The following is a 40,657-nucleotide window of genomic DNA, read 5'->3' on the forward strand; positions in this document are numbered from 1 at the left end:
GGTTTTTTTGTCGTCAAACGCGGGCCGTCATGAAAGGACGATCATGAGCAAGAAAAAATACGACTTTAGCCCCAACGAGTTTGTCGTTTACCCCGCCCACGGGGTCGGCAAAATTGTGTCGATCGAGACGCAAGAAATTGCTGGCTTCGAGCTTGAGATGTTCGTCATCTCATTCGAGAAAGATAAAATGACACTGCGGGTGCCGACTGACAAGGCCACCGATGTGGGGATGCGCGCCTTGGCGACACCGGACGTCGTGAGCCATGCGATGAAGACACTGCGCGGCAAGGCAAAGGTCAAAAAGGCGATGTGGTCGCGTCGTGCACAAGAGTACGAGCAAAAGATCAACTCGGGTGATCTGATCGCAATTGCAGAGGTTGTGCGCGACCTGCACCGCCAGGACGACCAGCGTGAGCAGAGCTATTCCGAGCGTCAGCTTTATGAAGCCGCACTTGAGCGCCTGACCCGCGAAATCGCGGCTGTGGCAGGCAATGATGAAAATGCAGCTGCGGCAGAGATTGATTCTGTTCTGGTCGGCCGCGCCGCGTAACTGCGTCGCCACTCAATACCAAAAAGGCCGCGCTTGTTTTCAAGCGCGGCTTTTTCTTTGTCTGTGTCAGAGTGCCCGCCAGCCAATGTCTGAGCGATAAAACCCGTCTGGCCAGTCGATCGTTTGCGCCATGGCATAGGCCTTTTCATGTGCTTCGGCCAAAGTCGCGCCCCGCGCGGTGATATTTAAAACGCGTCCGCCTGCGGCTGTGATTTGTCCGTCTTTCAGCGCGGTACCTGCGTGAAATACCATGTGGAAACTGTCTTCGGGCTGGCTGTCCAGCCCTTCAATCACGGTGCCCTTGGCATAGTTTCCGGGATAGCCATTTGCGGCCATGACGATGTTCAACGCGTGATCATCCGCCCAGTTGACCTGCATCTCGTCCAGCCGCTCTTCTGCGCAAGCGAGCAGCAGATCAAGGATCTGTCCACCCAGGCGCATCATCAGGCACTGGCATTCAGGATCGCCAAAGCGAACGTTGTATTCCACCAGACGCGGTTGGCCGTTCTGGATCATCAGGCCGACAAAAAGCACGCCCTGGAAGGGGGTGCCGCGCTTGCGCATCTCTTCCATGGTGGGGGTGATGATTTCGTCCAGCGCCTTTTGTGTAATCGCATCGGTCATCACAGGGGCAGGGGAATAGGCGCCCATGCCGCCTGTGTTCGGGCCGGTGTCGCCGTCAAAGGCGCGTTTATGGTCTTGGGCGGTGCCCACGGGCAGGATGGTTTCGCCGTCACAGAGCACAAAGAACGACGCTTCCTCACCGTCCATGAACTCTTCGATCACCACCTCGGCACCTGCCGCGCCAAAGCTGCCGTCGAACATATCGTCGATTGCGGCAAGTGCTTCGCCTTCCGTCATGGCAACGATCACGCCCTTGCCCGCCGCAAGCCCGTCAGCCTTGACCACAATTGGTGCACCTTGAGCGCGGATATAGGCACGGGCGGCATCGGCGTCAGTGAAATGCGCGTAGGCGGCAGTGGGCGCGCCTGCCGCGTCGCAGATGGCTTTTGTAAAGGACTTCGAGGCCTCGAGCTGGGCTGCCGCCTGACTCGGGCCAAAGACGAGCAGACCTGCGTTGCGCAAGCGGTCGGCGACACCGGCCGCAAGGGGGGCTTCGGGGCCGATAATGACGAAATCAATCGCATTCTCTTCAGCGAATGTCGCCACGGCATCACCGTCCAGAATGTTGATATCGGCACATTCCGCATGGGCCGCGATCCCCGCATTTCCGGGGGCGACAATCAGCCGGTCACATTTGGGGTTCTGTTTGACGGCCCAGGCCAGGCTATGTTCACGCCCGCCGCTGCCCAGAATGAGAATGTTCATATTTGTCCCCGCAAAAATTGAATTGCCCCGGTTCTAAGGCGGTGATGTCATGACCACAAGTGTCAGCCAAACCCAAGGTTTCTGGCCTCTGGTGCTTGGCGCGCGCCCCACATCGGACTACTGTCGCAGTCGAGGCAACGAAAACGAGCACAGACACAAAAATGAACCCGACCAAAAAGGACCGGCAGCTTTGGCACCGCCTTGAAGGCTACAGCTTTCATGAGCGTCCACTCACGCGTTCACTGGTCGACCGTCTGCACGAGGAAACCGGCCATTCGATTGATGTGTGCTACATTCTCGTCGAAGAATATCGTCGCTTTATGTATCTGGTGGGCAGTACCGGCGAAACGCTTGTGCCGTCGCCCATTGTTGATGTTGTCTGGAAGATGCATGCGCAGGACGAGAAAGCGTATTTCGACGATTTTTGTCCCCGTGTCCTTGGCCGCATCATTCGTCGTCCCGACGTATCTTTGCCGTTTATGGATAATCCTGCCTATGGGCGCACTCTGGATCATTACGCAGACGAGTTCGGTCGCGCGCAGGTACAATTCTGGCCTGATCCCGATTTTGCGAGGGTGCGGATTTCGCGGATGCTTTTGTGCACCAGCGGTGCATTGGCGCTGGTGTTGGCTTTGGTTTTCAAAACGGTTCTTTTTGCCCTGCTGGCGGGGGTGTTATGCGTGACAGCCTTTTTTCTGAAATGGAAATTTTCGTCCTTGCCCTTGCAGGTCGAGGGAAAAGGTGAAGCCATATGATGGATCTCTTTGACGATGGCGCCACTGACAATACGCCCGAATTTTCGGTGTCCGAGATTTCGGGCGCGGTCAAAAAGGCGATCGAGAGCGGATTTTCCCATGTGCGCGTGCGTGGCGAAGTTGGGCGGGTGTCGCGGCCAGCGTCGGGCCATATCTATATGGACCTCAAGGATGATCGCTCGGTTCTGGCCGGAGTGATCTGGAAAGGCCGTGCGCAGGCGCTGGCACATCGTCCCGAAGAGGGGATGGAAGTGATTGCCACGGGCAAGCTCACGACATTCCCCGGTCAGTCGAAATACCAGATGGTGATTGAGGATATCGCCCCTGCCGGTGCCGGTGCCCTGATGGCGATGCTGGAAAAGCGCAAGGCAGCACTTGCGGCCGAGGGGTTGTTCGCGCCCGAGCGCAAGAAACCCTTGCCCTATCTGCCCGAGATCATCGGGGTGGTCACATCGCCTTCAGGTGCGGTGATCCGCGATATTCTGCACCGCCTGCGCGATCGTTTCCCGCGCAAGGTACTGGTGTGGCCCGTGGCGGTGCAAGGCGCCAAATGTGCGCCCGAAGTGGCGGCAGCAATCGCAGGGTTCAATGCGCTGACACCCGGGGGTGCCTTGCCGCGTCCGGATTTGTTGATTGTCGCGCGGGGTGGCGGATCGCTTGAGGACCTGTGGGGGTTCAACGAGGAGATCGTGGCGCGGGCGGCTGCGGCATCGGAGATTCCGCTGATTTCTGCAGTGGGGCATGAAACCGATACCACGTTGATTGATTTTGTTTCGGACATGCGTGCGCCGACACCGACAGCGGCGGCGGAACTTGCCGTACCGGTGCGGATGGAACTGCTCGCATGGGCCGACCAGCAGGGCGCGCGCCTGAGCCGTGCTTTGACAACGGGCCTTGGGCAGCGCCAGCAACGCGTGCGCGATCTGGGGCGGGCCTTGCCGCAGGTGGATGCGTTGGTCGAAGGGCCGCGCCAGCGGTTGGATTACCTCGGTGAGCGACTGCCATCCGCACTGAAGGGGGCGGCTGCCAAGAAGCGCCTGCAGATGAGTGAGGCGGCGTTGCGTCCGGGTATTCTGTCACGCCGACTAGCAGAGGATCAACGGCGTTTGGCGGGGTTGTCCGAACGGCTGGCACCTGCGTTGAAACGCAGGACACGCGACGGGCGCATAGCGTTTGACCAGACAGCGCGTGGCTTGCGCGGCACTGTTCTGCAAGACCGTGTCGCGCGCCACACCGAACGGCTTGAAGTGCTGCTGCGCCGCCTGTCAGACCGCGCCTCACGCCAGCAGGCCGAACGTCTGGCGCGGCTGGATGCGTTGGAGCGCTTGCGCGAGACGCTGGGCTATGTCGAAACGCTCAAACGCGGATATGCCGTGGTACGGGGTGACGGGGCTGTAGTGACAACCAAGGATGCGGCAGCCGGAGCAACCGCGCTCGAGATCGAATTTGCGGACGGCAAATTGCAGGTTGGCTCAGGACGATAGATCGTTGCAGATCAGCGGTGCGTCGCTTTCGGGGACCTCGTAGATGACCGTCGTGTTGGGCCGCGTGGTATAGACCCCGCGCAGGCCTTCGGGTTCTGCATAGATTTCCCAGCATTTGTGTTCCGGATCACCGTCATAACGGAAACAGATGTCACCCTTGCTCTCGAACCAGACGCCGTATTGGCAGGTGCCATCGAACGCCGACCACATCACGCGCCGCCCTTCCAGATATCGCTCGATCCCAAAAAGCGGGTTGGTTGCGGTGCGGAATGTGATGGTCCGGCCGGTGACATAGGCGTCGAATTCGGGGCCGGTCATGGTGTCTTGCGCCACCGCAGGGGTCGCAAGCAAGAGGAACAGCGACAGACTACGCATTGCGCCACCTTTCAACGCGCGGGTCCATGATCCGCCGCCAAAGCGGGGGGATCAGCGCGATACTGGCCATCAGCGGGAGCGGGCGGGGTAGCATAGGGGCGTCATCAGGGATGTTCAGTTCAGGATAAGGCCGCGCAGGGTGCGCGTGGTGATCAGAGTGCCGCGTGGCGTTCAGCAGCATCATGGAAGAGAACCAATGCGGGCTGTTCCAGCTGTGTCTGGCAGTGACAGGCTCGGGTTTGCCGTTGTCGCGGAGAGCACGGACAAGCCCGTAGTGCTGCACATAGTCAGACATCAAGAGTTGCGACTGCGCGTATAACGAAAGTGCGCCATAGGCGACAAGTGCCTGCCATCCGCCCAGCAGGAGTGCCGTTGTCAGACAAAGAAGACTACCACCGACATAGACCGCGTAGGGGTTGCGCCATGCGGGGCGTCCGACGCGGTCCAGACGCGCCTTTTCGGCGCGGTAGCCTGCACGGAATGAGCCTGTCCACGCGCGGATGATATAGCGATAGAGGCTTTCGCCCTTGCGCGATGTGTTTGGGTCTGCGGGGGTGGCCACATGCGGGTGATGCACCAGCACATGGGCCGAGGTATGGTGCCCGAACATCAGCGTGATGTAGCACCACATGCCAAGCCGGTGCAGGGCGCGGGTGGGGCGGTGGATCAACTCATGCGCATTGGCGTTGCTGATCTGGCCGAACCACAGCCCTGCGGCAAAGAAGATTCCGATCTTTGCCAGTGGCGTGAGGTCAGCGTTGGCGAGCGACCACACAACGACGGGCAGCAGGCAAAAATGGGTCAGAGCAATTGCAACCGATAACGCGGCATCCTGCGACGCTGCACCAACAGCAGTTTCTTTCCTGATCAACCGGTCCAGCAGGCTTGTCATTGCTGTCAGATAAACAACCGCAGCAACCACCCAGCCGCCCCCCAGAAAGGCGCCAGCGCCGATCAGGGCAGCGGGTGTCAAAGTGGCAAGGCCGAAATGCAAAAGACGTGGTTCCATGTTTCGGATAGTTAGCACGGGTTTCCGCATGGTGTAGCGGAAATTGCATTGCTGCGCGGTTTGGCCGTCTTGGGTGTCGCTTTTGCGTGGTTTGGCTGCGCGCGGAGACGTATGTTGGCCCTAACGAGATGAGGATAGGCGCGATGGCTTTGGACAACCGCAAAGGTGTTTGGAAATCCGGCAAGGGCAAAGGGCGGCACCGTCCCAAGGGCCGTGCGCTTGATGACGCCGCATGGGACGAGGTCCGCATGCTCTTGGGTGATCGCCCGCGTCGGCGTGATTTGCTGATTGAGTTTTTGCACATGATTCAGGATCATTACGGCCACCTCTCTGCCGCACATCTGCGCGCCTTGGCCGAGGAAATGCGCCTGAGCCAGGCCGAGGTTTACGAGGTCGCGACCTTCTATGCCCATTTCGATGTGGTGAAAGAAGGCGAAGCGGCGCCGCCTGCGCTGACCATTCGGGTCTGCGATAGCCTGTCATGCGAATTGGCGGGCGCCCAGCAGTTGAAAGCGGCCCTCGAAGAGGGTTTGGACCCTGCCGAAGTCCGCGTCTTGCGTGCGCCCTGCATGGGGCGTTGCGATACCGCGCCGGTGTTGGAGTTGGGCCATAACCATATCGACCATGCGACGCTCGAGAAGGTGCAGGCGGCCATCGCGGCAGGCGAAACGCACGCCCATCTGCCCGATTATCAAGGCTATGCAGATTACGTGGCGACAGGTGGTTATGCAGAGCTTCAGGCCTTGCGCGACAGTGGCAATTGGGAGGATGTCCAAGACAAAGTGCTGGCCTCTGGCCTGCGCGGTTTGGGCGGTGCCGGTTTTCCATCGGGCAAGAAATGGGGCTTTGTGCGCGGCAACGCCGGCCCCCGCTATCTGGCCGTGAACGGGGACGAAGGCGAACCGGGGACGTTCAAGGACCGTTACTATCTGGAACGCACCCCGCATGTGTTCCTTGAAGGTATGCTGATCGCCGCCTGGGCGGTCGCGGCCGAGACCTGCTTTATCTATATGCGCGACGAATATCCTGCGGTGCTGGACATTCTGGCGCGCGAGATCAAGGCGCTTGAGGAGGCAGGCCTTGTCGCGGAAGGCTATATCGACCTGCGGCGCGGTGCGGGCGCTTATATCTGCGGCGAAGAATCCGCAATGATCGAAAGCATCGAAGGCAAACGCGGCATTCCGCGCCACCGGCCCCCCTTTGTGGCACAAGTCGGCATCTTTAACCGCCCCACATTGGTGCACAACGTTGAAACGCTCTATTGGGTCGCGCGGATTTGCCGTGAAGGGCCTGAAATCCTGAGCAGGGTGGAAAAGAACGGGCGCACCGGCCTGCGGTCCTATTCCGTTTCCGGCCGTGTCGCTGCGCCCGGTGTCTATCTTTTGCCAGCGGGATCAACCATCACAGATATCATCGCCGCCGCCGGTGGTATGGCCGCGGGCCATGTGTTCAAAGCCTATCAGCCGGGTGGTCCGTCTTCGGGGCTTTTGCCTGCGTCAATCAATGATGTGCCGCTTGATTTCGATACTTTGCAGCCCTTGGGTACCTTTATCGGCTCCGCCGCTGTCGTCGTGCTCTCTGATCAGGACCGCGCCCGCGATGCGGCGCTGAACATGCTGCGGTTTTTCGAGGATGAAAGCTGCGGGCAGTGCACGCCTTGCCGTGTCGGGTGCGAGAAGGCCGTGAAACTGATGCAGGCGGACATATGGGATCAGCCGCTTCTGACCGATCTTTGTACGGCGATGGCCGATGCCTCGATCTGTGGTCTGGGGCAGGCGGCCCCCAATCCGATCAAGCTGGTGATGCAGCATTTCAAGGATGAGGTATCGGGTTAAACCGCGTTGAGGCTTTCCAAACCTGTCCTGCATCATTAGGTGATAGGAAAGGCTGCTGCGGTTGATCGAGATGTCATTTTTCAAAAAACTCAAATCCCGGATGTTCAAATCCTCGTCCAAGATTGACGAGGGGCTGGACGCCATCGTGCAGGATGGCGGCGAGGAAGAGGAAATTGTTGAAGAACCGGTTGCGCCGGTTCCCCCCGTAGCCGACCCAATTCCCGAGCCCGAGCCCGAGCCCGAGCCCGAGCCCGAGCCCGAGCCCGAGCCCGAGCCCGAGCCCGAGCCCGAGCCCGAGCCCGAAGTCTACGATCCGGTTGAAGATGAGACACCCGCTGCGCCTGTCGCGCCTGTGGCCGCACCGGCACCCGTTCAGTTTGATGTCGACCTGACGGCACCTCTCACCGAGCAGGCTGTGCCTGAAGCGGAAAAGAAGGGCCTGCTCGGGCGCTTCTTCGGTGGCGGCGCTGCGGCCAAGACCGTTGTAAAACGCACGCTTGATGACGACATGCTGGAACAGCTTGAAGAGCTGCTCATTTCAGCGGATATGGGCGTTGATACGGCCCTGCGCGTGACGGCGAACATGGCCGAGGGGCGTCTGGGCCGGCGGCTCTCTGTGCAAGAGATCAAAGAACTGATGGCCCAAGAGATCGCGCGGATCATGGAACCTGTCGCGCGGCCGATGCCGCTATACGCCAAGACGCCGCAGGTGGTGCTGGTGGTCGGTGTTAACGGATCTGGCAAAACCACCACGATTGGTAAACTGGCCAGCCAGTTCAAGGCGGCTGGGAAATCAGTTGTGATCGCCGCGGGTGATACGTTCCGTGCGGCCGCTGTCGAACAATTGCAGGTCTGGGGTGATCGCGCGGGCGTCCCTGTACTGACGGCCCCCGAAGGATCAGACCCTGCAAGCCTGGCCTTTGACGCGATGACCAAGGCACAGGCGGATGGGGCTGACCTCTTGATGATCGACACGGCGGGCCGTTTGCAAAACCGTGCCGATCTGATGGAAGAACTGGCCAAGATCGTGCGGGTCATTCGCAAGAAAGACCCCGATGCGCCGCATAATACGCTACTGGTGCTGGATGCCACCACCGGGCAGAACGCCGTGCAGCAGGTCAAGGTGTTCCAGGAACTTGCGGATGTATCCGGCCTTGTGATGACGAAACTTGACGGCACGGCAAAGGGTGGCGTGCTGGTGGCCCTTGCTGACAAATTCGGCCTGCCCATCCATGCAATTGGCGTCGGTGAGCAGATTGATGATCTGGCCCCCTTTGATCCCGATGATTTCGCAGCAGCGCTGGTGGGTCTGGACCGGTGAAACGGCTTATTGCGGCATCGCTTTTTGCGTTTTTGCCGCTACCGGCGCTGGGCGACACGGATTGTGCGAAGGCCTGGACAGAAATCCGCGCCTTCGCTGCATCCTTTGGGGTGACGGATCTGACTGGGTCGGTCACATCCGGCGCAGAAGGCTGGTGCCGTTTTGCAACCTCGGATGAGACATTATTCCAGCGCGCAAATGCCGAGGGCAAGTTCCGGTTTGCCGTGTCGGAAGATGCACGATCGGGTGAAGTGGTGTTCAGTCGTCAGGAGACGCCTCTGGGGCCAATCGACGGACGGCTTGCGGTAACCCAAGACATTCGGACGGGTTCGGTGCAGCTAGATGAATTGCATGTGCAGGGCGAAGACGGGCGCGCGCTGCGGATGAGGGGGCAGTTGCACGCCGCCACGTTTGAGAATGTGACGCAGGCCCAAGAGGCGCTTGCGGAAATGACCTTTACCACAGTGTCTTTGGATTTCACCGTCACACCGGATGCGTTGGCTGATTTGCGGATCGACTTATCCGATGTGACCCGTTCCTCGGTCGATACTGCCTTGCGCGGTGTTGGTGAGGCGCAAGTGAGCGGCCGGACCAAGCGGGAATTCCTGCGGTTTGTTGGTGCCGTCCCGAATGCGCGTGGGACGCTACGGGTGACGATGGACGCGCATGAAGCGCGGCCGGTTGCGGCACTTATCGCGCCATTTTTCGCGCTGGGCCATGCGCCCGGCGAGGCCGCACTGACCAAAGCATTCGCGGCGGGACTGGATGACACGACGCTGACAGTCATCTGGAATCCGGGGCGCATGTGAACGAGCTTGGTGCATGGCTGGTTGCGATTTCTGGCACGCCAGAGGGTGCGCGGCTTGCAACCGTTCTTGCACTTGTGTCGGCCTTGGCCCATGCGATTTTCGGGGCGTTGCAGAAGGGGCGCTATGATCCCTGGCTGACGCGGGGGGCGATTGATGGCTGGCTGTTCGTGCTTTCTGCACCTATCGCGCTTTTCGTCGTACCTTGGCCCAATCTGACCACGGCCCTGATCCTCGTTGGCGCGATCGTGATCCATTTTGCCTATAAGGTGACAATGGCAATGGCCTATGAAAGGGCGGCCTACACGGTGGTTTATCCGGTTGTGCGCGGCACGGGGCCTTTGGTAACCGTGCTGGCGGCGTCGCTGTTTTTCGGAGAGTTTTTCACGCCCGTGCAGTGGGTCGGGGTGGCCTGTCTGAGCGGGGGGATTTTGCTGCTGGCGGTGCGGAATATTACCGAAGAGGTGCTGGACCCGCGGACACTGAAGCTGGGGCTGCTGTGGGCCTTGGCAGGGGGGATCTTGGTCGCAATCTATACGACCTATGATGCCTATGGCATCCGCCAAAGCCCTGATCCCTTTACCTTTCTGGCGTGGTTCTTCTTTGTTACGGCCATTGATTTTCCGCTCTTGGCGGCGTGGCGGTATCGGCGCATGACGCTGCAACCTGTGCTAGGCCCCCTGATGTGGCGGGGGTTCATCGGTGCGTTGATTGCTTGGGTCAGCTTTGGCGGGGTACTTTTGGCCACGCGGTTGGACAAAGTCGGCGAAGCGGCGGTGCTGCGCGAAACTTCGGTTGTTTTTGCCGCATTGATTGGCTGGTTCATTATGGGTGAAAAAGTAGGGCCGCGCCGTCTCTTTTTGATGACGCTGGTTGCACTCGGCGCTGTCATCGTGGAAATGGGTGGCTGAAGGAGATATTTATGGCTGAGAAAACCATCAATCCAATTCTGAAACAGGTTTTGGAACTTGGGCCGACGCTTGCGTTTTTCCTGATCTATCTGCGGATCAGGGATGAGACGTTTACCTTTGGTGGCGCTGAATATACCGGCTTTATCGTCTCTGCCCTGATCTTTATTCCGATCCTGTTGGCTGCGATGGCTGTGCTATGGATCCTGACAGGCAAGTTGAGCCGGATGCAGGTTTTTACCGCCTTCATGGTCATCTTCTTTGGCGGTCTGACGGCCTATTTCAACGACGAGCGTTTTTTCAAAATGAAAACCACCATCGTTTACGGCGTCATGGCGGGCCTTTTGGGGATTGGCCTGTTGCGGGGGAAAAGCTACTTGCAGTACGTCATGGAAGAGTTCCTGCCGATGGAAAAAGAGGGCTGGATGATTTTCACCCGTCGCCTTTGTTATATGTTTGCGGCTCTCGGAATTGCGAATGAAATTATCTGGCGCACACAAACCACCGACCTTTGGGTCAAGCTGGAGACTTTTGCGTTTCCGGCGGTCCTGATGGTGTTCCTATGGGTGCAGATTTACAAATTGCAACGCTATTTCATTGAGGTCCCAGAGGCGGCGAAAGACTAACGCAGTTCGGGGTAGCGCATGCCGCCGGCGCGGTGCTGGTTATAATTGCCTTTATCGCGGCGATACCGCAGCGTATCGACGAGCAAGTCCGTCAAATACGGGCGAAATGTCACCCCTGCACGTGTTCCTGAAACCCAGCGTACAATTGCGTCTACCTTGTGGTTGAGAACCTGGAACGTCACCTTTTCACCGCGCGTCAGCTGTCCTGAGCATGTAAGGCGTGCGCCGGTATTGTTGACGTCGATAACCGAACATTCAACCTGTCCCGAAGGTGTGGAGAGTTTGATCGGAAACTGCGTTGGATAGCGATGTGGACGGTACTGCATGAAAGGCCCCAAAGTCTTGGATGGCCCTTTGATAAACGCGCATCGCTAACAAACCGTTACGTCTATTTGCGAAAAAGGATATTCTGCGCACCTGTGTCTTTGCGAAAATCGCCGCGCTTTTCTGCCGCCACAGCGCGCCCGCGTTGCACACCAGGCCTTGCGCCCATCGCACCAAGCCAGCGTGCCATATGGGGTTTGTCATCCAAGGTTTGCTGCTGACCTTCCCAAAGCGACGCCCAGCCCCAAATCGCCATATCCGCAATCGAATAGAAATCACCAGCCACAAATTCATGTCTGGCCAGCTGTCTGTCCAGCACACCGTATAGCCGCGCCGTTTCATTGCGGTAGCGGTCTTTGGCGTAGGATAGGTCGTTGGGTGGGTCCATTGCGGGCGCATATTTCAGAAAGTGATGCGCCTGTCCTGCCATCGGGCCCAGCCCGCCCATTTGCCACATCAGCCATTGGTCCACGCTGATGCGGTCGCGTTCGGTTGTGCCGTAGAACTTTCCCGTCTTGCGGGCGAGGTATTGCAGGATCGCGCCGGATTCGAAGATCGAAATCGGAGCGCCGTCCGGCCCGTCGGGATCAACAATCGCAGGCATGCGGTTGTTTGGCGAAATCGCAAGGAACGCAGGTTTGAACTGATCGCCCGCACCGATATCCACCAGATGGAGCCTATAGGGCAGCCCCATCTCCTCGAGTGCAATCGTGGCCTTCCATCCGTTGGGTGTGGGCCAGAAATAGAGGTCAATCGGTTGGGGCATCGTTTCACACGCGGGTTAAGATGTCCGTATCATCGCATCTGTCCACGAAAGGACAAGCTCCTATTCACGGTCGCATGAGGTGCCATCTGGGGAACTGTGTCGCAAACGGACTGTAAATACGCCAGGGGGGTTAGCGCGGGACTGTGCAGCAAGCGCCGATAGAAAGCGCAGACATCTTTGCGCAGATAGCCCGACCAATGGCAAATGCCGGTCTGCGACTGCGAAAGCGAAAAACCTGCAGATGTCAGTGCAGATTGCATTGTCTGGCAGTCAATATTGACATCGAGCAACCTTTGATGGCGCAGGCGGCCGCGACCGACAGTCGGGCCCCAATGCGGCAAAGCAGCCCGCAACAGCAAATCAAACAGCGTGTTGGCCCTGCTGCGGATATTGATGATCTCGGTGCTGCCACCGACACGGCTACCCAAGGCACTCTTAAGTTCATGTTCGAAGACTGCAGCTGCAATCAGAATGACGCGTGAAACAGTGCCGCAAGGGAGCGCAGACAATGCGCTTACTGCAACCCGTGCACCCAAGGAATGTGCAACGATGTGAATGGGCCGGTGTGGCGTTTGCGCCCTGATACGGCAAATCAGGGCCGCAAGTGCCTTCGCGGCGCAGGCGGCTTGGGCATGGGCTTGCCAGATGGTGCCGCTTGCATGCCAGCCAAACCCGATCGCCAGACCTTTTCTGCCCTGCAGTCCGAGGCGACGCGGCCATGATGCAACGCGCTTGACGCGCCGGTCGGGGTTGTAGGCGTAAATCTGGCGTTGGGGATCACGTGCGGGGTCCGCCGGATCGTATTTGAAGCCGTGTAGCATAATGACGATCGGAGCGTCTGGATCGAGGCCCCGCAGTGCCGATTCGAGCTTGTAGTCAGAGGGGGGCGTGCTTTGTGTCACCGCGAGGTGGGCCATGTGATAATCCCGCATTGCTTGACGGGTGCGTGCCACGACTATTCGACGTCTATGTGACGTTTGTTCAAAGGTTGTGTGACAGTGTGTTGGCATATCTTGTGGTGCAGGTTGTGTGACCGGCGATATCTGCCATGGTTTGTTGGAGGTGTTCATGCCTTCTTGATTTTTGTCTGGCAGCGGCGTATCGCGTGTTTTGTGGCGATTTGTTACCGGATTGCGGGCCACGTTAAACATGCCGCTAAAGAGGACTCTAGGTTGATCAACCTCGATGCCCCTTATCCGGTATCGGGGTTTTTTATTGCGTGCGGCATGCGCGAGGAAGAAAAGATGGATACGTGGAAAAAACGCACCAAGGCGGTGCATTCAGGGATCAGGCGCAGCCAGTATAATGAGGTCAGCGAAGCGATATTTTTGACCCAGGGGTTTGTGTATGACACAGCCGAAGACGCCGAGGCGCGGTTCATCAAGGCGGGCGCCGACGAATTCATCTATGCGCGTTACGGAAACCCCACCGTGGCGATGTTCGAAGACCGGATTGCAGCCCTTGAAGGGGCCGAGGACGGGTTTGCCACGGCCTCTGGCATGGCGGCTGTCAACGGGGCGCTGACGTCTATGCTCAAAGCCGGCGATCATGTTGTATCTGCCCGCGCGCTCTTCGGATCGTGTCTTTATATTCTTGAAGAAATCCTGCCGCGCTATGGCGTTGAGGTGACCTTTGTCGACGGCACGGATCTTGCGGCCTGGGAGGCCGCGATCCGGCCCGACACCAAAGTCGTCTTTTTCGAAAGCATTTCGAACCCAACGCTGGAAGTGATTGATATTGCGGCCGTGTCGAGGTTTGCCCATGCGGTAGATGCGATCGTGATGGTGGATAATGTCTTTGCAACGCCGGTGTTTTCAAATGCGCTGGAACAGGGTGCCGATGTCGTTGTCTATTCGGCGACCAAACATATTGACGGGCAGGGCCGTGCGCTGGGCGGGGTGATCCTCGGGACGCGTGAGTTTATCCGCGGCACGTTAGAGCCCTATATGAAGCATACCGGTGGTTCGATGTCGCCGTTTACCGCTTGGATGATGCTCAAGGGGCTTGAGACGATCGACCTGCGGGTGCGTGCGCAGGCGGCAACGGCGCAGTATCTGGCCGAACAGCTTGAGGCGGACGGCAAGCTTGCCAACGTCATATATCCCGGTCTTGCCAGCCATCCGCAATACGCGCTGAACATGGCGCAGATGCAGGCAGGCGGCACCGTGCTTGCGATTGATGCAGGGTCGCAAAAGGCGGCCTTTGCGCTGTTGAACGCGCTGGAGATCTGGACGATCTCCAACAACCTTGGTGATGCCAAATCAATCGCGACACACCCAGCGACGACGACGCACCAAAGGCTAACGCCGGAAACCAAGGCGATTTTGGGCATTACACCGGGTCTCATCCGGATGAGCGTCGGTCTGGAAGACCCTGATGATCTGTTGGCTGATCTGCGTGCTGCGATCGCGCATTTGTGATGAGGTGACGCGGGGCCCGTTTCCTGCTTTAATCGGGCAGGTGACGGGGGCAAAAAGGCTAGGCTCATGACTGATCCACGCGCGGAATTGCAACGTATCTACAAAGATATCATTGGAAAATCCGATGCGCTGCCCCATGTTGGGGTGTCGATAGCACCGACGGGGAGCACAGACATGAATATCCACTCTCGTGACATGGATCGCGAACCTACACGCGCGGAAGCCGAGGCGGCGTTGGCGCTTTTGCGGCGCTGGGCGGTCGATGTGACGGCCGAGGAAGTAGCGACACTCGATCCGCTGGTGTCACGTTTGATCCCCGGGCAAGAAGTGTCGAACTATCCTGCTTTGGCGCGGGCCTACCCCGAAGATTTCGAGGTGGACGACGCCTATAAGGCCACGATGCCAGATTTGCAGAACGGGCCGTCCAGTCTGATCCGTGGGGCGCAGCAGCAAATCCAGCATGTAGGCATTTCCAATTTCCGCCTGCCGATCCGGTTCCACACCCGTGACAACGGTGATTTGACGCTCGAAACATCCGTCACCGGAACCGTATCGCTTGAGGCGGAGAAGAAGGGCATCAATATGTCCCGCATCATGCGAACCTTCTACAAGCACGCGGGCGAGACCTTTAGCTTTGAAGTGATCGAGAAAGCGCTGGATGCCTATAAGACTGATCTTGAGAGTTTTGACGCGCGCATCCAGATGCGGTTCAGCTTTCCGATGAAAGTGGAAAGCCTGCGGTCAGGTCTTTCGGGCTATCAGTATTACGATATTGCGCTGGAACTGGTCGAAAGGGCAGGCGTGCGCAAAAAGATCGTACACCTTGATTATGTCTATTCGTCGACGTGCCCGTGTTCGCTGGAATTGTCCGAACATGCCCGCCAATTCCGCGGACAACTGGCGACACCACATTCGCAGCGTTCGGTTGCGCGCATTTCGGTGCTTTTGGAAAATGGTGCCGATGTGCTGTGGTTCGAGGACCTGATTGATCGCGCGCGCGCGGCTGTGCCGACCGAAACACAAGTGATGGTCAAGCGCGAGGACGAGCAGGCTTTTGCCGAACTCAATGCCGCCAATCCGATCTTTGTCGAGGACGCGGCACGGCTCTTTACCGAGCAATTACAACTGGATACGCGGATTTCCGATTTCCGCGTGATTGCAAGCCATCAAGAAAGCCTGCACAGCCATGATGCGGTGTCCGTGCTGACAGAAGGCGACACATTCGCAGCAGAAAGTCTTGATCCAAGGCTCTTTGCGTCACTGTTCCACGTTGGCTGAATGTAAGGTGGGTCAAGACCCACCTTACGCCTTGGCACCGTTAACTATACTTACGTCGCCTCAGCCCTTGAAGCCCCTGACGCCCAACACTAGAGTCAGCGATGATAATGGAACGCGGACACATCGTCCGAATATGAGGCAGTAGTTATGCAAGACCCCGTCGAGACCTATATGAACCTTGTCCCAATGGTGGTCGAACAGACCGCACGGGGTGAGCGCGCTTACGACATCTTCTCGCGCCTGTTGAAAGAGCGCATCATCTTCGTAAACGGCCCCGTCCATGACGGCATGAGCCAGCTCATTGTCGCGCAGCTTTTGCACCTTGAATCGGAAAACCCGAAAAAAGAAATCAGCATGTACATCAACAGCCCCGGCGGCGTGGTGACATCCGGTTTGTCAATCTATGACACGATGCAGTACATCCGCCCGAAGGTCAGCACGCTGGTCATTGGCCAAGCGGCCTCCATGGGCTCGCTCTTGCTGACCGCAGGGCATGAAGGCATGCGTTTTTCGCTGCCCAACAGCCGTGTTATGGTGCACCAGCCATCGGGTGGTTATCAGGGGCAGGCCACGGACATCATGATCCATGCCGCAGAAACCCAGAAGCTGAAAACTCGCCTGAACGAGATCTACGTCAAGCACACCGGCAACACCCTGAAAAAGGTTGAGGCCGCCTTGGAGCGTGACAACTTCATGTCGCCTGAAGAGGCAAAGGAGTGGGGTTTGATCGACGAGATCGTCGAAAACCGCACCAAAGCCGAGGATTAAGGCTTTTTTGCAACGCTGCGACAAACAAACGCGGTTTCGGCCGCGTTTGTCTTTTTTCTGACGAATTAAGATTCCATCCCTGATTTGCCAAGGCATTAGCGTGTTGTTAACGACGATGTGCGCATGGTCATTTTGACATTGTGGACCTTGGCGGGCTGTCCTAGTGTTGTGGCCGAAGCAGTCCGAATGATGTTTGAATGACCTGACCGGTCAAGAGGTTTGAAATGGCGAATACGAGCGGCACCGAAAGCAAGAACACGCTGTACTGCAGCTTTTGTGGCAAAAGCCAGCATGAGGTGCGTAAGCTGATTGCCGGTCCGACCGTTTTTATCTGTGACGAATGTGTCGAACTTTGCATGGATATCATCCGCGAAGAGACCAAAACCGCAGGCCTGAAAGCGGGCGACGGTGTGCCCACACCTTCCGAGATTTGTGGCGTATTGGATGACTATGTCATTGGCCAGATGCATGCCAAACGAGTGCTGTCTGTGGCGGTGCACAACCACTACAAACGCCTGAACCACGCCGATAAGACCGATATCGAACTGGCGAAATCGAACATCATGCTGATCGGGCCAACGGGTTGTGGTAAAACACTGCTGGCGCAAACGCTTGCGCGCATTCTGGATGTGCCCTTCACGATGGCCGACGCCACGACCCTGACAGAAGCGGGCTATGTGGGTGAGGATGTGGAAAACATCATCCTCAAACTGTTGCAGGCCTCTGAATACAATGTCGAACGCGCACAGCGCGGCATCGTCTATATCGACGAGGTCGACAAGATTACGCGCAAGTCTGATAACCCCTCGATCACACGGGATGTGTCGGGCGAAGGTGTACAGCAGGCCCTGTTGAAAATCATGGAAGGCACGGTTGCCTCTGTGCCGCCGCAGGGTGGGCGCAAGCATCCGCAGCAGGAATTCCTGCAGGTGGATACGACGAATATCCTGTTCATCTGTGGTGGGGCTTTTGCAGGCCTTGATAAAATCATTGCACAGCGCGGCAAAGGGTCCGGCATGGGCTTTGGTGCGGATGTCCGCGAACAGGACGACCGCGGCATTGGCGAGATCTTCAAGGACCTGGAGCCTGAAGATCTTTTGAAGTTTGGTTTGATCCCTGAATTTGTGGGTCGTTTGCCCGTGATCGCAACGCTGACCGATCTGGATGAGGACGCGCTGATCACGATCCTGACCCAGCCAAAGAATGCTCTGGTGAAACAGTACCAGCGCCTCTTCGAGCTTGAGGACACAAAACTGAGCTTTACCGAGGATGCCCTCAGCGCGATTGCCAAACGTGCGATCGAGCGCAAGACGGGCGCGCGCGGATTGCGGTCAATTATGGAAGATATCCTGCTGGATACCATGTTTGATCTGCCCGGCATGGATACGGTGACCGAAGTGGTCGTCAACGAAGAGGCGGTGACATCTGATGTCGCCCCACTGATGATCCACGATGATGGCAGAAAGAAAGAGTCTGCGACCGCAAGCTAAGACCGTGAGCGTCCGTCACATCAGCACCGGATCCCCCTTCGAGTCGCAAATCGGCTATAGCCGTGCTGTCGTCGCTGATGGCTGGGTTTTTGTAGCCGGTACAACGGGATATGATTATGCCCGCATGGTCATGCCCGAGACCATTGAAGAGCAGTGCGAAAATACCCTCGCAACGATCGCCAAAGCCTTGGAAGAGGCGGGCAGTGGGCTCGATCATGCGGTGCGTGTCACCTACATCGTGCCGGACAAATCCGAATGGCCGAAATGCTGGCCCATCACATCGCAGGCCTTCGCGCAGGCAAGACCTGCCGCGACGATGATTTCTGCGGACCTGCAGTCGCCGGAAATGAAGATCGAAATCGAAGTGACTGCGCGGGTCCCCGCCTGAACCCACTGGACCTTTCGGCGCCGTTCGTGCATGAAAGGCACATCAATCGGAGACGTGATATGAGCCTCGGTCACAACATCAAACGCATTTTCACATGGTGGGACGGCCAGTCTTTTGGCACCCAGCTTTGGACAAGCCGCAATGGCACGAAAGTCGGTGAGGATGCCGAGGGCAATATCTATTACCGCAATAAGGACGACAGCCGCCGCTGGGTGATTTACAACGGCGACAACGAGGCCACGCGCGTAACACCTGAATGGCATGGCTGGCTGCATCACACATGGGATCAACCACCGACAGAAGTGCCCGTTGCGCATAAAGCATGGGAAAAACCGCATCAGGAAAACCTGACCGGCACCATGGCGGCCTATGCCCCGGCGGGTTCTATCCGTCGCAAAGCTCCCGTCGCACGCTCGGACTATGAGGCGTGGACGCCGGAATAGGCGCGCTGTCATGCGGTCATTTTTTGCATCTTCCCTTCTTGGCCTTTCCCTGATCGCAGCACCCCTTGGCGCGCAGGAAATTGTGACCACCCCGATTGACCAGATCCCGCTGGATGAGCTGATCGGTCAATTGACGACGGTTCCCAACGAGGAAGAAGAAGAGCTGCTGACGACCGTGACAGAGGCCGTTACGTTGCAGGTTGCCAGTGCCACATCAGGCGAACTGCGTGTGTTGGACAAGCTGACAGGCTATGTCACCGACCTGACCCTTGGCACAGGTGAAACCGCCAGTCTGGGCTTTCTGACAGTCACGATGACCGACTGCCGTTATCCTGTCGACAACCCGTCGGGCGATGCATTTACCGCGCTTCTGGTGCGGGATACGCGCGAAGCCACACCGCTTTTCAGCGGCTGGATGCTGGCCTCATCCCCCGCGCTGAACGCGATGGACCACCCCCGCTACGACGTTTGGGCGTTGCGCTGTATCACGTCCTGAGCGGTCGGGACGGGGCTTTTTGCATCAAAAGAAACGTTATGTGAAAGCGCTGGCGCCAAGAGCGCATGATAGTGTTCGCGCGGAATTTCAACAGCACCCAGACTGGCCAGGTGCGGTGTAATGAACTGCGTATCAAAAAGCTGAAACCCTGAGAGGCGGAGCCGGTCCACCAGATAGGCAAGCGCAATTTTTGATGCATCCGTGGCGCGGCTGAACATGCTTTCGCCAAAGAACGCCGCCCCGATGGTCACACCGTAAACCCCGCCGACAAGCCGCTCTTGGTCCCAAACCTCAATGGAATGGGCAAAGCCGGTTGCGTGCAATGCGCAGTAAAGATCAAAGATGGTGGCGTTGATCCATGTCTCATCGCGGTCCGCACATCCGCGCACAACATCGGCAAAAGCCGCATCAAACGTGACAGTATACGCGCTTTGCCGCATCCGCCGCGCCAGACTGCGGGAAATGCGGAAACCGTCCAAGGGGAACACGCCGCGCATGCGTGGATCGACCCAGAACACTTCCGGATCGTCGCGCCCCTCTGACATCGGAAACACGCCCACCTGATAGGCCTGCAAAAGCAGATCGGCAGGCAGGGTGGGCGCGTTGTCTTTCATGGCGCGCTAGTTGAGGTGTTCTTCAAGCCAGTGTTCAAGCCAGTGGATGTTATAGTCACCGGTTTGCACGGCTTTTTCGGCCAGGAGCGCGTGGAAAAGAGGGATCGTGGTATCGACGCCGTCGACGATCAACTCACCCAAAGCGCGCTCCAGTCGTGCAAGCGCCTCCGGGCGATCGCGGCCATGCACAATCAGCTTGCCGATCAGACTGTCGTAGTAAGGTGGGATGCGATATCCGTCATAGAGTGCCGAATCCATCCGGACACCCAAACCACCGGGCGCGTGATATTGGGTAATCGTGCCGGGGCAGGGCGAAAAGTTCGGCAGTTTTTCTGCGTTGATCCGCACTTCAATGGCATGCCCGTTGATCCGCAGATCGTCCTGCGTGAACGACATGGGCAGACCGGAGGCAACGCGAAGCTGTTCGCGCACCAGATCGACGCCAAAGATGGCCTCGGTCACAGGATGTTCCACCTGCAAACGCGTGTTCATTTCAATGAAATAGAACTCGTCGTTTTCAAAAAGGAACTCGATTGTGCCTGCACCGATATAGTTGATCTTGGCGACAGCATCGGCACAGACCTTGCCGATCCGTGCGCGCAGCTCGGGTGTGATGCAAGGGCCGGGGGCCTCTTCAAAGACCTTCTGGTGGCGGCGCTGGAGCGAGCAGTCACGTTCACCAAGGTGGACTGCGTTGCCTTTCCCATCGCCAAAGACCTGAATTTCGATGTGGCGCGGCGTGGTCAGATATTTCTCGATATAGACTTCGTCATTTCCGAAAGCGGCTTTGCCTTCGGCGCGGGCCGAATGGAACGCCTGCTCCATGTCAGCGGCGGTTTGCGCCACTTTCATGCCGCGCCCACCGCCACCAGCCGTGGCTTTGATGATAACCGGATAGCCGACTTCCTCGCCAATGCGCTTGGCATCAGCCAAGGTCGGAACGCCACCGTCCGAACCGGGCACACAAGGCACACCCAATGCTTTCATCGTGTCTTTGGCGGTGATCTTGTCGCCCATGACGCGGATATGTTCGGCTGTGGGCCCGATGAATGTCAGGTCGTGGTCTTCGACCGCCTGCACAAAGGCCGCGTTTTCGGACAGAAAGCCGTAACCGGGGTGAATGGCCTGCGCGCCCGTGATTTCACACGCCGAGATAATTGCGGGAAATGACAGATAGCTCTGCGCTGAAGAGGGGGGGCCGATGCAGATCGCCTCATCCGCCATGCGCACGTGCATGGCGTCCGCGTCAGCGGTGGAATGCACTGCGACGGATTTCACGCCCATTTCGCGGCAGGCGCGCACAACGCGCAAGGCGATTTCGCCCCGGTTCGCGATAAGGATTTTATCGAACATGGGTCTGCCCTTATTCGATGATCACAAGAGGTGCGCCGAATTCGACCGGACCACCATCTTCGACCAGAATACGTTTGATCGTGCCAGCGCGCGGCGCAGGAATGTGGTTCATGGTTTTCATGGCTTCGATAATCAGGATCGTGTCGCCTTCCTTGACTGTCGCGCCGACTGTCGCAAAAGGGGCCGCCCCTGGCTCGGGGGCCATATAGACTGTGCCGACCATGGGGGATGTCACCGCACCGGGGTGATTGGATGGGTCCGACATATCGGCTGCGGGGGCAGCTGGCGCGGTCGGTGCCGCAGGGGCAAGCGCGGCAGGGGCTGAGGCCACAGGGGCGCTGGCCTGCACGATGGTTTGGGTCTGGCGACTGACACGCACGTTCAGGCTGTCGTTTTCGCCATAGTCCCTTTTGACTTGCAGTTCAGTCAGATCATTTTCGCGCAACAGCTCGGCCAGTGCCGCAATAAAGCTGACGTCGCTATCGTGAGAAGTTTTGTTGCCCATGTTTTCCTCGGCCGGTTGCCCATATTATTCTGGCTTTGGCGACGTTACGTCACAAAGCATCAGCGTTCTTATAGGGCAAGCCAACGAAGGTGGAAAGCGCAGCGATCTGGAAAAACGCTTATGCTGTCGTTTCGTCACGATCATCCGATGCGGTCGTTGCATCTGCTGCGGTTGGTGGGTTGGTCGCGCTTTCGCTCTCGTAAGGCAGCATCGGCACGTCATAGGGCCGCAACGTCCGTTCTGGCGGGGCTATTTCTGACGGATTATCGGGGTATTCCGCACCGGATAACCGCGCCGTCACCACCTGTGCCACATAGTGTTTGTTGTCAGGCAGTGTGGCGCTGGGGTCTGTTGGTTCGATTGCCTGCACCTTGGTCGTGATAGCGCGGGGTAGGATAGGACCAACGGCAGTGGCGGCCGCGGGCGCCGGAAAAGAAAGCGGTATTTCCATAATCAGGGCTCCGAAAAGCGTGAAGTTGACACGTCAAGAATCGCTTTTCCGGATTACTGAACCCTTAACCGCAGAGATGAATATCTCTGCGATTTAAGATTAACGCGGGATCAAATGGCGAGGTATTGTTCGCGCAACGCGGTATTTTCCAGAACCTCTTTTGCAGAGCCGTCAAAGACGACCTTGCCGATGTCGAGGATTACCGCGCGGTCCGCCAGTTTCAGCGCGGCAACTGCGTTTTGTTCCACGATCACGGTTGTAATGCCTTGATCACGGATCACGCCCAGCGTTTTGGCGATTTCCTGCACGATGACCGGAGCGAGACCCTCGTAGGGTTCGTCCAGAAGCAACACTTTGATGTCACGGGCCAGCGCACGGGCGATCGACAGCATCTGCTGCTCGCCGCCCGACAGGGTGACGCCGTCTTGTTTGCGGCGCTCGCCCAGACGCGGGAACAGCTCGTAAATCCGTTCCAGAGACCAGCCTTTGGGCGGGGCGATCTGGGCCAGTTGCAGGTTTTCTTCCACGGTCAGGCCGGGGATGATGCGGCGGTCCTCTGGCACAAGGGAAATACCGTGTTGTGCCGCCTCATGGGCTTTCATCTCGTGCAGGGGTTTGTGGTCCAGCCAGATTTCGCCATGGGTCACTGCCGGATCATCCAGGCGCGCGATGGTGCGCAGCGTTGATGTCTTGCCAGCGCCGTTGCGCCCCAAAAGCGCGAGGATCTCGCCCTCGTGGATGTTGAAGCTCACGTTCTGGACGATGTAGCTTTCGCCGTAATAGGCCTCAACCTCCCACAAGCTCAGGAAAGCAGGGTGGGTGGCGGCGTTATTGGCGTTCTTGTTGAAAGGTGCGTTCATGTTTGTAACTCCGGTATTGGGCCAGCCGGGCCCTATTGCTAGGACCCGCGGGTATTAGACTTGCGTCTCGCCCAGATATGCTTCGCGCACCTTGGGGTGCCCTTTGATGTTGTCAGGGGTGTCTTCCACAAGCGGTGTGCCCTGTGCCAGCACGGTGATCCGCTCGGCCAATGAGAACACCACATTCATGTCATGCTCGATGATGGCCATCGTGATCCCGCGCTTTTCGCGGATTTCCTTGAGCAGAGCGATCGTGTTCTGCGTATCCGCCCGTGCCATGCCCGCAGTGGGTTCGTCCAAGAGCAAGAGTTTTGGATCTTGCACCAGACACATCGCCATTTCGAGGCGCCGCTTGTCGCCGCGTGACAAGCTCGAGGCCAGCATATTGCGTTTCTCAAGCATGTTGACGTCGTCGAGGATCGCCTCGGCCTGCTGCTGGATGCCCTTTTCCGCGAAGATGCTTTCAATTGCATGCATCCGGAACGCACCATCACGTTTTGCAAAGCAAGGGATCATGACGTTTTCAAACACACTCAGATCGCTGAAGATTTCCGGTGTCTGGAACACGCGGCTGATCCCCATCTGGTTGATCTCGTGCGGCTTGCGCCCCAGTACCGATTGCCCGTCAAACATGACCGATCCGCTATCGGGGATCAGCTTGCCCACCAGCACGTTCAGCAAGGTCGATTTGCCAGCGCCGTTTGGTCCGATGATCGCGTGGGTGGTGTTTTCCTTGATGCTCAGGTTCACGTCACCCAGCGCCTGCAAACCACCAAACCGCTTGTTGATGCCTTTTACTTCTAACAAACCCATCGTCTGTCTCCTTATTCGGCCGGTTCAGTGGCGTTTGGCTTGGTCTCTTCGGCTTTCTTGCGGCTGAAGAGAGCCCCTATCTTCTGGCCACCTTGGACAAGGCCACCGGGCAGGAAGATCACGACCAGCATGAACATGATGCCCAAAGTCAGGTGCCAGCCTTTGCCGATGAACGGATAGATCATCGCGACAACCACATTCTCAAGTCCATCCGGCAGGAAGGCGAACCACCCGTGCAGGATTGTTTCGTTGATCTTGGAGAAGATGTTTTCGAAGTATTTGATCATACCCGCGCCAAGAACCGGGCCGATCAATGTACCTGCACCACCAAGGATCGTCATCAGAACCACCTCGCCCGATGCGGTCCACTGCATCCGCTCGGCCCCCGCCAGAGGGTCCATTGATGCCATCAGACCACCGGCTAGACCCGCATACATGCCAGAGATGACAAAGGCCGCAAGCGTGTAGGGCCGAGCGTTCAGACCTGTATAGCTCATCCGGGTCTGGTTGGATTTGATCGCACGCAGCATCATGCCAAACGGTGAACGGAAGATGCGGATCGACAGGTAGAACGACAAGACCATGAAGAATGCCGCCAGATAGTATCCGGTAGAGAATGTGAACAGCCATCCTCCCACTTCCCATTGATAGCTTGACCGCATTTCCAAACCGAACAGGGCGGGCACAGGAATATTGCCCGTAGCTGTCTGCGATACGCCAAAGATACGCGGATCGCTTAGTGCGAGTTGCAGGCCGGTCTCACCGCCCGTGATCGGCGTCAGCACCGAATAGGCAAGCGCGAACGACATCTGCGCAAAGGCCAGCGTGAGGATCGAGAAATAGATTCCCGATCGCCGCAGCGAAATATAGCCGATCACCAGTGAAAACACCGCGGCAATCAGAACACTGATCGCAATCGCCGGCAGCACGTTCATGCTGAGCAGTTTGAACATCCAGACCGCACCATATGAACCGGCCCCCAGAAAGGCTGCGTGACCAAAGGACAGATAGCCGGTCAGGCCAAACAGGATATTGAAACCGATGGCGAAGATGCCAAAGATCACAAAACGCTGCATCAGGTCAGGATAGCCTGCGTTGAATTGTGCCAGGTCCGAGCCTTCGGGGAAGGGATTGAGCAGGAACGGGGCGAACAGCGTCAGACCGATGACGATCATGAGCAGCCGGAAGTCTTTCTTTTCGAGACCGAGCATTGCTTATTCCTCCATCACGCCTTTGCGACCCATCAGGCCACGCGGACGTGTCAACAAAATGATAATTGCGACCAGGTAAATGATGATCTGGTTGATGCCCGGCAGCAGGTCGATGACCGCTGACATAGAGGCAAAGCTTTCCAGAATACCCAGCATGAACCCTGCTGCGACCGCACCGGGCAAAGAGCCCATGCCGCCCACAACGACCACCACAAAGCTGAGCACCAGAAAGTCCATGCCCATATGATAGTTGGGTGAATTGATGGGCGCGTACATAACACCGGCCAAGCCCGCGACTGCGGCGGCGATACCGAACATGATGGTGAACCGCTTGTCGATGTCGATGCCAAGTATGCCTACGGTCTCGCGGTCCGCCATGCCGGCCCGAACAACCATGCCGAAGGTGGTGAACTGCAAGAAGGCAAAGACTGCACCGATTATCACAACCGAGAAGAAGAAATAGACCAGACGCCAGTAGGGATAGATGATTGCGTTTGGATCAAATCCGAGGATCACACCAAAATCAAAGCTGCCGACAAAGGCTTCCGGTGCAGGGGTCGGGATCGGGTTGGCGCCGTAAAAATATTTGACGATCTCCTGGATCACGATGGCAAGGCCAAAGGTCACGAGGATCTGGTCCGCATGGGGGCGCTTGTAGAAGTACTTGATCAGGCCCCTCTCCATTGCGAAACCGATGCCGACCATGATCGGGATGGCCACAAGGATCGATATGGGCACCGCCCAATCAATGATGGTATCACCCGCGGCCTGGCCGAAGAAATCATAAAGATAGGGCACGTCGAATTGCAGGGGGTTACCCAGAAAGTCTGTCCGCGTCTCGTCCACAACCTTGTGGCTCAGGGTCAAGATCTTGCTTACCGTGACTGCGACGAAGGCACCAAGCATGAACAATGCACCGTGGGCAAAATTCACAACGCCAAGCGTCCCGAAGATGAGTGTCAGACCGAGCGCAATCAGCGCGTAAGCCGAGCCTTTATCCAGCCCGTTGAGAATTTGAAGAATGAACTGGTCCATCGTGTGACCTCTGATCAGTTATTGGGGGTGAGCTGCGGGTGCTCTTTGCCAGTCCACTGCCGAAGAGCGGCGTGAATTGACCCGAAAGGGTTCAGGCCACCCCTAAGGGTGACCTGATACTGTTTTTTGATTATGCGCCCGGGTTACATGTACCCAATGCACCACCAGCAAACTGCGGGTGATCAGGTGCGTAAGTAACTTGCTCTGTTGGCGTGACTTCCACGATCTCAACGAGGTCGAATTCGTCTTCGGGGTTCTCTTTCCCCTTCACGACGACAACGTCCTTGAAGCACTGGTGGTCTTCGGCACGGTACAGTGTCGGGCCGTTGCCGAGACCGTCGAACTCGAAATTCTCGAGGGCTTCGTCAACTGCACACGGGTTGAACGAACCTGCGCGTGTCACGGCGTCTGCGTAAAGCAGGGTCTGCACATAGCAGGTGTGCGCCGCCTGTGATGGCGGGAAGCCGTACTTTGTGCCGAACGAACGCACGAATGCGTTGGTACCCGAGAAACGCGAACCCAGCTCGTTCTCGAGCTTCCAGTCCCAGTTCTGCGATCCGAAGATGCCGGCGATGCTTGATCCCGCACCACGTGCCATCAGCTCGGAGTAGAGCGGCACGATGATTTCGAAGTTCTTGCCGTTGGCAGAGGCTTCGCGCAGGCCGAACTGAACTGCGTTGGTCAGCGAGTTCACCATGTTCCCGCCGTAGTGGTTCAGAACCAGAACGTCGGCACCGGAGTTCAGAACAGGCGCGATGTAGGACGAAAAGTCCGTCTGTGTCAGCGGTGTCAGAACCGTGTTGACAGTTTCCCAACCCAGCGCTTCGGTGGATGTGCGGATGGCTTCTTCTGTGGTGTAACCCCAGTTGTAGTCCGCTGTCAGGTGGTAAGCTTTACGGTCTGTTCCGTATTGCGCCGTCAGAACCGGTGCGAGTGCCGCGCCGGACATGTAGGAGTTGAAGAAGTGGCGGAAACCGTTAGCCCGCTTGTCTTTCCCCGTCGTGTCGTTTGCGTGTGTCAGGCCCGCCATGAAGATAATGCCTGCCTCTTGGCAAAGCGCCTGCATTGCCACGGCCGTAGCGGAGGACGAACCACCGGAAATCATAATGGCGCCGTCTTTTTCGATCATCGAACGCGCGGATGCACGCGCGGCGTCTGATTTGGTCTGCGTATCACCCGTCACATATTTGACTTCGCGACCCAGAATACCTGTGCCGTCCAGTGCCTTTGACGAGAACGTCTGCAACATGCCGCCGTCGCCTTGACCGTTCAGGTGCTCAACGGCAAGTTCGAACGCGCGCAGTTCGTCTGCACCCTCGTCTGCGTATGGGCCTGTCTGTGGCACGTTGAAGCCAAGGACGACCTCGCTGGCGCCTGGCGCATTGGTAAAACCGGACTCTTGCGCGCGCAGATACTGCGGCAGAGCGAGGCCAGCACTGGCTACCATACCAGTTTTGAGCACGCCACGACGCGAGAAACTATTGTTGGACATTATTATCCTCCCTTAAAGGTTGAAGCTGGATGATCCTCTTCCCCCAGCCATCGAGCACTTAACAGTACTTTACCAGTGTCAGAGACGATCCCCCATTTCGACAATAAGGCATTCTTGGGGCTGGACTTATTTGTAAATTCGTGAACAAATTATTTTCACATTCTGTCAACGATTTTTCCTGCGCGTGCAGAAAGCAACTGAAACCTATGGGAGAATTCTGAGTGTCTCGTGGTAGCCTTGTTGGGTCCCGTATACGTGAAAAACGGCTGGATCGCGGCCTGCGACAGGCTGCTGTTGCAGAAACAGTGGGTATTTCCCCATCCTATTTGAACCTGATCGAACACAATCGGCGAAGAATCGGTGGAAAACTCCTTGCCGACCTTGCGCGCGTACTTGAAGTGGACACCGCACTTCTGGCTGATGGTGCCGAGCGGGAGATGCTGGATGAGATGCGCAGCGCGGCGGCCAGCCTGGGTGATCGCGTCGAGGTCGCGCGTACCGAAGAGCTTGCCGCGCGGTACCCGGGGTGGGGGGCACTGATCGCAACCCAGGCGCGCAGGATCGCGGCACTTGAGGAAAAGAGCCGGATCCTCACAGATCGTATTTCCTATGATCCGCAACTTGCAGGCTCGCTGCACGAGGTGATCTCGGCTGTGTCTGCGATCCGCTCAACAGCGTCCATTCTTGTCGGCCCCGAGGATATCGACCAAGACTGGCAGCGTAGATTTCACGAAAATATCCACAATGACAGCTTGCGACTGGCCAACAGCAGTGAAGCCCTGATCACCTACCTCGAGGCGCCTGAGGCGGTGCTGGAACATTCCGGTTCACCCTTTGAGGTGGTCGAGGGGTATCTTGCGAAGTCGGGTTTTCATGTGGCGTCACTCGAGGATGGCGCTGATCCGGCAGTCGTCGCAAAAGAGGCAGGTTTGCAGGGGCCTGCGGAAAAGGTGCTGCTTCGCGTATTGCAGGTCTATGCTGGCGATGTGGCGGCGCTGCCGTTGGCGGCCTTTGAAAAGACGGCGCGCGCCCTGAACTATGACCCCGCCGCGATTGCCCAGCGCCTTGACGCGCGCCTGCCTCAGGTGATGCGGCGTTTGGCACAGCTTCCAGCCAGTCACGGGCATCCGCCGATGGGGCTGGTGGTGTGCGATGCATCCGGGGCGCTGATATTCATCAAAACGGTGCCGGGTTTTACGATGCCACGCACTGGCGGGGCCTGTCCGCTCTGGCCGCTTTATGGGGCGCTAAGCCGCCCGCATCAGCCGATCCGGATGGATGTGCAAATGCCGGCCCCCAATGCCACGCGGTTTTTGTGTTTTGCCTTGGCGGAACCTGTGGGGCCAGTTCTCTTTGATGCCCCGTCTGCGTTGCAAAGCATGATGCTTGTTTTGCCGGATCCGCCTGAATCGGCCACAGCGCCGTATGGCGTCGGTTTATCGTGCCGGATTTGCCCGCGTACGGCATGTCGCAGCCGCCGTGAACCTGCAATCGGAGGCGTCGGTCCTTCATCAGAACTTTGACAGTTGCCGTATTTGCCGTGATAGTTTCAATCGAGGGGTCTCTTTGCAAAAAGAGGATATCGCAAGGGGAGGCGATAATATGGGCAAACGTGTCCTGCTGATCGAGGATGAGCCAAACATCATCGAGGCGATCAGCTTTATACTGTCGCGCGATGGGTGGACTGTGCATACACATGAAGATGGCACATCTGCGATGGCAAAGGTGTTGGCCTTGCCGCCCGATATGATAATCCTTGATGTCATGTTGCCCGGGCGTAGCGGTTTTGACATCTTGCGCGACCTGCGCGGTCACGAAGTGACCAAATCAACGCCGGTGATGATGCTGACTGCGCGCGGTCAGGAGAAGGATCGTGAACTTGCCATGCGCCTTGGTGCATCACTGTTCATGACAAAGCCGTTTTCAAATGAAGAGGTGCGCAACCACGTGCGCAACCTGATAGGGGCATGAGCCAACGCCCCAAACCGCCAGTCTTTCTGCAGAAAGCCAGCTATCGCCAGCGGCGCGTGCGTGATGCGGCCAAGCTTGTCCCGGTGCTGGGGGCAGTCTTGTGGGCGATGCCGCTTGCCTGGCAGGACGATGCACAAGGTGCCACAACAAACGCATCGGCGTTGGTTTATATTTTCGGTGTGTGGATCGCGTTGATTGCGTTGACGGCTGTGCTCTCCGGTCTGATGCGGTCGATCCCGCAGCAGGACCATAAAGAGACATCAGACGAATGATGTCCTTCAACGCCCTGATGTTCATTGCTTTGGGCTATGTGGTTCTGCTCTTCACGATCGCCTTTATGGCGGAACGCCGCGCGGCGAATGGACATTCCAACTGGCTGACCTCGCCTTGGATCTACACGCTCTCGCTCAGCATCTATTGTACAGGCTGGACGTTTTATGGTGCCGTTGGCTATGCCGCGCGTTCCGGGCTCGAGTTTGTTACCATCTACCTTGGCCCCACTTTGGTTATGGTTGGTTGGTGGTGGGTGTTGCGCCGTCTGGTGCGGATCGGGCGGGCACAGCGGATTACTTCGATCGCGGATCTGGTGTCGTCGCGGTTTGGCAAATCGACGCAGTTGGGTGTGATTGTAACGGTCATCTCGGTCATCGCGGCCATGCCATATATCGCGCTACAACTGCAATCGGTCACACTGTCTTTCGCAGTCTTCGCGCAGACCGAGGGCGTTGACTGGGCGCAAAACGATTTCAACTTCACTGCCCTCTGGGTCGCGGTCGGTCTTGCGGTCTTTACCGTGATCTTCGGCACCCGCAATCTTGATGCCAACGAACGCCACCACGGCGTTGTGATCGCCATCGCGGTTGAGGCAGTGGTCAAGCTCTGCGCGCTGGTGGCTGTTGGCATTTTTGTCGTTTGGGGCATTGCGGGTGGACCAAGCGAGATGCTGACGCGGATTGATCAGTCCGACATTGTGCTTTGGAATCAGGAAAGCGGGCGCTGGATCAGCCTCATTTTCCTCTCGGGGGCTGCGTTTCTTTGCCTGCCGCGCATGTTTCAGGTTCTGGTGATCGAGAATGCGGATGAACGCCACCTGCATATCGCAAGCTGGGCCTTTCCGCTTTATCTTTTCATGATGAGCCTCTTTGTGGTGCCCATCGCCGTCATCGGGCTTGAACTGATGCCTGCCGGAAGCAACCCCGACCTTTTTGTTCTGACGGTGCCGCTGAGTGAAGGGCGTGGCGGTTTGGCGGTGCTGTCGTTCTTGGGCGGGTTCTCTTCTGCCACATCCATGGTGATTGTGGCGACGATCGCATTGGCGACAATGGTTTCGAACCATATGGTCGTCCCCTTCTGGCTCTATTTGCAGGGCAGCCAGCAGGCGGTGATTTCGGGGGATGTGCGCCATGTGATCTTGCTGTCACGGCGGCTTTCGGTTGCAGGTATTCTGCTGCTTGGGTTTGTCTATTACCGGATTTCCGGGGGCGGTACGGCGCTGGCCGCTATTGGTTTGATCTCCTTTACTGGGTCGGTGCAGATCCTGCCCGCGATGATCGGCGGCATCTTCTGGCGCGGTGCCACGGGCGTCGGGGCTGCAGCGGGGCTGATCACCGGTTTGGTGATCTGGATGTGGACCCTGTTCCTGCCCAGCTTCGGTGTTGATGCCGTTATCAGCCAGACTGTGATGGATCAGGGACCATACGGATTGTCATGGCTGCGACCACAAGCGCTTTTTGGCACGAACGGTCTGGATCCATTGGTTCACGGGATCATATGGTCCATGCTGTTAAATACCAGCGCATTTATCCTGTTTTCACTGGTCACTTTTCCCGCCCCGCTCGAGCGGTTGCAGGGTGCGCAATTCGTCAATGTGTTTGATCATTCTACCGCCGCACCGGCGTGGACAGGTGCTGCCACAGGCGCCGAGGATCTGTTGATCATGTCCCAGCGTATTCTTGGCGGCCCCGAAGCGCAGGCCATCTTCGAGGCAGAGGCGCTGCGCCAAGGCAAGGTCGGTTATCTGCCCGAGGTGACCTCGGATTTCATCGAAAGGCTGGAGCGTGATCTGGCAGGATCCGTGGGGGCGGCCACCGCCCACGCGATGATCGGCCAATTGATTGGCGGCAGCAGCGTGTCGGTGGAAGACCTGATCGCGGTGGCGGATGAGGCTGCGCAAATCCTGGAATATTCCAACCGCCTTGAGGCGAAATCCAAAGAGCAGGAACGGACCGCGCGCGCGTTGCGCGCAGCGAACGACAAGCTGACGGCGCTGTCCATCCAGAAGGACTCGTTCCTGAGCCAGATCAGCCATGAACTGCGTACGCCAATGACCTCGATCCGGTCATTCTCGGACATCCTGCGCGATGGGGTCACAAGTGATGCCGAGCACGAGAAATATGCAGGCATTATCTATGACGAGGCCGTGCGCCTGACACGGCTGCTGGATGATTTGCTGGATCTGTCGGTGCTGGAAAATGGCCAGGTCGAATTGCGTGACCAGACTGGGCGGCTGTCAGACCTGCTGGATCGTGCGGTGCGGGCTGCGGGGCTGCATGAAGGATCGCTGAAAATCAGTCGCGACCGGGCGTCAGAGGATGTGACCTTGACGACGGACATGGACCGGCTGGGGCAGGTCTTTATCAATTTGATCGCGAATGCGCAGAAATACTGTGATGCCAAGGCCCCGCATCTGACGATCAAGGTCACCCAGGATGACGCAGCTTATCTTGTTGATTTCATAGACAACGGGAGTGGGATTGCGCCTGACAAGCAGGAACTGATCTTTGAGAAATTCTCGCGCGTTGCGGATGGGTCCAAGGCGGGCGGTGCGGGGCTTGGGCTCGCGATTTGTCGCGAAATCATGCAGCGTTTGGGCGGTGAGGTACATTATCTGCCGCAAAACTGCGGTGCCGCGTTTCGGGTCTGGTTGCCGAAGGTGAAAACAATGGTGGCGTTAGAAGAAACGTAACCAATTTTGCCTATCACAAAGGCTCAATATCTGTGGCAGGCAAATGACGACAGGCACACATGTGACATTGCTGCGGCGGATGACCCGTCCGCAAGGGCAGGGGGAGACTGAAAATCCGCTGAGTTCTTCGCGTGCTGTGCGTTTGGCGCTGACCAAGGCTGCCAATGATAGTGTTGGCCTCGTGCTCACGGTCGAAAGCGTTGGGGAAGAGGTGACAGCGCTGGATGATATGCTGGCGACCTTGGGGACGGACCTGATGCTGGTGGGGCTGGAACGCGACGGCGTGCTGTCAGGTCTGATCGCGCTGGATATGGAAATGCGCGCGGCTGTGCTGGAAATGGAAACCATGGGTGCGGTGCTGGCGCGGCCCGCTGAAACGCGGGTGCCGACGCATACGGATAAGGTGCTCTGCGATCCGGTGCTGTGCGGTTTTCTCGGCGCTTTTCCACATGCCGTTCTCGGAACCCCGCTTGAAGGCTGGATGGACGGTGTTGTCATTGGCACAAAAGTGGAAAGTGCGCGTGCTGCGGGGCTTGTTTTGACAGACTGCACCTATCGGATTGTCCGGATGGGCGTTGATCTCGGGGTTGCGGATCGTCACGCGCAATTGGTGATCGCGCTGCCGCTGGTCGAAGTCGCCGCAGCGCCAGAAACGGCACCGCCCCCGCCGGTTGACTGGCAGCAGATTTTTCGGGAAAACGTCCGTGATGCCCCCGCCTGTCTTGAGGCGCTTTTGTATCGCGCGCCGCTTTCATTGGCGACAGCACAGTCGTTGCAAGTGGGGACCGTCCTGCCGTTACCCGGATGTACAGTGCATTCGGTGCGGCTTTTGTCCCCTGACGGCCATGAAGTGGCACAGGCGAAACTGGGTCAGATGGGCGGCTATCGCGCCGTACGGCTTGAATCCGCCCCTGCGCCACAGCTTGCAGAATTACAAAATCAAGCAATCACAACGCAGCTTGGTATGGGCGATGTGATGGATGATGAATCAATAGCGCCCCCGGTGGATTTGCCGGGAGCGCAACCAGAAACGATTGATCAGCCAAACGCGCAGGATATCACGGGCGATGATATGCCCGATTTACCGGACATATCTGTGAACACTGACCCGCACTAACTGGCTGCAAGCGCATTCAATTGTGGGCGCATCCCGCCAAGATCATAGCCTGCAGCCGATGTTGCAGAAAGAATATCATCGGCCGACATCGCGCTGGCCTGTCCCAGCGCCCAAACAATCGAAGACCGCGTGCCGGACGCGCAGTAGGCAAGGGTGGGACCGCTTGATGCGTCCATCGCTGCCTTCTGCTTTGTGACCATATCCATGTTCAGCGTCTGATGCGTCACTTCGTTGATCACAAAGTCCAGACCTGCGGCCTTGGCCGCGGCCTCAATAGCAATGGCCTGATGGGACGGTGGGACCTCTGCATCGGGTCGGTTGCAGATGATTGTTTTGAAACCGGCCTCGGCAATCGCAGGGATATCCTCCACTGCGATTTGCGGGGTGACGGCATAGCTCGGGCTTATGTGGCGAATATCCATAGGTGTTCCTTAAACCGCTACGGCCTTTTGGTCCATACGCGCGCGCAAGGAAGGTGCAACCAACATGCCAGCGATCATTGCGGCTACAAAGAGCCAGCCGCCAGGGCCTGCGAAACTCAGAGATGCGATGGCCGGCCCGGGGCATAGTCCTGCCAGCCCCCAGCCCATGCCGAACAAAGTAGACCCAAGCACAAGATTGCGGCCCAGTGACTGTTCGGGCGCGGGAGGGAAGGCTTCGGCCAGGACCGGTTTGCGCCCGATTGTGAACCGCCATGCGATGGCCATCGGAATGATCGCACCGCCCATCACGAAGGCCAGCGTCGGATCCCAGTCGCCAAAAATATCAAGCCAGCCTTGCACTTTGGATGTGTTCGTCATGCCCGATATCAACAGGCCAAGGCCGAAGAGTGACCCGACAAGGAAAGAAACGAAGGTGCGCATCAGATTACTCCCAGCACATGTTTGAAGAGCACGACGGTCAGACCGCCTGCACCGATGTAGAAGGCGGTGGCGACGATGCCGCGCAGTGACAGGCGCGAAATCCCGCAGACGCCATGGCCCGAGGTGCAGCCATTGGCAATCCGCGTGCCAATGCCCACCAAAAGGCCAGCCGCGATGATGATGGCCCAGTTGCTGGTCAGGTTTGTTTCTGATCCGCCCATCGCCAGTGCCGCGATGCCGGGCACGATAAACAGACCCGCAATCATCGCCGCGCGCTCTTGCCAGTCGCTGCGCCCGCTGCCATCGACGAGGCCGCCGATGATACCCGATGCGCCCATGATCCGCCCGTTCACGAGCAGGAAAATCGCAGCAGCCGTTCCGATGAGTACGCCACCGACGAGCCCCATGATCCAATCTATTGGCATGTTTAGTCCTATTCTGTTCCGTAGGTTTTACAGTGTGTTAATGGGCACTTTGAAGTAGCGTTGCCCGTTGTCTTCCGGCTCGGGAAGGTTCCCCGCGCGCATATTTGTCTGCAATGACGGCAAGATCAGCCGTGGCATGCCAAGTTTTGCATCCCGTTCCTGGCGCATGGATACGAAGTCTTCCATCGGACGCCCTGCACCGATATGGACGTTCAACGCCTTTTGCTCGCCGACGGTGGTTTCCCAAGCAAATTCATCACGCCCCGGCGCCTTATAGTCGTGGCCCACGAAAATGCGGGTCTCGTCGGGCAGGGACAAAATTTTCTGGATCGAGGCATAAAGATCCTCGGCCGAGCCACCGGGGAAGTCGCAACGGGCTGTCCCGAAATCAGGCATGAAGAGTGTGTCGCCCACAAAAGCGGCGTCGCCGATCACATAAGTGAGGCAAGCAGGTGTGTGGCCGGGCGTATGCAGCACGTCAGCGCGCATTTGTCCGATGTGGAAACTGTCACCATCTTCGAACAACGCATCGAACTGCGATCCATCCCGCTGGAATTCTGTGCCTTCATTAAAGACCTTGCCGAAGGTGTCCTGCACAATGGTGATATTCGCACCAATCCCGATCTTGCCGCCCAGATGCTCTTGCAGATAGGGCGCCGCTGAAAGGTGGTCGGCGTGGACATGGCTTTCGAGGATCCATGCAACCTGCAAATCCTCGGCCTTGACCCAAGCGATGATTGCATCAGCGGATTTCATATTCGTGCGCCCTGAGGCGGGATCATAATCCAACACACTATCAATGATCGCACAGGTGCGACCTTCCGGCTCGCGGACAACATAAGATACAGTGTTGGTTGCGTCGTCGAAGAATGCTTTTACATCTGGGGTCATATCGAATCTCCTTTGATATCTAAAATAGGGAATTCGAAACACATTTCAATGTTGAAATGTATCTTTTTATGAGGTACCTTGTTCGTTATGAAGAATCCGGTTCAAGAACTTGCAGACCCAATGGATGAGGCAGCAGCGCAGGCAGCTGACCTTCTCAAATCGCTGTCAAACGCTGGCCGCTTGCGCATTTTATGTGCTTTGGTGCCTGGCGATATGAGCGTGAGCGAGCTGGAAGCAGCGCTTGGTGCGAGCCAATCTTATGTGTCCGGTCAGCTATTGCGCCTGCGCAGCGAAGGGCTTGTTTCCTGCGAGCGAAACGGTCGCAGCATGCGCTATAGCCTTGCCGACCCGCGTATCCGCCCTTTGCTTGAACGGATTTACGAGCTGTTCTGCCCAGCTGAATAACCTGCAAGCTCGGCCCGTGCCACCTGCCTGCGATGCACAGCATCGGGCCCATCGGCAAGTCGCAGTGTGCGCAAGTGGGTCCATTGCCGTGCCAGTGGCGTGTCTTGTGACACGCCTGCTGCCCCATACATCTGCACCGCCTTATCCGTGATATCGAGCGCGATTTGCGGGGCCACCACCTTGATCTGGCTGATCCAGGGGGCGGCGGCGCGTTTGTCGCCTTGATCCATCATCCAGGCCGCTTTCAGGCACAAGAGCCGCGCCTGTTCGATATCCATGCGCGCCTTTGCGATGATATCAAAGTTCTCGCCAAGCTGCGCGAGCGGTTTGCCAAATGCTTCGCGTGCCAAGGACCGTTGACACATCAGTTGCAGCGCCTTCTCGGCCTGACCGATCGCGCGCATACAGTGGTGGATTCGCCCCGGCCCAAGCCGCCCTTGCGCAATCTCGAAACCGCGCCCTTCACCCAGCAGCATGTTCGCAGCAGGCACACGCACATCGTCATAGCGGAAATGCATATGGCCGTGGGGGGCATCGTCATGGCCGTAAACCTCCATCGCGCGCAGTTTCGTGATGCCGGGGGTGTCGGCAGGGACGACGATCATGGAATGTTGTTGATGTTTGGGCCCGTCATGGGCAGTGCGCACCATCACGATATGCACGGCACAGCGCGGATCACCTGCCCCCGTGGCCCACCATTTCTGGCCGTTCAGGACATAGCTGTCCCCGTCGCGTTCGCAGCGCATGGCGATATTCGTTGCATCCGAACTCGCGATATCCGGCTCTGTCATCAGATAGGCCGAGCGGATCGTGCCCGCCATCAGCGGTTTGAGCCATCTGTCTTTCATGGCGTCGGTGCCGTAGCGGGCAAACACCTCCATATTGCCGGTGTCAGGCGCATTGCAGTTGAAAACCTCGGCGGCGAGATGGCTCTTGCCCATTTCCTCGGCCAGATAGGCATATTCCACCGTGCTCAACTGCGGACCATCGCGGAAGGTGTCCCAGAAATTCCAAAGCCCACGTTCTTTCGCCTTGGTCTTGAGCCCTTCGAGGATTTCGGTCTGGCGTGGGGTAAATGTCCAACGGTCGCCGATACTGACCTCGGACAGGAATTCTGCGTCCAAAGGGGCGATCTCATCGGTGATCATAGTTTTCACCGCCGCAAGTACCGGCAAAAGCCGCTCGGTATGTCCAAGGTCCATTTTCGCGCCCCGTATTTGTGTTGCGCTATCGTGCACCGTGGGGGCGGGGTGTCAATCAAAGGCTTGCAGTTCGGCCAGCGGCCAGCCCTAATGCGGTCATGAAAGAAGCCGCAAAGAACCTTGGGACCAGCCTGCCTGATCTGGATGCATATCTGAGCAATGCGATCCCCGAATTTGCGGGGCTGACGGCGGTGACGAAATTCGGCACAGGCCAATCGAACCCGACCTATCAGCTCACCGCCGACAGCGGCACCTATGTCTTGCGCAGCAAACCGCCCGGGCGGTTGCTTCCCTCCGCTCACGCTGTTGAACGCGAATTTCGTGTGATGCAGGCCTTGGCCGAGACGGATGTGCCGGTGCCCGCCGTGCTGCATCTGGCAGAGGCGGCGGTTTCCCCCAGCAGACGCGCGTTTTTCGTCATGCGCTATCTGCCGGGGCGTATCTTTTGGGATCCGGCCTTGCCTGATAGTGACCCCGATGAGCGCAGGGCAATCTATGATGCGATGAATGCGGCTTTGGCGGCGTTGCACGATATTGATCCCGCGGCAGTTGGTTTGGCTGATTTTGGCAAACCGGGCAATTATTTTGCCCGCCAGTTGGACCGCTGGAGCAAGCAATATCTGGCTTCGACCGACACGCCCTCGGAGGCAATGACAGACATCATGGCGTGGCTTGGCGCGCATCTGCCCCCCGATGACGGACAGGTCGCGCTGGTGCACGGGGATTACCGGCTCGATAATATCATGTTTGCGCCTGATGCCCCGCAAATCGCGGGTCTGCTGGATTGGGAGCTGTCAACGCTGGGCCATCCGATGGCCGATCTGGCCTATCAATGCATGCAGTGGCGGCTGCCTAACGCGGGCGACATGCGCGGGTTGGGCGGGATCGACCGCGCGGCTTACGGCCTTCCGGATGAGGCGCAATATGTGGCCGCCTACGCGGCGCGGCGGGGACTGGACCGGATCGACAACTGGCCTTTCTATCTGGTGTTTGCCTTCTTTCGGCTGGCGGCAATTCTGGCCGGTGTCGCGGCGCGTGCCGCAGCCGGCAATGCCTCAAACCCTGCGATGGCGCGCAAATATGGTGCGGCGGTGCCTGCGCTGGCGGCAATGGCCACGATTGTCATGCACGAAGGGGCAGACCTTTAGCCCAGCATCACCCCGATCACCACGGCCATCAGGCCAATGACCGAAATCAGCAGCGCCCCGAGGTTGACCGGCAGGACCTTCGCGATGCGGGCGCGCAACTCCTCATCGGGCAGGTTCGCGCGTTTGGCCTTTGTGACGGCCACAATGCTGTAGACGATCCCGCATAGCCCGACGACCGAGAGACCCGCACCAATCCAAACGACGATTTCCATGATCAATACCTCTTTTTGCCGGACCTAGCGTGCCACAGGTGTCGGCGCAAGGGTTGCGGGGATCAAGGGCAGGGGCTAGTGAAAGGCAACTTTTCAGGAGAGCTTTGATGAACGATTCAGTGACCGATACCGCAAGCACCGTCGCAGGCCAGGAAATCCGGCAGTTTGTTGAGCGCTACGAGCGTCTTGAGGCGGAAAAGAAAGATATCGCAGACGCGCAAAAAGAGGTGATGGCCGAAGCCAAAGGGCGCGGTTACGACACCAAAGTCCTGCGCAAGATCGTGGCTATCCGCAAGCGCGATGCCAATGATCTGGCCGAAGAAGAAGCCGTGCTGGATATGTATAAAGCCGCACTTGGCATGTAAGGATCAGTCGAAGGGGAGGATCAGCTCCACCCCTTCCATCTGGCCAATCAGATCAAGATCGGCCTCATAGGATTCGGTCATCGCCCGAACTACATCCTCGTTCAGTTCGGGCAGGTCGATGCTCTCTTCCACCTGCTCGGGCAGGGCGTGTGTTTCCAGAATATCGGCAATCAGGTCCTGCCGCGCGTCGACATCGTCATAGTCCAGCGCCGCGATCCCTGATGTAAGCAACGCCAGTCCTTCGGCGCTGACAATGCCCGATAACACATCAATCTGGCCCGCAACCGGCATATCCGCCGGAATGCCGGAGAAGAGCCGGATCAGCTCTTCCCAGATCAGCGGGGTGTCTTCGTTACACCAGACGTAAAGCGGGGTCTGCGGTGCGGCGCGTTTGATGCGGCGGATCACGTCCGACCAGCGCAATTCAAGAGGCGGGAGCAGACCAAGATACTCTCCCAGACCAGTGACACCGGCGCGCGTCGCGGTTTCCTGCAGAAAGCTGGCGGGGTGCCGCATCCCCATGAAGAGCGTGATGTCATCATTGGGGAAGAGACTGTGTAAACCGCGGACCTTCTTTTCGGCCTGATGATAAAAGACGCCATGATCGAAAATTCGCCGCGGAACAGTGAGGAAATTGTCGTTGCTCAGCACAAGGCGGGTGATCTTGTCGTCCTCGACAATCGCATCCAGCAGCACATCGCGGGCGTCAGGCGTGGGGCGCGCGCCATCCAGACCGTCGATCGCCTCGCGCAGCAATTTGCGATACCGCCCCGGGCCCGGAACGGCGATACCTTGCTGGAGCAGGGCGTCGGCATTCCTGAGAACCGATTTCAGCAGCATGTCTTCATCTGTGCAATTCGCGCCGATATGAAATGCGATTTGCATGAAGGGTCCTTTTGCGGGTTCCGAGTGGCGCTATCATAGGGCGATTTGACCTGCGTGAAAGCAGGTATCACGGCATAGATGGCGCGGGCTACGTATGGTGCGAATTTTTTCTGCATGCGATGCGAAATCACCATTGCACACCGCCGTTTGTCCCTGCTATACGCCGCGCATTCGGTCGATCCGACGCACCTGATACGGTGCACCAGTGCCCCTATAGCTCAGCTGGTAGAGCAACTGATTTGTAATCAGTAGGTCCGCGGTTCGAGTCCGTGTGGGGGCACCATTAAAATCAATAACTTAGCGAATATTGTCAGGCCATCGAGCGACCCGGGGGTAACGAATGGGATGACACACGGCCCGAAAAGTGCGTTTTGACCCGCGCTGGGTTTGGGTCGCGGTTCGTGCCTGTCTCGAACCGCTATTTGTCATAAAGAAATGTTTCTTGTGATCAGGAAATTTTCTCTGTGAACGGCCGGATCGTACCTGTCTTCGTACGCTGGCTG

Annotated in this window: 45 protein-coding genes, 1 tRNA gene and 1 riboswitch; of the genes, 24 read left to right on the forward strand and 22 right to left on the reverse strand. The window is 57.8% G+C overall.

Annotated features, from left to right (window positions below; translation table 11 throughout):
* Positions 1-43: 43 nt before the first annotated feature.
* Positions 44-550 carry a CarD family transcriptional regulator gene (locus VGP75_RS07815; RefSeq protein ID WP_055294644.1) on the forward strand — a complete coding sequence of 169 codons (507 nt, stop codon included), beginning with the start codon at positions 44-46 and terminating at the stop codon, positions 548-550.
* 66 nt (positions 551-616) lie between these two features.
* Here the strand turns inward: VGP75_RS07815 and purD are convergent, their stop codons facing one another.
* Positions 617-1,879 (reverse strand): phosphoribosylamine--glycine ligase, encoded by a 1,263-nt coding sequence (gene purD, locus VGP75_RS07820; RefSeq protein WP_327543124.1) that lies wholly within the window; start codon positions 1,877-1,879, stop codon positions 617-619.
* A gap of 161 nt (positions 1,880-2,040) precedes the next feature.
* Between purD and VGP75_RS07825 the strand changes: the two genes are divergently transcribed.
* On the forward strand, positions 2,041-2,634 hold the full coding sequence (locus VGP75_RS07825; protein WP_327543125.1) for a hypothetical protein: 594 nt from the start codon (positions 2,041-2,043) through the stop codon (positions 2,632-2,634).
* Positions 2,631-4,118 carry an exodeoxyribonuclease VII large subunit gene (gene xseA / locus VGP75_RS07830; protein WP_327543126.1) on the forward strand — a complete coding sequence of 496 codons (1,488 nt, stop codon included), beginning with the start codon at positions 2,631-2,633 and terminating at the stop codon, positions 4,116-4,118. The genes VGP75_RS07825 and xseA overlap by 4 nt, the downstream gene beginning before the upstream one ends.
* On the opposite strand, the gene VGP75_RS07835 is transcribed toward xseA, so the two are convergent.
* Together VGP75_RS07835 and VGP75_RS07840 are read right to left on the reverse strand one after the other, a co-directional pair.
* A complete protein-coding gene (locus VGP75_RS07835) occupies positions 4,107-4,493 on the reverse strand; it encodes a hypothetical protein (RefSeq protein WP_327543127.1) in 387 nt (128 codons plus the stop codon). The genes xseA and VGP75_RS07835 overlap by 12 nt on opposite strands.
* Entirely contained in the window at positions 4,486-5,502 is a 1,017-nt protein-coding gene (locus VGP75_RS07840; RefSeq protein WP_327543128.1) for an alkane 1-monooxygenase, read from the reverse strand. Before VGP75_RS07840 ends, VGP75_RS07835 begins: the two co-directional genes overlap by 8 nt.
* A gap of 143 nt (positions 5,503-5,645) precedes the next feature.
* On the opposite strand from VGP75_RS07840, the gene VGP75_RS07845 reads away from it, so the two are divergent.
* The 5 genes from VGP75_RS07845 (at position 5,646) to VGP75_RS07865 (ending at position 10,998) form a co-directional block, all read left to right on the forward strand.
* A complete protein-coding gene (locus VGP75_RS07845) occupies positions 5,646-7,337 on the forward strand; it encodes an NAD(P)H-dependent oxidoreductase subunit E (protein WP_327543129.1) in 1,692 nt (563 codons plus the stop codon).
* 70 nt (positions 7,338-7,407) lie between these two features.
* Complete coding sequence (gene ftsY / locus VGP75_RS07850) at positions 7,408-8,658, forward strand: signal recognition particle-docking protein FtsY (RefSeq protein ID WP_327543130.1); 1,251 nt, start codon at positions 7,408-7,410, stop codon at positions 8,656-8,658.
* Positions 8,655-9,467 (forward strand): hypothetical protein, encoded by an 813-nt coding sequence (locus tag VGP75_RS07855; RefSeq protein WP_327543131.1) that lies wholly within the window; start codon positions 8,655-8,657, stop codon positions 9,465-9,467. Before ftsY ends, VGP75_RS07855 begins: the two co-directional genes overlap by 4 nt.
* Positions 9,464-10,375, forward strand: coding sequence for an EamA family transporter (locus VGP75_RS07860; RefSeq protein ID WP_327543132.1), 912 nt, complete (start codon positions 9,464-9,466; stop codon positions 10,373-10,375). Before VGP75_RS07855 ends, VGP75_RS07860 begins: the two co-directional genes overlap by 4 nt.
* Before the next feature lie 11 nt (positions 10,376-10,386).
* A complete protein-coding gene (locus tag VGP75_RS07865; RefSeq protein WP_327543133.1) occupies positions 10,387-10,998 on the forward strand; it encodes an inner membrane-spanning protein YciB in 612 nt (203 codons plus the stop codon).
* On the opposite strand, the gene VGP75_RS07870 is transcribed toward VGP75_RS07865, so the two are convergent.
* The 3 genes from VGP75_RS07870 to VGP75_RS07880 all read right to left on the reverse strand — a co-directional run bounded on the left by VGP75_RS07870 (position 10,995) and on the right by VGP75_RS07880 (position 13,005).
* The gene (locus tag VGP75_RS07870) at positions 10,995-11,324 is read right to left on the reverse strand and encodes a PilZ domain-containing protein (protein ID WP_327543134.1); all 330 of its coding nucleotides are present in this window, start codon (positions 11,322-11,324) and stop codon (positions 10,995-10,997) included. The two genes, VGP75_RS07865 and VGP75_RS07870, sit on opposite strands and share 4 nt — an antisense overlap.
* A 62-nt stretch (positions 11,325-11,386) precedes the next feature.
* Positions 11,387-12,088: a glutathione S-transferase N-terminal domain-containing protein gene (locus VGP75_RS07875; RefSeq protein WP_327543135.1), complete on the reverse strand. Its 702-nt coding sequence runs from the start codon at positions 12,086-12,088 to the stop codon at positions 11,387-11,389.
* Positions 12,089-12,117: 29 nt separating this feature from the next.
* Complete coding sequence (locus VGP75_RS07880; RefSeq protein ID WP_327543136.1) at positions 12,118-13,005, reverse strand: alpha/beta hydrolase; 888 nt, start codon at positions 13,003-13,005, stop codon at positions 12,118-12,120.
* 185 nt (positions 13,006-13,190) lie between these two features.
* Positions 13,191-13,268: riboswitch (SAM riboswitch) on the forward strand.
* A 64-nt stretch (positions 13,269-13,332) separates the two neighbouring features.
* Here VGP75_RS07880 and metZ point away from each other — a divergent pair.
* The 7 genes from metZ (at position 13,333) to VGP75_RS07915 (ending at position 19,371) form a co-directional block, all read left to right on the forward strand.
* On the forward strand, positions 13,333-14,508 hold the full coding sequence (metZ, locus tag VGP75_RS07885) for an O-succinylhomoserine sulfhydrylase (RefSeq protein WP_327543137.1): 1,176 nt from the start codon (positions 13,333-13,335) through the stop codon (positions 14,506-14,508).
* 174 nt (positions 14,509-14,682) lie between these two features.
* Entirely contained in the window at positions 14,683-15,786 is a 1,104-nt protein-coding gene (folE2, locus tag VGP75_RS07890) for a GTP cyclohydrolase FolE2 (protein WP_327543164.1), read from the forward strand.
* A 147-nt stretch (positions 15,787-15,933) separates the two neighbouring features.
* A complete protein-coding gene (locus VGP75_RS07895; RefSeq protein WP_055687549.1) occupies positions 15,934-16,554 on the forward strand; it encodes an ATP-dependent Clp protease proteolytic subunit in 621 nt (206 codons plus the stop codon).
* 224 nt (positions 16,555-16,778) lie between these two features.
* Entirely contained in the window at positions 16,779-18,044 is a 1,266-nt protein-coding gene (clpX, locus tag VGP75_RS07900; protein WP_327543138.1) for an ATP-dependent Clp protease ATP-binding subunit ClpX, read from the forward strand.
* 4 nt (positions 18,045-18,048) lie between these two features.
* Positions 18,049-18,432 (forward strand): RidA family protein, encoded by a 384-nt coding sequence (locus VGP75_RS07905; RefSeq protein ID WP_327543139.1) that lies wholly within the window; start codon positions 18,049-18,051, stop codon positions 18,430-18,432.
* 59 nt (positions 18,433-18,491) lie between these two features.
* A complete protein-coding gene (locus VGP75_RS07910) occupies positions 18,492-18,875 on the forward strand; it encodes an NADH:ubiquinone oxidoreductase subunit NDUFA12 (protein ID WP_055296442.1) in 384 nt (127 codons plus the stop codon).
* Between the two features lie 10 nt (positions 18,876-18,885).
* A complete protein-coding gene (locus VGP75_RS07915; protein WP_327543140.1) occupies positions 18,886-19,371 on the forward strand; it encodes a DUF2155 domain-containing protein in 486 nt (161 codons plus the stop codon).
* Here VGP75_RS07915 and aat read toward each other — a convergent pair.
* From aat to VGP75_RS07960, 9 genes are all read right to left on the reverse strand, one after another.
* Positions 19,335-19,985 (reverse strand): leucyl/phenylalanyl-tRNA--protein transferase, encoded by a 651-nt coding sequence (gene aat, locus VGP75_RS07920; protein WP_327543141.1) that lies wholly within the window; start codon positions 19,983-19,985, stop codon positions 19,335-19,337. The genes VGP75_RS07915 and aat overlap by 37 nt on opposite strands.
* A 6-nt stretch (positions 19,986-19,991) precedes the next feature.
* Entirely contained in the window at positions 19,992-21,338 is a 1,347-nt protein-coding gene (gene accC / locus VGP75_RS07925) for an acetyl-CoA carboxylase biotin carboxylase subunit (protein ID WP_327543142.1), read from the reverse strand.
* Between the two features lie 10 nt (positions 21,339-21,348).
* Complete coding sequence (gene accB / locus VGP75_RS07930; protein WP_327543143.1) at positions 21,349-21,843, reverse strand: acetyl-CoA carboxylase biotin carboxyl carrier protein; 495 nt, start codon at positions 21,841-21,843, stop codon at positions 21,349-21,351.
* 118 nt (positions 21,844-21,961) lie between these two features.
* On the reverse strand, positions 21,962-22,294 hold the full coding sequence (locus tag VGP75_RS07935) for a hypothetical protein (RefSeq protein WP_327543144.1): 333 nt from the start codon (positions 22,292-22,294) through the stop codon (positions 21,962-21,964).
* A gap of 110 nt (positions 22,295-22,404) precedes the next feature.
* The gene (locus tag VGP75_RS07940; RefSeq protein WP_327543145.1) at positions 22,405-23,154 is read right to left on the reverse strand and encodes an ABC transporter ATP-binding protein; all 750 of its coding nucleotides are present in this window, start codon (positions 23,152-23,154) and stop codon (positions 22,405-22,407) included.
* 54 nt (positions 23,155-23,208) lie between these two features.
* Positions 23,209-23,967, reverse strand: coding sequence for an ABC transporter ATP-binding protein (locus VGP75_RS07945; RefSeq protein WP_327543146.1), 759 nt, complete (start codon positions 23,965-23,967; stop codon positions 23,209-23,211).
* Between the two features lie 11 nt (positions 23,968-23,978).
* Positions 23,979-25,178 carry a branched-chain amino acid ABC transporter permease gene (locus tag VGP75_RS07950; protein ID WP_327543147.1) on the reverse strand — a complete coding sequence of 400 codons (1,200 nt, stop codon included), beginning with the start codon at positions 25,176-25,178 and terminating at the stop codon, positions 23,979-23,981.
* Between the two features lie 3 nt (positions 25,179-25,181).
* Positions 25,182-26,213, reverse strand: a complete 1,032-nt coding sequence (locus VGP75_RS07955) for a branched-chain amino acid ABC transporter permease (protein WP_327543148.1) — start codon at positions 26,211-26,213, stop codon at positions 25,182-25,184.
* A 130-nt stretch (positions 26,214-26,343) separates the two neighbouring features.
* Positions 26,344-27,705 carry a substrate-binding protein gene (locus VGP75_RS07960; RefSeq protein WP_327543149.1) on the reverse strand — a complete coding sequence of 454 codons (1,362 nt, stop codon included), beginning with the start codon at positions 27,703-27,705 and terminating at the stop codon, positions 26,344-26,346.
* Positions 27,706-27,926: 221 nt separating this feature from the next.
* On the opposite strand from VGP75_RS07960, the gene VGP75_RS07965 reads away from it, so the two are divergent.
* From VGP75_RS07965 to VGP75_RS07985, 5 genes are all read left to right on the forward strand, one after another.
* Positions 27,927-29,228, forward strand: a complete 1,302-nt coding sequence (locus tag VGP75_RS07965; RefSeq protein WP_327543150.1) for a short-chain fatty acyl-CoA regulator family protein — start codon at positions 27,927-27,929, stop codon at positions 29,226-29,228.
* Between the two features lie 79 nt (positions 29,229-29,307).
* Positions 29,308-29,676, forward strand: coding sequence for a response regulator transcription factor (locus tag VGP75_RS07970; protein WP_327543151.1), 369 nt, complete (start codon positions 29,308-29,310; stop codon positions 29,674-29,676).
* A complete protein-coding gene (locus tag VGP75_RS07975) occupies positions 29,673-29,948 on the forward strand; it encodes a hypothetical protein (RefSeq protein ID WP_327543152.1) in 276 nt (91 codons plus the stop codon). Before VGP75_RS07970 ends, VGP75_RS07975 begins: the two co-directional genes overlap by 4 nt.
* Positions 29,945-32,641 carry an ATP-binding protein gene (locus tag VGP75_RS07980; protein ID WP_327543153.1) on the forward strand — a complete coding sequence of 899 codons (2,697 nt, stop codon included), beginning with the start codon at positions 29,945-29,947 and terminating at the stop codon, positions 32,639-32,641. Before VGP75_RS07975 ends, VGP75_RS07980 begins: the two co-directional genes overlap by 4 nt.
* A gap of 43 nt (positions 32,642-32,684) precedes the next feature.
* A complete protein-coding gene (locus tag VGP75_RS07985; protein WP_327543154.1) occupies positions 32,685-33,758 on the forward strand; it encodes a FliM/FliN family flagellar motor switch protein in 1,074 nt (357 codons plus the stop codon).
* On the opposite strand, the gene VGP75_RS07990 is transcribed toward VGP75_RS07985, so the two are convergent.
* From VGP75_RS07990 to VGP75_RS08005, 4 genes are read right to left on the reverse strand one after another with little or no spacing between them, the layout of a single operon-like run.
* Positions 33,755-34,180 (reverse strand): protein tyrosine phosphatase family protein, encoded by a 426-nt coding sequence (locus tag VGP75_RS07990; RefSeq protein WP_327543155.1) that lies wholly within the window; start codon positions 34,178-34,180, stop codon positions 33,755-33,757. The two genes, VGP75_RS07985 and VGP75_RS07990, sit on opposite strands and share 4 nt — an antisense overlap.
* 9 nt (positions 34,181-34,189) lie before the next feature.
* Positions 34,190-34,621 carry a DUF6691 family protein gene (locus VGP75_RS07995; protein ID WP_327543156.1) on the reverse strand — a complete coding sequence of 144 codons (432 nt, stop codon included), beginning with the start codon at positions 34,619-34,621 and terminating at the stop codon, positions 34,190-34,192.
* The gene (locus tag VGP75_RS08000; RefSeq protein WP_327543157.1) at positions 34,621-35,046 is read right to left on the reverse strand and encodes a YeeE/YedE family protein; all 426 of its coding nucleotides are present in this window, start codon (positions 35,044-35,046) and stop codon (positions 34,621-34,623) included. The genes VGP75_RS07995 and VGP75_RS08000 overlap by 1 nt, the downstream gene beginning before the upstream one ends.
* Positions 35,047-35,073: 27 nt before the next feature.
* Positions 35,074-35,937 carry an MBL fold metallo-hydrolase gene (locus VGP75_RS08005; RefSeq protein ID WP_327543158.1) on the reverse strand — a complete coding sequence of 288 codons (864 nt, stop codon included), beginning with the start codon at positions 35,935-35,937 and terminating at the stop codon, positions 35,074-35,076.
* 87 nt (positions 35,938-36,024) lie between these two features.
* On the opposite strand from VGP75_RS08005, the gene VGP75_RS08010 reads away from it, so the two are divergent.
* Positions 36,025-36,342 carry an ArsR/SmtB family transcription factor gene (locus VGP75_RS08010; protein ID WP_327543165.1) on the forward strand — a complete coding sequence of 106 codons (318 nt, stop codon included), beginning with the start codon at positions 36,025-36,027 and terminating at the stop codon, positions 36,340-36,342.
* Here VGP75_RS08010 and VGP75_RS08015 read toward each other — a convergent pair.
* Positions 36,315-37,544, reverse strand: a complete 1,230-nt coding sequence (locus tag VGP75_RS08015) for an acyl-CoA dehydrogenase family protein (RefSeq protein WP_327543159.1) — start codon at positions 37,542-37,544, stop codon at positions 36,315-36,317. The genes VGP75_RS08010 and VGP75_RS08015 overlap by 28 nt on opposite strands.
* 98 nt (positions 37,545-37,642) lie before the next feature.
* Between VGP75_RS08015 and VGP75_RS08020 the strand changes: the two genes are divergently transcribed.
* The gene (locus tag VGP75_RS08020) at positions 37,643-38,692 is read left to right on the forward strand and encodes a phosphotransferase family protein (RefSeq protein ID WP_327543160.1); all 1,050 of its coding nucleotides are present in this window, start codon (positions 37,643-37,645) and stop codon (positions 38,690-38,692) included.
* On the opposite strand, the gene VGP75_RS08025 is transcribed toward VGP75_RS08020, so the two are convergent.
* Positions 38,689-38,904, reverse strand: a complete 216-nt coding sequence (locus tag VGP75_RS08025) for a hypothetical protein (protein ID WP_327543161.1) — start codon at positions 38,902-38,904, stop codon at positions 38,689-38,691. The two genes, VGP75_RS08020 and VGP75_RS08025, sit on opposite strands and share 4 nt — an antisense overlap.
* A 107-nt stretch (positions 38,905-39,011) precedes the next feature.
* Between VGP75_RS08025 and VGP75_RS08030 the strand changes: the two genes are divergently transcribed.
* Positions 39,012-39,269 (forward strand): DUF2312 domain-containing protein, encoded by a 258-nt coding sequence (locus VGP75_RS08030; protein WP_327543162.1) that lies wholly within the window; start codon positions 39,012-39,014, stop codon positions 39,267-39,269.
* A 3-nt stretch (positions 39,270-39,272) separates the two neighbouring features.
* Here VGP75_RS08030 and VGP75_RS08035 read toward each other — a convergent pair whose 3' ends face one another.
* Positions 39,273-40,154, reverse strand: coding sequence for an alpha/beta hydrolase (locus VGP75_RS08035; RefSeq protein WP_327543163.1), 882 nt, complete (start codon positions 40,152-40,154; stop codon positions 39,273-39,275).
* A 207-nt stretch (positions 40,155-40,361) separates the two neighbouring features.
* On the opposite strand from VGP75_RS08035, the gene VGP75_RS08040 reads away from it, so the two are divergent.
* Positions 40,362-40,437, forward strand: a tRNA-Thr gene (locus VGP75_RS08040).
* Positions 40,438-40,657 lie beyond the last annotated feature (220 nt).

The organism is Yoonia sp., from assembly GCF_036007805.1.
In the GTDB taxonomy this organism is placed as follows: domain Bacteria; phylum Pseudomonadota; class Alphaproteobacteria; order Rhodobacterales; family Rhodobacteraceae; genus Yoonia.

Coding starts and splice junctions, on each gene's coding strand:
- clpX (WP_327543138.1), top strand. CDS start 16,779: ATGGCGAATACGAGCGGCACCGAAAGCAAGAACACGCTGTACTGCAGC.
- xseA (WP_327543126.1), top strand. CDS start 2,631: ATGATGGATCTCTTTGACGATGGCGCCACTGACAATACGCCCGAATTT.
- purD (WP_327543124.1), bottom strand. CDS start 1,879: ATGAACATTCTCATTCTGGGCAGCGGCGGGCGTGAACATAGCCTGGCC.
- VGP75_RS07985 (WP_327543154.1), top strand. CDS start 32,685: ATGACGACAGGCACACATGTGACATTGCTGCGGCGGATGACCCGTCCG.
- metZ (WP_327543137.1), top strand. CDS start 13,333: ATGGATACGTGGAAAAAACGCACCAAGGCGGTGCATTCAGGGATCAGG.
- VGP75_RS08010 (WP_327543165.1), top strand. CDS start 36,025: ATGAAGAATCCGGTTCAAGAACTTGCAGACCCAATGGATGAGGCAGCA.
- aat (WP_327543141.1), bottom strand. CDS start 19,985: ATGAAAGACAACGCGCCCACCCTGCCTGCCGATCTGCTTTTGCAGGCC.
- VGP75_RS07880 (WP_327543136.1), bottom strand. CDS start 13,005: ATGGCCCACCTCGCGGTGACACAAAGCACGCCCCCCTCTGACTACAAG.
- VGP75_RS07970 (WP_327543151.1), top strand. CDS start 29,308: ATGGGCAAACGTGTCCTGCTGATCGAGGATGAGCCAAACATCATCGAG.
- VGP75_RS07995 (WP_327543156.1), bottom strand. CDS start 34,621: ATGCGCACCTTCGTTTCTTTCCTTGTCGGGTCACTCTTCGGCCTTGGC.
- VGP75_RS07875 (WP_327543135.1), bottom strand. CDS start 12,088: ATGCCCCAACCGATTGACCTCTATTTCTGGCCCACACCCAACGGATGG.
- VGP75_RS08015 (WP_327543159.1), bottom strand. CDS start 37,544: ATGGACCTTGGACATACCGAGCGGCTTTTGCCGGTACTTGCGGCGGTG.
- VGP75_RS08035 (WP_327543163.1), bottom strand. CDS start 40,154: ATGCAAATCGCATTTCATATCGGCGCGAATTGCACAGATGAAGACATG.
- VGP75_RS07955 (WP_327543148.1), bottom strand. CDS start 26,213: ATGGACCAGTTCATTCTTCAAATTCTCAACGGGCTGGATAAAGGCTCG.
- VGP75_RS07835 (WP_327543127.1), bottom strand. CDS start 4,493: ATGCGTAGTCTGTCGCTGTTCCTCTTGCTTGCGACCCCTGCGGTGGCG.
- VGP75_RS07865 (WP_327543133.1), top strand. CDS start 10,387: ATGGCTGAGAAAACCATCAATCCAATTCTGAAACAGGTTTTGGAACTT.
- VGP75_RS07895 (WP_055687549.1), top strand. CDS start 15,934: ATGCAAGACCCCGTCGAGACCTATATGAACCTTGTCCCAATGGTGGTC.
- VGP75_RS08030 (WP_327543162.1), top strand. CDS start 39,012: ATGAACGATTCAGTGACCGATACCGCAAGCACCGTCGCAGGCCAGGAA.
- VGP75_RS07945 (WP_327543146.1), bottom strand. CDS start 23,967: ATGGGTTTGTTAGAAGTAAAAGGCATCAACAAGCGGTTTGGTGGTTTG.
- VGP75_RS07940 (WP_327543145.1), bottom strand. CDS start 23,154: ATGAACGCACCTTTCAACAAGAACGCCAATAACGCCGCCACCCACCCT.
- VGP75_RS08025 (WP_327543161.1), bottom strand. CDS start 38,904: ATGGAAATCGTCGTTTGGATTGGTGCGGGTCTCTCGGTCGTCGGGCTA.
- VGP75_RS07980 (WP_327543153.1), top strand. CDS start 29,945: ATGATGTCCTTCAACGCCCTGATGTTCATTGCTTTGGGCTATGTGGTT.
- ftsY (WP_327543130.1), top strand. CDS start 7,408: ATGTCATTTTTCAAAAAACTCAAATCCCGGATGTTCAAATCCTCGTCC.
- VGP75_RS07960 (WP_327543149.1), bottom strand. CDS start 27,705: ATGTCCAACAATAGTTTCTCGCGTCGTGGCGTGCTCAAAACTGGTATG.
- accC (WP_327543142.1), bottom strand. CDS start 21,338: ATGTTCGATAAAATCCTTATCGCGAACCGGGGCGAAATCGCCTTGCGC.
- VGP75_RS08020 (WP_327543160.1), top strand. CDS start 37,643: ATGAAAGAAGCCGCAAAGAACCTTGGGACCAGCCTGCCTGATCTGGAT.
- VGP75_RS07990 (WP_327543155.1), bottom strand. CDS start 34,180: ATGGATATTCGCCACATAAGCCCGAGCTATGCCGTCACCCCGCAAATC.
- VGP75_RS07840 (WP_327543128.1), bottom strand. CDS start 5,502: ATGGAACCACGTCTTTTGCATTTCGGCCTTGCCACTTTGACACCCGCT.
- VGP75_RS08000 (WP_327543157.1), bottom strand. CDS start 35,046: ATGCCAATAGATTGGATCATGGGGCTCGTCGGTGGCGTACTCATCGGA.
- VGP75_RS07975 (WP_327543152.1), top strand. CDS start 29,673: ATGAGCCAACGCCCCAAACCGCCAGTCTTTCTGCAGAAAGCCAGCTAT.
- VGP75_RS07870 (WP_327543134.1), bottom strand. CDS start 11,324: ATGCAGTACCGTCCACATCGCTATCCAACGCAGTTTCCGATCAAACTC.
- VGP75_RS07845 (WP_327543129.1), top strand. CDS start 5,646: ATGGCTTTGGACAACCGCAAAGGTGTTTGGAAATCCGGCAAGGGCAAA.
- VGP75_RS07950 (WP_327543147.1), bottom strand. CDS start 25,178: ATGCTCGGTCTCGAAAAGAAAGACTTCCGGCTGCTCATGATCGTCATC.
- VGP75_RS07910 (WP_055296442.1), top strand. CDS start 18,492: ATGAGCCTCGGTCACAACATCAAACGCATTTTCACATGGTGGGACGGC.
- VGP75_RS07915 (WP_327543140.1), top strand. CDS start 18,886: ATGCGGTCATTTTTTGCATCTTCCCTTCTTGGCCTTTCCCTGATCGCA.
- VGP75_RS07815 (WP_055294644.1), top strand. CDS start 44: ATGAGCAAGAAAAAATACGACTTTAGCCCCAACGAGTTTGTCGTTTAC.
- folE2 (WP_327543164.1), top strand. CDS start 14,683: ATGAATATCCACTCTCGTGACATGGATCGCGAACCTACACGCGCGGAA.
- VGP75_RS07825 (WP_327543125.1), top strand. CDS start 2,041: ATGAACCCGACCAAAAAGGACCGGCAGCTTTGGCACCGCCTTGAAGGC.
- VGP75_RS07935 (WP_327543144.1), bottom strand. CDS start 22,294: ATGGAAATACCGCTTTCTTTTCCGGCGCCCGCGGCCGCCACTGCCGTT.
- accB (WP_327543143.1), bottom strand. CDS start 21,843: ATGGGCAACAAAACTTCTCACGATAGCGACGTCAGCTTTATTGCGGCA.
- VGP75_RS08005 (WP_327543158.1), bottom strand. CDS start 35,937: ATGACCCCAGATGTAAAAGCATTCTTCGACGACGCAACCAACACTGTA.